The 57,671-nt window shown below is 64.9% G+C and carries 52 protein-coding genes and 3 pseudogenes; 23 read left to right on the plus strand and 32 right to left on the minus strand.

Features of this window, described 5'->3' with window-relative positions; all coding sequences use genetic code 11:
- Positions 1-142: 142 nt before the first annotated feature.
- Complete coding sequence (dapC, locus tag E9229_RS00005; RefSeq protein WP_183509153.1) at positions 143-1,252, minus strand: succinyldiaminopimelate transaminase; 1,110 nt, start codon at positions 1,250-1,252, stop codon at positions 143-145.
- A gap of 9 nt (positions 1,253-1,261) precedes the next feature.
- Positions 1,262-1,585: a ferredoxin gene (gene fdxA / locus E9229_RS00010; RefSeq protein WP_183509155.1), complete on the minus strand. Its 324-nt coding sequence runs from the start codon at positions 1,583-1,585 to the stop codon at positions 1,262-1,264.
- A gap of 141 nt (positions 1,586-1,726) precedes the next feature.
- On the opposite strand from fdxA, the gene E9229_RS20170 reads away from it, so the two are divergent.
- Positions 1,727-1,987 carry a putative acetyltransferase gene (locus E9229_RS20170; RefSeq protein ID WP_425570102.1) on the plus strand — a complete coding sequence of 87 codons (261 nt, stop codon included), beginning with the start codon at positions 1,727-1,729 and terminating at the stop codon, positions 1,985-1,987.
- Here E9229_RS20170 and E9229_RS00015 read toward each other — a convergent pair.
- Complete coding sequence (locus tag E9229_RS00015) at positions 1,972-3,309, minus strand: MFS transporter (RefSeq protein WP_246380271.1); 1,338 nt, start codon at positions 3,307-3,309, stop codon at positions 1,972-1,974. The two genes, E9229_RS20170 and E9229_RS00015, sit on opposite strands and share 16 nt — an antisense overlap.
- 131 nt (positions 3,310-3,440) lie before the next feature.
- Between E9229_RS00015 and E9229_RS00020 the strand changes: the two genes are divergently transcribed.
- The gene (locus tag E9229_RS00020) at positions 3,441-3,935 is read left to right on the plus strand and encodes an ArsR/SmtB family transcription factor (RefSeq protein WP_183509156.1); all 495 of its coding nucleotides are present in this window, start codon (positions 3,441-3,443) and stop codon (positions 3,933-3,935) included.
- Positions 3,936-4,025: 90 nt separating this feature from the next.
- Here E9229_RS00020 and E9229_RS00025 read toward each other — a convergent pair whose 3' ends face one another.
- The 3 genes from E9229_RS00025 to E9229_RS00035 form a co-directional block, all read right to left on the minus strand.
- Positions 4,026-4,466, minus strand: a complete 441-nt coding sequence (locus E9229_RS00025) for a hypothetical protein (RefSeq protein WP_183509157.1) — start codon at positions 4,464-4,466, stop codon at positions 4,026-4,028.
- Positions 4,447-6,357, minus strand: a complete 1,911-nt coding sequence (gene typA / locus E9229_RS00030; RefSeq protein ID WP_183509158.1) for a translational GTPase TypA — start codon at positions 6,355-6,357, stop codon at positions 4,447-4,449. The genes E9229_RS00025 and typA overlap by 20 nt, the downstream gene beginning before the upstream one ends.
- 259 nt (positions 6,358-6,616) lie before the next feature.
- The gene (locus E9229_RS00035) at positions 6,617-8,452 is read right to left on the minus strand and encodes an ABC transporter ATP-binding protein (RefSeq protein ID WP_183509159.1); all 1,836 of its coding nucleotides are present in this window, start codon (positions 8,450-8,452) and stop codon (positions 6,617-6,619) included.
- A 161-nt stretch (positions 8,453-8,613) separates the two neighbouring features.
- Between E9229_RS00035 and E9229_RS00040 the strand changes: the two genes are divergently transcribed.
- Entirely contained in the window at positions 8,614-9,183 is a 570-nt protein-coding gene (locus E9229_RS00040; protein WP_183509160.1) for a hypothetical protein, read from the plus strand.
- Positions 9,184-9,190: 7 nt separating this feature from the next.
- Here the strand turns inward: E9229_RS00040 and E9229_RS00045 are convergent, their stop codons facing one another.
- The 3 genes from E9229_RS00045 to E9229_RS00055 form a co-directional block, all read right to left on the minus strand.
- Entirely contained in the window at positions 9,191-10,267 is a 1,077-nt protein-coding gene (locus tag E9229_RS00045) for an ABC transporter permease (RefSeq protein ID WP_183509162.1), read from the minus strand.
- Complete coding sequence (locus E9229_RS00050; protein ID WP_183509163.1) at positions 10,264-11,808, minus strand: ABC transporter permease; 1,545 nt, start codon at positions 11,806-11,808, stop codon at positions 10,264-10,266. Before E9229_RS00050 ends, E9229_RS00045 begins: the two co-directional genes overlap by 4 nt.
- A gap of 262 nt (positions 11,809-12,070) precedes the next feature.
- Entirely contained in the window at positions 12,071-13,870 is a 1,800-nt protein-coding gene (locus tag E9229_RS00055) for an ABC transporter family substrate-binding protein (protein WP_183509164.1), read from the minus strand.
- 1,443 nt (positions 13,871-15,313) lie between these two features.
- Between E9229_RS00055 and E9229_RS19935 the strand changes: the two genes are divergently transcribed.
- The 3 genes from E9229_RS19935 (at position 15,314) to E9229_RS00065 (ending at position 17,753) form a co-directional block, all read left to right on the plus strand.
- Entirely contained in the window at positions 15,314-15,688 is a 375-nt protein-coding gene (locus E9229_RS19935; RefSeq protein ID WP_407671344.1) for a helix-turn-helix domain-containing protein, read from the plus strand.
- Positions 15,655-16,245: a transposase gene (locus tag E9229_RS18900; RefSeq protein ID WP_312855558.1), complete on the plus strand. Its 591-nt coding sequence runs from the start codon at positions 15,655-15,657 to the stop codon at positions 16,243-16,245. Before E9229_RS19935 ends, E9229_RS18900 begins: the two co-directional genes overlap by 34 nt.
- Positions 16,246-16,997: 752 nt before the next feature.
- A complete protein-coding gene (locus E9229_RS00065) occupies positions 16,998-17,753 on the plus strand; it encodes a YqjF family protein (RefSeq protein WP_221184322.1) in 756 nt (251 codons plus the stop codon).
- A gap of 490 nt (positions 17,754-18,243) precedes the next feature.
- Here the strand turns inward: E9229_RS00065 and E9229_RS00070 are convergent, their stop codons facing one another.
- The gene (locus tag E9229_RS00070) at positions 18,244-18,897 is read right to left on the minus strand and encodes an SDR family NAD(P)-dependent oxidoreductase (RefSeq protein WP_183509166.1); all 654 of its coding nucleotides are present in this window, start codon (positions 18,895-18,897) and stop codon (positions 18,244-18,246) included.
- 361 nt (positions 18,898-19,258) lie between these two features.
- Positions 19,259-20,344, minus strand: coding sequence for a redox-regulated ATPase YchF (gene ychF, locus E9229_RS00075; RefSeq protein ID WP_183509167.1), 1,086 nt, complete (start codon positions 20,342-20,344; stop codon positions 19,259-19,261).
- Between the two features lie 67 nt (positions 20,345-20,411).
- On the opposite strand from ychF, the gene E9229_RS00080 reads away from it, so the two are divergent.
- A complete protein-coding gene (locus E9229_RS00080; RefSeq protein ID WP_183509168.1) occupies positions 20,412-21,653 on the plus strand; it encodes a DNA recombination protein RmuC in 1,242 nt (413 codons plus the stop codon).
- 93 nt (positions 21,654-21,746) lie between these two features.
- Here the strand turns inward: E9229_RS00080 and E9229_RS00085 are convergent, their stop codons facing one another.
- Positions 21,747-22,838 (minus strand): 4-hydroxy-3-methylbut-2-enyl diphosphate reductase, encoded by a 1,092-nt coding sequence (locus tag E9229_RS00085; RefSeq protein ID WP_183509170.1) that lies wholly within the window; start codon positions 22,836-22,838, stop codon positions 21,747-21,749.
- A gap of 75 nt (positions 22,839-22,913) precedes the next feature.
- On the minus strand, positions 22,914-23,483 hold the full coding sequence (locus E9229_RS00090; RefSeq protein WP_183509171.1) for a hypothetical protein: 570 nt from the start codon (positions 23,481-23,483) through the stop codon (positions 22,914-22,916).
- A 234-nt stretch (positions 23,484-23,717) separates the two neighbouring features.
- On the opposite strand from E9229_RS00090, the gene E9229_RS00095 reads away from it, so the two are divergent.
- A complete protein-coding gene (locus E9229_RS00095) occupies positions 23,718-25,163 on the plus strand; it encodes an IS1380 family transposase (protein ID WP_183509172.1) in 1,446 nt (481 codons plus the stop codon).
- 155 nt (positions 25,164-25,318) lie between these two features.
- On the opposite strand, the gene E9229_RS00100 is transcribed toward E9229_RS00095, so the two are convergent.
- Positions 25,319-25,573, minus strand: coding sequence for a hypothetical protein (locus E9229_RS00100; RefSeq protein WP_183509173.1), 255 nt, complete (start codon positions 25,571-25,573; stop codon positions 25,319-25,321).
- 194 nt (positions 25,574-25,767) lie between these two features.
- On the opposite strand from E9229_RS00100, the gene xseA reads away from it, so the two are divergent.
- Positions 25,768-27,042 carry an exodeoxyribonuclease VII large subunit gene (xseA, locus tag E9229_RS00105; protein ID WP_183509174.1) on the plus strand — a complete coding sequence of 425 codons (1,275 nt, stop codon included), beginning with the start codon at positions 25,768-25,770 and terminating at the stop codon, positions 27,040-27,042.
- On the plus strand, positions 27,039-27,272 hold the full coding sequence (locus tag E9229_RS00110; RefSeq protein WP_183509176.1) for an exodeoxyribonuclease VII small subunit: 234 nt from the start codon (positions 27,039-27,041) through the stop codon (positions 27,270-27,272). Before xseA ends, E9229_RS00110 begins: the two co-directional genes overlap by 4 nt.
- 3 nt (positions 27,273-27,275) lie before the next feature.
- Here E9229_RS00110 and E9229_RS00115 read toward each other — a convergent pair whose 3' ends face one another.
- The 4 genes from E9229_RS00115 to E9229_RS00130 form a co-directional block, all read right to left on the minus strand.
- Positions 27,276-28,181: a PPK2 family polyphosphate kinase gene (locus E9229_RS00115; protein ID WP_183509177.1), complete on the minus strand. Its 906-nt coding sequence runs from the start codon at positions 28,179-28,181 to the stop codon at positions 27,276-27,278.
- A 129-nt stretch (positions 28,182-28,310) separates the two neighbouring features.
- Entirely contained in the window at positions 28,311-29,525 is a 1,215-nt protein-coding gene (locus tag E9229_RS00120) for a pyridoxal phosphate-dependent aminotransferase (protein WP_183509178.1), read from the minus strand.
- Between the two features lie 112 nt (positions 29,526-29,637).
- A complete protein-coding gene (locus E9229_RS00125) occupies positions 29,638-30,618 on the minus strand; it encodes a glycine betaine ABC transporter substrate-binding protein (RefSeq protein WP_183509180.1) in 981 nt (326 codons plus the stop codon).
- Complete coding sequence (locus tag E9229_RS00130) at positions 30,615-31,097, minus strand: NUDIX hydrolase (RefSeq protein WP_183509181.1); 483 nt, start codon at positions 31,095-31,097, stop codon at positions 30,615-30,617. The genes E9229_RS00125 and E9229_RS00130 overlap by 4 nt, the downstream gene beginning before the upstream one ends.
- 80 nt (positions 31,098-31,177) lie before the next feature.
- Between E9229_RS00130 and E9229_RS00135 the strand changes: the two genes are divergently transcribed.
- The gene (locus E9229_RS00135) at positions 31,178-31,693 is read left to right on the plus strand and encodes an Lrp/AsnC family transcriptional regulator (protein ID WP_183509182.1); all 516 of its coding nucleotides are present in this window, start codon (positions 31,178-31,180) and stop codon (positions 31,691-31,693) included.
- Positions 31,694-31,697: 4 nt separating this feature from the next.
- Here the strand turns inward: E9229_RS00135 and E9229_RS00140 are convergent, their stop codons facing one another.
- Positions 31,698-32,924, minus strand: a complete 1,227-nt coding sequence (locus E9229_RS00140) for an MFS transporter (protein WP_246380277.1) — start codon at positions 32,922-32,924, stop codon at positions 31,698-31,700.
- A gap of 183 nt (positions 32,925-33,107) precedes the next feature.
- Between E9229_RS00140 and E9229_RS00145 the strand changes: the two genes are divergently transcribed.
- Positions 33,108-33,587: an Lrp/AsnC family transcriptional regulator gene (locus tag E9229_RS00145; protein WP_183509185.1), complete on the plus strand. Its 480-nt coding sequence runs from the start codon at positions 33,108-33,110 to the stop codon at positions 33,585-33,587.
- 54 nt (positions 33,588-33,641) lie between these two features.
- Positions 33,642-35,357 carry a hypothetical protein gene (locus E9229_RS00150; RefSeq protein ID WP_183509186.1) on the plus strand — a complete coding sequence of 572 codons (1,716 nt, stop codon included), beginning with the start codon at positions 33,642-33,644 and terminating at the stop codon, positions 35,355-35,357.
- A gap of 19 nt (positions 35,358-35,376) precedes the next feature.
- Here the strand turns inward: E9229_RS00150 and E9229_RS00155 are convergent, their stop codons facing one another.
- The 3 genes from E9229_RS00155 to E9229_RS00165 all read right to left on the minus strand — a co-directional run bounded on the left by E9229_RS00155 (position 35,377) and on the right by E9229_RS00165 (position 38,090).
- Positions 35,377-36,594 carry a phosphotransferase gene (locus tag E9229_RS00155; protein ID WP_183509187.1) on the minus strand — a complete coding sequence of 406 codons (1,218 nt, stop codon included), beginning with the start codon at positions 36,592-36,594 and terminating at the stop codon, positions 35,377-35,379.
- Positions 36,595-36,607: 13 nt separating this feature from the next.
- Positions 36,608-37,297 carry a hypothetical protein gene (locus E9229_RS00160; RefSeq protein ID WP_183509188.1) on the minus strand — a complete coding sequence of 230 codons (690 nt, stop codon included), beginning with the start codon at positions 37,295-37,297 and terminating at the stop codon, positions 36,608-36,610.
- Between the two features lie 166 nt (positions 37,298-37,463).
- Entirely contained in the window at positions 37,464-38,090 is a 627-nt protein-coding gene (locus E9229_RS00165; protein ID WP_183509190.1) for a GNAT family N-acetyltransferase, read from the minus strand.
- 32 nt (positions 38,091-38,122) lie between these two features.
- Here E9229_RS00165 and E9229_RS00170 point away from each other — a divergent pair, with 32 nt between their 5' ends.
- The 8 genes and pseudogenes from E9229_RS00170 to E9229_RS00200 all read left to right on the plus strand — a co-directional run bounded on the left by E9229_RS00170 (position 38,123) and on the right by E9229_RS00200 (position 43,552).
- On the plus strand, positions 38,123-38,725 hold the full coding sequence (locus tag E9229_RS00170; protein ID WP_183509191.1) for a 5-formyltetrahydrofolate cyclo-ligase: 603 nt from the start codon (positions 38,123-38,125) through the stop codon (positions 38,723-38,725).
- A 125-nt stretch (positions 38,726-38,850) separates the two neighbouring features.
- Positions 38,851-39,120, plus strand: coding sequence for an FmdB family zinc ribbon protein (locus tag E9229_RS00175; RefSeq protein WP_183509192.1), 270 nt, complete (start codon positions 38,851-38,853; stop codon positions 39,118-39,120).
- A gap of 111 nt (positions 39,121-39,231) precedes the next feature.
- The gene (locus E9229_RS00180) at positions 39,232-39,936 is read left to right on the plus strand and encodes an RcpC/CpaB family pilus assembly protein (RefSeq protein ID WP_183509194.1); all 705 of its coding nucleotides are present in this window, start codon (positions 39,232-39,234) and stop codon (positions 39,934-39,936) included.
- 209 nt (positions 39,937-40,145) lie between these two features.
- Positions 40,146-40,439: pseudogene (locus tag E9229_RS19940) on the plus strand (transposase family protein); the annotation flags it as partial.
- A gap of 359 nt (positions 40,440-40,798) precedes the next feature.
- Positions 40,799-41,164, plus strand: a pseudogene (locus tag E9229_RS19945) (transposase); the annotation flags it as partial.
- Positions 41,165-41,241: 77 nt separating this feature from the next.
- On the plus strand, positions 41,242-41,496 hold the full coding sequence (locus E9229_RS00195; RefSeq protein ID WP_183509198.1) for a hypothetical protein: 255 nt from the start codon (positions 41,242-41,244) through the stop codon (positions 41,494-41,496).
- Between the two features lie 112 nt (positions 41,497-41,608).
- Positions 41,609-41,728, plus strand: a pseudogene (locus E9229_RS19950) (DUF4158 domain-containing protein); the annotation flags it as partial.
- 42 nt (positions 41,729-41,770) lie between these two features.
- Positions 41,771-43,552, plus strand: coding sequence for a molybdopterin-dependent oxidoreductase (locus E9229_RS00200; RefSeq protein ID WP_246380279.1), 1,782 nt, complete (start codon positions 41,771-41,773; stop codon positions 43,550-43,552).
- Between the two features lie 174 nt (positions 43,553-43,726).
- Here E9229_RS00200 and E9229_RS00205 read toward each other — a convergent pair whose 3' ends face one another.
- From E9229_RS00205 to guaA, 3 genes are all read right to left on the minus strand, one after another.
- Positions 43,727-44,008 carry a hypothetical protein gene (locus E9229_RS00205; RefSeq protein ID WP_183509200.1) on the minus strand — a complete coding sequence of 94 codons (282 nt, stop codon included), beginning with the start codon at positions 44,006-44,008 and terminating at the stop codon, positions 43,727-43,729.
- Positions 44,005-47,706, minus strand: coding sequence for a DUF4011 domain-containing protein (locus E9229_RS00210; RefSeq protein ID WP_183509201.1), 3,702 nt, complete (start codon positions 47,704-47,706; stop codon positions 44,005-44,007). Before E9229_RS00210 ends, E9229_RS00205 begins: the two co-directional genes overlap by 4 nt.
- 198 nt (positions 47,707-47,904) lie before the next feature.
- Positions 47,905-49,491: a glutamine-hydrolyzing GMP synthase gene (guaA, locus tag E9229_RS00215; RefSeq protein WP_183509203.1), complete on the minus strand. Its 1,587-nt coding sequence runs from the start codon at positions 49,489-49,491 to the stop codon at positions 47,905-47,907.
- A gap of 206 nt (positions 49,492-49,697) precedes the next feature.
- Here guaA and E9229_RS00220 point away from each other — a divergent pair, with 206 nt between their 5' ends.
- Positions 49,698-51,122 (plus strand): NF041680 family putative transposase, encoded by a 1,425-nt coding sequence (locus E9229_RS00220; protein WP_221184324.1) that lies wholly within the window; start codon positions 49,698-49,700, stop codon positions 51,120-51,122.
- 30 nt (positions 51,123-51,152) lie between these two features.
- On the opposite strand, the gene E9229_RS00225 is transcribed toward E9229_RS00220, so the two are convergent.
- From E9229_RS00225 to E9229_RS00240, 4 genes are all read right to left on the minus strand, one after another.
- Complete coding sequence (locus tag E9229_RS00225) at positions 51,153-51,992, minus strand: IS5 family transposase (RefSeq protein WP_183509205.1); 840 nt, start codon at positions 51,990-51,992, stop codon at positions 51,153-51,155.
- Positions 51,993-52,162: 170 nt separating this feature from the next.
- Positions 52,163-52,384 (minus strand): DUF6176 family protein, encoded by a 222-nt coding sequence (locus tag E9229_RS00230; RefSeq protein WP_183509207.1) that lies wholly within the window; start codon positions 52,382-52,384, stop codon positions 52,163-52,165.
- A 149-nt stretch (positions 52,385-52,533) separates the two neighbouring features.
- Complete coding sequence (locus E9229_RS00235) at positions 52,534-52,998, minus strand: DUF3817 domain-containing protein (protein ID WP_183509209.1); 465 nt, start codon at positions 52,996-52,998, stop codon at positions 52,534-52,536.
- Positions 52,995-53,792 carry an SURF1 family protein gene (locus E9229_RS00240; RefSeq protein WP_246380281.1) on the minus strand — a complete coding sequence of 266 codons (798 nt, stop codon included), beginning with the start codon at positions 53,790-53,792 and terminating at the stop codon, positions 52,995-52,997. Before E9229_RS00240 ends, E9229_RS00235 begins: the two co-directional genes overlap by 4 nt.
- Positions 53,793-53,995: 203 nt before the next feature.
- Between E9229_RS00240 and E9229_RS00245 the strand changes: the two genes are divergently transcribed.
- Positions 53,996-54,310 carry a hypothetical protein gene (locus E9229_RS00245; protein ID WP_183509211.1) on the plus strand — a complete coding sequence of 105 codons (315 nt, stop codon included), beginning with the start codon at positions 53,996-53,998 and terminating at the stop codon, positions 54,308-54,310.
- Here the strand turns inward: E9229_RS00245 and E9229_RS00250 are convergent.
- The 3 genes from E9229_RS00250 to E9229_RS00260 are packed head-to-tail and all read right to left on the minus strand — an operon-like array spanning position 54,305 to position 57,669.
- Entirely contained in the window at positions 54,305-54,805 is a 501-nt protein-coding gene (locus E9229_RS00250) for a PTS sugar transporter subunit IIA (RefSeq protein WP_183509212.1), read from the minus strand. The genes E9229_RS00245 and E9229_RS00250 overlap by 6 nt on opposite strands.
- Positions 54,774-56,519 (minus strand): glycerol-3-phosphate dehydrogenase/oxidase, encoded by a 1,746-nt coding sequence (locus E9229_RS00255; RefSeq protein WP_183509213.1) that lies wholly within the window; start codon positions 56,517-56,519, stop codon positions 54,774-54,776. The genes E9229_RS00250 and E9229_RS00255 overlap by 32 nt, the downstream gene beginning before the upstream one ends.
- A gap of 4 nt (positions 56,520-56,523) precedes the next feature.
- The gene (locus tag E9229_RS00260) at positions 56,524-57,669 is read right to left on the minus strand and encodes a GuaB3 family IMP dehydrogenase-related protein (protein ID WP_183509214.1); all 1,146 of its coding nucleotides are present in this window, start codon (positions 57,667-57,669) and stop codon (positions 56,524-56,526) included.
- Between the last annotated feature and the right edge of the window lie 2 nt (positions 57,670-57,671).

Genomic DNA, 57,671 nt, shown 5'->3' on the forward strand with positions numbered 1-57,671 from the left:
CCGCCAAAGCTTAGGCGTGCAGAATTGTTTTCCGTCATGGCCTCTCCTTAACCGGAGTACAGATAGATCCAGTGTGCAGTAATCAGGTGACACGCTACCGCCAAGTAGCTGTGGTTCGCTAATCCATGAGTCACCTCTGGTCTTAGTGTGCTGCGTTCAGGCGTTCAACCGCCGAGTCGATCCGCTCGTCGGTGGCGGTCAAGGCGATGCGGACAAAGCCGTCGCCTGCGGTGCCGTAGAGAGTTCCCGGTCCGGCAACGATACCCAGGTCCGCCAGACGCCCAATGGTCAGCCAGGTGTCTTCTCCCGCGGTGCACCACAGGTAGAGTCCGGCCTCCGAATGGTCAATGCGCAGCCCGAAGCCCTCAAGCGCCGGAATTAACCTGGCACGGCGCTCCCGATACAGGTCCTTCTGCGTCTGAACGTGTGAATCATCACCCAGGCCGATGCGCATGGCCTCCTGAACCGGGGCCGGGACGATCATGCCCGCGTGCTTGCGGTTGTTAATAAGTGCGGGCATCAAGTTCGGGGCGCCGGCAACGAATGCCGCTCGGTATCCGGCCAGATTGGACTGCTTGGACATGGAGTAGACGGCGAGCAGGTTCGTGAGGTCCCCGCCGGAAACTGCCGGTTCCAGGACGCCGGGCACGCCGTCTTCCCACTGTCCCCATCCCAGTTCGGCGTAGCATTCATCGGATGCGACCACGGCGCCCAGGGCGCGTGCCGCGTCAACCAGCCCGCGCAGCTCCTGGGTGCTGCGGACGATTCCGGTCGGGTTGCCTGGTGAATTTACCCACACCAGTTTGACCCGTGAAAGTTGTTCTTCGCTGAGTTCGCCTAGGGAATCGGCAGCCACTGATTCCGCACCGGCCAGACGGGCGCCGATGTCGTAGGTAGGGTAGGCGACGGTCGGTCGAACCACCAGGTCACCGGCTCCGATGCCCAGCAGCAGCGGTAGCCAGGCGACGAGTTCCTTGGAGCCGACCGTGGGCATGATGTCTTCGGGGTCGAGGCCCGGGGTGGCCCGGCGGCGCTCATACCAGGCGGAGATCGCGCGGCGAAGTTCCACCGTACCGTGGGTGGTCGGGTAGCCAGGCGCGTCGGTAGCGGCAGCCAGTGCGTTGCGCAGCAGTTCCGGAGTGGGGTCCACCGGGGTGCCGATGGAGAGGTTCACCACTCCCTGCGGGTGCGCGGCTGCCCGTTCCACGTAGGGCGCCATGGCATTCCAGGGGTAATCGGGAAGCGTCAGCATCGGTTCGGCTCAGTCCTGGTTTTGCGGGGGAAGGACGGCAATGATCGGGTGGTCGATGCCCATGTTGCCGAACTTCGCTGCTCCGCCCGGAGAGCCGATCTCATCGAAGAAGTCGACGTTGGCCTTGTAGTACTCGGCCCATTCTTCAGGGACGTCATCCTCGTAGTAGATGGCCTCCACCGGGCAGACTGGCTCGCAGGCACCGCAGTCGACGCACTCGTCGGGGTGGATGTAAAGCGCGCGTTCACCCTCGTAAATGCAGTCGACAGGGCATTCCTCGACACAGGCTTTGTCTTTTACGTCCACGCACGGCTGGGCGATGATGTAGGTCACGGTACCCGGGGCCTTCCTTAGCTACGGCAATGTTCTTGGTGTGCGGCAATCTACCGTCGCACCCCTCCAGCTTAGTACCTCCGACGGGGTGTGACGCCGTCCGTGTAGGGCCCGGTCCCGAGGTGACCGTAGGATTCTGGGATGGAATCCGATTTCTTTGACACCCTACCCACTGGCCGCCGTGTTGTGCTCAGGTACCGGTTGCCGGCATGCGAGGTGCCAGCGGGTGCGCCTCGGTACTCGGACGCTTTGGGGTCGTTCCTGGGATTCCAAGGCGCCTCCGTCCGGATCCTGACCCGCTCCGGCGAGGTACTGGTGCCTCTGGCCTCGGTAACCCTTGCCAAGGAGGTCCCGGAGGCCCCGGCACGCAGGCGCCCGCGGGAGCCCTACTCTGGAGCCTGAGCTCCGGCCCTCTCTTCGTCCGCCGGGATTTGCTGGCCTCCTTCGGATTCCGCGATCTCCTCCGATTCGTTGGGCAGAACGCGCAGCCTGGGTAGCGGCGAAAGCAATAGCGGGACCACGGCGAGGGTGCACCCGACCATGCCGATCCAGAACGTCGGGACCAATCCCAGGGAGGTTCCCAGCCACCCAGCGAACAGTGCGGCCCCGGGCATGACACCCCATACCAGGAAGCGGATCGAGGCATTCATCCGGCCCAACAGCCGGGGCGGACAAACCCGCTGGCGCATACTGACCTGGATGATGTTGAAGACAAGTACCCCTGCTGTCATCAGGAACATGGTCGCGGCGAGGATGGCGAAACTGCCCCCTCCGGTGGAAGCCCGGGTGGATAGCGGGAACCCTGCCATCGGTACCGCGATGGCCAGGCTGGACACAACGAGCGATGGGCCCTCCCCTAGAACCCTGGCAATCCAGGGGGTGACGGACGCTGCGGCCAACCCGCCGACTGCGCCAAAGGAATACATGAGCCCGAATTGGGTGGCATTCAGGGACAGCCGGTCCAGCACCAGGATCGGGAGCAGGGTGAAGATCAATGTACTGAAGAAGTTCATGATCATCGTGGCCCAAGTGATGCTGCCGATCAGCCGGTGCCGGACCACATAGCCAAGACCCTCGCTAATTTCGGCCAGCAGGTGCCGCTTGCGCGGTTGCGGTGCCGGCTCGTGGTCCTTCGTGGCCCAGATACAGATGACCGAGATCAGGAATCCCAGTCCCTGTCCCAGAAACAGCAAGGGGGCCGAGACCACGTGAAGCAGCGCGCCGCCAGCGGCCGGCCCGGCCAGCCGTGAAACCTGCCCGAGGCCCTCCAACTTCGCATTGGCCTCGGAAATCTGCTCGCGGCGCACCAGCGACGGAATGTAGGACTGGTATCCGACGTCGAAGAACACCGTGGCACAACCGACAATGGCGGCAATCACCCACAGGTGCCAGATCGCCAGGACGTCCAGGTACCAGAGAACAGGGATCGAGAACATGCAGGCCACCCGGAGCAGGTCGGCCCAGATCATCACCTGGCGCTTGCGCCAATGGTCAACCCATGCCCCGGCTGGAAGCCCCAGCAGCAGGAATGCCAGGTACTGGGAGGCGTTGAGCACTCCCAGATCCCACTCGGTGGCGGAGAGCAGCGCCACGGCGAGCACTGGCATCGCAATCGCGCCGAGCTGCACACCGAATTGGCTCAACGCCTGCCCCGCCCAGAACATCAGGAAGTTACGGTCCGAACGCAGCCCGGGCTGGGCAGCATGGTGCTCATTGACAGCCAAGCTTTTCCCCTCCCGGCATCTATGCAAGCTTCCACACTAAGCGTCAAACACTTGTTTCGGAAGAGCCCGCTCAACAGCCCATGCGATTCGAATGCATCAATCAGTCACTCTTTTTCCCGTATGCTGATTTCATGGCCACAGATGAAGAGGTTCAGGCACGCGCCCGAGCCCTGAGCTCCCCCATCCGGTTGCGCATCATGCGCCTTTGCCTCCACAAGTCGCGCACCAATAAGGAAATCGCCGACCTGCTGGATATCAACCCCGCAACTTCCCTCCACCATGTGCGCACACTGCTGGCAAACGGCTTCATCGAGGCCGAAGAGCCGCGCCGCGGCAACCGCGGTGCGAAGGAAGTCCCCTACCGCAGCACACGTATGTCCTGGGGCACCAAGCTGCCGGATGCGGCACCGGTCCTGGTCGATACATTTCTCCAGGAAATCGACGGGCTCTCACCCAATGAGATCCAGGTACTGCGTGTGGGCCTGAAGCTCAATGAGGCGGATCAGCGCGAGCTGCTCTCCCGGATCCATGCGGTCATCGAGGACTACGCCTTGCGCGCCCCCGACCCGGAGGGCGTTGCTACGTCCCTCTTCATGGCGCATCATCTTGACCTCGGTGCAGGCTGAGGCACTGAGCAGTTAAACGGCAAATGCGTGGGCCCGTTCATTCCACTTGGGATGAACGGGCCCACGCATTTGGCGTCGGCTCCACAATGCTCAGCTGCGCTGGGCCTTGGCTCCGGCCAGTGTCCGGGAAACAATCAGCAGTGCGACCACCGTGGCGACCACGATGCCGTATACCCAGATTGTTCCGGCAAGCGCCGGACCGGGAATCACATCAAAGTACGAGCTGCCCACGATCAGCTGGTTGTTCGAGTTGGTCGAGAACAGCGCCACCAGCACATAGGTGGAGATGCCAGCCAGCGCAGTTACCCAGATCTTTTTCGTCCAAGTACCAGTCCAGACCATCAGGGATCCAGCCAGCGCCAGTGCCAGCAGCGCACCCCAAGGCAGGGGCACGTTGCCGGCGTAGCTCAGCTGCGCCTGCAGGATGGTTCCGGGAACCGCCGCCAGCACCGCCGCGCCGAGGGCGCAGAGAATGCCGATGGCGGTCCCCCGGAACCGGGTTACCGGCTGATTAGGCTTTGGCGCGGGCACGGTTGGACTTCGCGCGCTCGTTGGCGGCCAGGATGACCTTGCGGATGCGGATCGCTTCCGGGGTAACCTCGACGCACTCGTCTTCGCGAGCGAATTCGAGGGACTCTTCCAGAGTCAGGTTGCGCGGCGGGGTCATGTTCTCGAAGGTGTCCGAGGAAGCTGCACGCATGTTGGTGAGCTTCTTTTCCTTCGTGATGTTCACGTCCATGTCATCGGCGCGCGAGTTCTCACCGACGATCATGCCTTCGTAGACCTCGGAGGTCGGCTGCACGAAGAAGGACATGCGTTCCTGGAGGTTGATCATCGCGAACGGGGTGACGACGCCGGAGCGGTCGGCCACGATCGAACCGTTGTTGCGGTATTCGATCGGACCGTGCCACGGCTCGTAGCCCTCGGCCAGCGAGGAGGCGATGCCTGCACCGCGGGTGTCGGTCAGGAAGCGGGTGCGGAAACCGATCAGGCCACGAGCCGGAACGATGAATTCCATGCGGCACCAACCGGTACCGTGGTTGGCCATGTTGGTCATGCGGCCCTTGCGGGCAGCCATCAGCTGGGTCACGGCGCCGAGGAATTCCTCGGGTACGTCGATGGTCATCTGCTCCATCGGCTCGTGGAGCTTGCCGTCGACCTTCTTGGTTACAACCTGCGGCTTGCCAACTGTCAGTTCGAAGCCTTCGCGACGCATCTGCTCCACGAGGATGGCCAGCGCCAACTCGCCACGGCCCTGGACTTCCCAGGCATCCGGACGCTCGGTCGGAAGCACGTTCAGCGAAACGTTACCGATCAATTCCTTGTCCAGGCGATCCTTCACCTGGCGGGCGGTGACCTTGGCGCCCTTGACCTTGCCGGCCAGCGGCGAGGTGTTGATACCGATGGTCATCGAGATGGCCGGTGGGTCCACGGTGATCAGCGGAAGCGGTTTCGGGTTCTCCAGATCGGTGAGGGTTTCACCGATCATGATGTCTTCGATGCCGGCGACTGCGACGATCTCGCCCGGTCCTGCTTCTTCGGCCGGAACACGGGCCAGGCCCTTGGTAGCCAGCAGTTCGGTGATCTTCACGCTCTTCAGGGTGCCGTCTTGGCGGGCCCAGGCAACCGTCTGGCCCTTGCGCAGGGTGCCGTTGAAGATGCGAAGCAGTGCCAGACGGCCCAGGAACGGCGAGGCGTCGAGGTTGGTGACGTGAGCCTGAAGGACTTCACCCTCGGTGTAGACCGGGGCCGGGACGTGCTTGATGATGGTCTCGAACAGCGGCTCGAGGTCCTCGTTGTCCGGCAGGGTGCCGTCTGCGGGCTGGTTCATCGACGCGTAGCCGGCCTTGCCCGAGGCGAAGACGATCGGAACGTTCAGTACCTTGTCCAGGTCCAAGTCCGGCGCTTCGTCGGCGAGGTCCGAGGCCAGGCCCAGCAGCAGGTCCATGGAGTCGGAGATGACGCCGTCGATGCGGGCATCGGGACGGTCGGTCTTGTTCACGACGATGATGACGGGCAGGTTGGCAACAAGTGCCTTACGCAGCACGAAGCGGGTCTGCGGCAGCGGACCTTCCGAGGCGTCAACGAGCAGGACGACACCGTCGACCATGGACAGGCCGCGCTCAACCTCGCCACCGAAGTCGGCGTGGCCCGGGGTGTCAATGATGTTCATGGTCATGTTGTGACCATTGGCCGCCGGGCCGTCGTAGAACACGGTGGTGTTCTTGGCCAAGATGGTGATGCCCTTTTCGCGTTCCAGCTCGCCGGAGTCCATCACGCGGTCTTCGGTCTCGCCGTGGCTGTCGAAAGCACCGGTCTGCTGCAGCATTGCGTTGACCATGGTGGTCTTGCCGTGGTCAACGTGCGCAACGATTGCAACGTTGCGCAGGTCTTCGCGACGAATGGAGGTGGTATCTGACATGCGAAAGGGCTCACTTCTTCTAGAGAATGTTGGGTCACGGGGGCGGGGCCACGACTGACCCAATCACCAATTCTATCCCTTCTAGAAAAAAACGCGCGTATGAGAGCGCAAAATCACACAAACTCGTCCCCTAAGGGGCCTGTAACCTTCATCACCAACAGCAAAACCGGCACCGTGTTCCTCCTTCTCAGGAGGAAAACTCGATGCCGGCAACGACTGCTCAGGGGCCTCACACCGCTTGGGCGAGGCCCCCTCGGATTCAGGAAACGCCCGACTCCTTGGCCAGCTTCGCCCGAAGTTCGCGACGCTCCCGCTGCTCCACCGGATCCGGGACCGGGACAGCTGCCATGAGCCGTTGTGTGTAGGCCTGCTGCGGGTTGCGCAGGACCTCGTCACGTGGTCCCTGCTCGACGATGCGTCCGTTGCGCATCACCACGATATGGTCGGCCAGCACGTCAATGACCGCCAAGTCATGAGTCACGAATAGGCTGGCGAAGCCCATTTCCTTCTGCAGGTCCTGGAAGAGCTGCAATACCGTTGCCTGCACGGAGACATCCAGCGCGCTGGTGGGTTCATCGGCGACCATCAGCTTCGGTTCCAGCGAGAGTGCACGGGCGATGCCCACTCGCTGCTTCTGCCCACCGGAGAGCTCGTGCGGGTAGCGGTTGCGGTAGGACCGCGGAAGCTCGACCATGTCCAGCAGCCGTTCGATGCGCTTCTGCAGCTCTCCGCCCTTGGCCACACCCGAGAGGTACATCGGCTCACCAATGGACTCACCGATGGGCAGGCGCGGGTTCAGCGAGCTGGAGGGGTCCTGGAAGACCATGCCGATATCCCGGCGCACCTCCCACATCGCCTTGGAGTTCGACTTCATCCCGGCGATCTCGCGCCCGTTGACCACCAGCGAGCCCTCGCAGACCGGCAACAGGCCCACCGCTGCCCGGCCGATGGTGGTCTTGCCCGAGCCCGATTCACCGACCAGGCCCACGACCTGTCCCTGGTGAACAGTGAGGGTAGCGCCTTCCACGGCCCTGAAGGCCGGGACTCGACCCTGCTTGGGGTACTCGATGGCGACGTTCTTCAGTTCCAACACCACTGCGCGGGTGTCGGCGACGTGTTCGGCGGCTTTAAGCCCGGCCAGCTCGACCCGGGTGGCTTCCTCGCGCTGATGCAGCTCCTCGGAGTCGAAGCCCTCCAACTCGGCACCGGCCGCCGCGGCGACCGATGCAATGATGTCCACCGAAGCGTTGCCGGTGCCCCCGGAGCCCAGCCGAGGAACCGCTGCCAGCAGAGCCTGGGTGTACGGGTGCTGCGGATTCTTGAAGATATCGTGCGAGGTACCCGACTCGACGATCCGGCCCTGGCGCATCACCGCAATCCGGTCTGAGAGGTCGGCCACGACTCCCATGTCGTGGGTGATCAGCACGATCGCTGAATTGAGCTTGTTGCGCAGATTGCGCATCAGGTCAAGGATCTCGGCCTGCACCGTCACATCCAGTGCGGTGGTCGGCTCGTCGGCGATAAGCAGTCGAGGGTCGCACGAGAGCGATTGGGCGATCATCGCACGTTGACGTTGGCCGCCTGAGAGCTGGTGCGGGTAGGACCTGAACGCCTTGGCCGGATCCGGCAGCTCGACCAGTTCAAGCATTTCCAATGCCTTCTTCTCGGCATCTGCCGGAGAAATCGCATTGTGCAGACGCAGTGTCTCCACGATCTGGAAGCCAACCGTGTAGACAGGGTTCAGTGCCGTCATGGGTTCCTGGAAAATGACCGCCACCTCGTTGCCGCGCACCTCGCGCAGCTTGGCGGGGCTCAGCCCGAGCAGAGACTGGCCATTGAGAATCACCTCACCGCTAGTCCTACTGTTGCTGGGCAGCAAGCCCAACAAGGCCATCGAGCTGGCGGATTTCCCGGAACCGGATTCGCCCACGATGGCCAGGACCTCGCCGGCGTTGACGTAATAATTCAGGTCAATTGCAGCGGGGACCCATTTCTTGTCCACGCCAAAGTCCACCGAGAGGTTTTTGACTTCCAGCACGCGGTCTCCCGCCTGGATGTCTTGCGGTTGTGGTCGCCGGTTGTTGTGATCGCTCATCTGGTTCTCGATTCCTTCCCAGCACATGCCGGTTCGAAGCCGGCTGGCGGGCGTGTTGTCGCACCCGCGCCGGAAATGCTGAAACTATGGGTGTCATGACTTCTTCCGCAGACACAGGGCCCTGGTACTCGTACCGGCCACGCAGCTCCCAAGCCGTTGCCGTGGCCGTCATCATCTTGTGCCTTGGCGGCACAATCGCCACCGTGCTCGGCGAGGGTCCGTCCGCATGGCCGCTGGCCGTGCCGCTGGTCCTCGTGGCCTACCTGGGCTGGCTGTTGTTCTGGTATCCGCGCGTCGGGCTGGAGGCCGATGTGGTCCGTCTGGTCAATCCGTTGCAGACCTTGGAGATCTCGTGGCATTCGATCATCCACGTAGAAGCGAAATACGCGGCCACGATCGTGACCCCGCACGGCCGCTACACTGCATGGGCTGCACCGGCGCCCGGCATGTTCGGAGCCCTGCGCGAGGCCCGCAGCGCCGACGCGGCCAATCGTAAAGCCACGGAAGGCCAGCGCTTCACCAGCGTCCGGGCCGGCGAGGTGTCCGATACCCCGTCGGGCTCGGTGGTCCAACGCATTCGGCAGATTCTGGAACGGCGGGCGGATGCCGGCATCAACGACGTCGAGCAGACCGAAACGCTGCGCGTCGTCCGCCATATTCATGTCGTTCATCTGGCGATCCTCCTTATCCTGATCGTGGCCAGCTTTGCCCTGCCCGTACTGGTGAATTGAAACCGCGCTAGTCGCGCTGTTCTTCGATCCCCGGCCAGGCGCCACCGGGGCCGTCGAAGCGCGATTCGACCGGTTGCGTGGTGGCCGGATCCAACAGCCCGGGGTGGCTCGCTGCGAGTCTGGCGGTCCGCGAATTGAACTTCTTCTGCCTCGGGTCGAAAGCATCCCGCAATCCGTCACCGATGAAGTTGATGCACAGGCAGATCAAGACGATGAACAATCCCGGGAACCAGAACAGCCAAGGCCTGGTGGTGAACGCCTCTTGGTTGTTGGAGATCAGGGAACCCAAGGACACATCAGGTGCTTTCACGCCTAGGCCGAGATAGGACAGCCCTGTTTCAAGCAGGATTGCCGAAGACATCAGCAGCGTGACGTTCACGATGATCGTGCCGACCGCGTTGGGCAGGATGTGCTTGAAAATGATGCGGACATTCGAGGCTCCGGCGATCCGGGCAGCATCGACGAATTCACGTTCACGCAGGGTCAGGAATTCGCCTCGCACCAGGCGGGCAAGGCCGGTCCAGATGACGAGGCCGATGAACCCCCCCAGGGCAATCGTGGCAAGGTTTCCCGAGACCGCACCACCGGCGACCTGGCCGATGACTGCCGCTAGGATCAGCAGCGGAATGATGATGATCACATCGGTCAGGCGCATTAACACGGCTTCGGTCATGCCACGGAAGTAGCCCGAGACCGCACCGATCACGACACCGAAGAAACCGCCGACAATGCCGATGATGAACATGATCACGATCGATTGCTGGGTTCCGCGCATGGTCATGGCGAAGTAGTCACGCCCGATACGGTCTTGCCCGAAGGGGTGGTCGCCCCAGCTGAACGGGCCGGTCACGGTGGGGGCTCCGCTGTTGGTTTCGGGGGTGAATCCGGTGAAGCCGTATTTCCACCAGCCGGGGATGGAGCCGAAACCGATGGAGGTGAAGGCAAGGACCAAGATCCCGGCGAACACGACCATGGAAATGACGGCAGGGGTGTTCCCTAAGAAGCGCTTTCTGACGATGGCACCCTGGGACAGGCCCTTGACTTCATCGGGGACCGGCTTCTTGGCCGTAGGCGAGGTGGTCATGATTTCACCCTTACGCGTGGATCGAGGACTGAATAGACGAGGTCGGCAAGCAGGTTGAACACCATGGCCAACAGGCCGGTGACCAGAAAGACTCCCATGACCGGGTTGGGGTCCGGTATGGGACTCAACGAGGTCACGAACAGGTTGCCCATTCCGGTGAACGCGAAGACTCGTTCGGTGATCACCGCGCCGCCGATCAGTGCTCCGATGTCGAAGGCCACGAGGGTGGCCAACGGAATCAACGCATTGCGGAAGGCATGGCGCATGACAACCGTGCGCTCGGGAAGGCCCTTGGCCCGGGCGGTGCGGATGTAGTCCTGCTCCATGATTTCAAGCATCGATGCACGCGAGTAACGCGAGTAGCTAGCCAACGAGATGAGTAGCAGTGCAATCGTGGGCAGCAGGAGGTGGGTGAACGTGTCCAGAGACTGTATCCACCAGTCTCCCTGCAAGTTAGGGGTGGAGGAGCCGAAGGTGGCAATGGGCCGACCCTTGATCCGTGGGTTGGAGAAGTAGTTGGGCCACTCGATCATGAATCGGTCGAGCACTACAAGTCCGGCAATCAGGAAGCCCGAGAGGGCAGCGGATCGCATCGATTGCCCACGGTCGTAGCCGCCCATGAGCCAACCCACGAGGCAGCCGACGAGCACCGTGACAACCGCCAGGCCAACGATCTGCCAGAGGCCGAACGAACCGAAGAACGGGTTCAGCACGTAGTAGGAGATGACGCCCAAGGGAGCCATGATAATGGCCGAATACAGGGCTCTACGGTTGCGGATACCGGCAGTGAGTTGAGTGATCAGATAGGCAATTGCCACTCCGCTGATCAGGATGATGATGGGGCCCAAGCCCGGGTTGGTGAACCAACCGGTGGCCTCCATGGCAAGGAGCAGGCCGATAGTGAGCACCGCGGCGATGATGAAGCCCAGGGTGCGCTTCTTCCAGTTTCCAGACATGAACACCACTACGACCAGGCCCATGACCACGCCGGTGGTGATCAGTGTGGGTGGACTGAAATGTGGGTTCGCCAAGAAGTTGTTGAAGCCGATGGCCCCGAACTCCTTCAGCAGCACGGCCAGCCAGAAAATCGGCAGCGAGAAGAAGAGGAAGGCCATGAAAGTGACCGAATAGTCGAGCGAACTGTACTGGCGCAGCGCCGTGATGATGCCCAGCCCGATACCCACGATGATGGCCAAGACGGTGGCCGCGGTCACCAGGAGGATGGTTTGCCCGGCAGCCCGGCTCAAGGTCGTGACGACCGCTTCGCCGTTCATCGAGGAGCCTAGGTCGCAACGGGCCACGAACGGCACCACGCATTGCACCGCACCACCGAGCCACTTGAAGTACCTGAGGACGGGCGGCGTATCCAGATCCAGCAGCGCAATCCGCGCTCGGATCAAGTCGTCTTTGTTCGCCGCGTTACTTTCCCGCAGGTCCTGGAGCGGATCTCCGGCCAAGGCCGTGAGTTGGTAGACGAGGAAGGATGCCCCGAAGAGGATCAGTACAGCGGTAAAAAGCCGCCGGACAATGTAGGTCACCATGAGTTATATGCCTTGGGTCGAGGTTCCGGGGTTGTCCCGGAAGATGCTGTCGCTGAAGTGCCGTGCACCTCAGCATGCCGACTATAAATGAAATGTCAATCACTTTTATCAGCCTGATGAGGTGAAATCCCGTGACTGGGTCATCTGGCCCAATCGGTGCGAGCCGTTTCCGTGATGCGAGGTAGGAAGGAAAACGCCGGGACCAGGAAATCCGGTCCCGGCGCTTGCCGCGAGAAAACTATCTCGCAGTGGCTGGCCGCCGCTAGGAGTTTACGGACCAATCCCAGAAGTTCCACCAGACACCGGTCTGGTTGGGCATGAACTGCACACCGCCGATGTTGGAGGAGTACGCCTGGATACCAGCGGACTGGAACAGGGGAAGGCCGTAGCGGGCTTTCCAGAGCAGCGTATCTATCTGGATCTGCAGCTCATCCTGCTTGGCCTTGTCCGGGGTGATGACCAGTTCGTCCATCAACTTGTCGGCATCTGCGTTCTTGAAGCCGCTGAAGTTCGAGGAGCTCTTCGAACCGAAGAGCTGCGGGACTCCGGAGACTCCGACACCCGGGGAGGTCCATCCAAAGATGGAGGCATCATAAGTACCGTTGCCCAGGGCCGCGCCCCACTGGTTGCCCGGCAGGCCGCCGTCGACGACCTTGAATCCGGCCTGCGTGGCGGACTCCGCGATCAGCGAGTAGGCATCCAGTCGGTTCGGGTTTTCCTTGTTGTACATGATCCGTACGGTGGGAGTAGCCCCTTTGAGCAGCTTCTTGGCCCCGTCGATGTCGACAGCGTTGAAGTCTGTGGACCCATTGGCCGCGACGGCAGCCGCGTAGGACGCGTTTGCCGGAACGAAGATCTGCGAATCCAGCGGCTTGGCATCCGGGACCAGCTTGCCGATGACGGTATCGACGATCTGCTGGCGTGGAACGGTCTTCATGAACGCCTCGCGGACGTCGCTGTCCTTGAAGACACCGGTGAAGTTGAGGTCCAGGTGGTCGTAGGCCAACTGCTGGCCTTGTTCGATGTTGATGGTGTCGCCCAAGGCCTGCAACTGCTGGAGGGTATCGGTGGAAGCCTGCGGTGCGATGATGTCGACTTCGCCGTTCTTCAACGCGGTGACCTGCGCTGCGGAGTCGGCAATGTATCGCACGACGATCGAATCGACCTTCGGCTCGGGGCCCCAGGTGTAATCCGGGTTCTTGACCAGTGTCATCGAACGGTCCGGAACGATGTCCTTGACGATGAAGGGGCCCGAGGACAGGTAAAGGTCCTTGTCGGTGGGCAGCGACTTGGTGTCGTATCCGGTATTCCAGAAATCGGATACCTTCTTCAAGTCCTTATTAACTGCCACCGGCTTCGCCGGATCACCCTTAGGAGTATTCATCAGCATCTTGGTGAGGTCAGCGGTGGACATGCCGGCCTTCTTTGCCGCCACATGGGCGGGTGTCATCGGGTTGAACGAGATTTCCCAGTCGGCAAAGGGCTTGGAGAAGTTCAACGTGACCGACCGGTTGTCATCGCCGACCACCGGCACGTCGGTCAGGTTCATGCCCGTGGTGTCGCCGGCGTAGTCAAAGTATGTGGTGCCGGACGTGACCTTGCCGGTGTTCTCATCGATCTTGGAGTCGTTGAAGTGTCCGGACACGATGGCCCATGCAAAGACCAGGTCATCGGCATTGACCGCTTCCCCGTCAGACCACTTCACCCCGTCGTTGACGGTGTACTTGACGCTCAGCGGGTCCTGGGAAAGGACTTCGTAGGTTCCGAACTTCTCGTTCTTCACCACGTTGAGGTCTTTATCGATGTAGTTGAACGAGCCATTCATGGTGTAGGCAATCTTCGAGTTGATATCGACGTTGCCATTGGCCGTGTTCGTATTGAAGGAGGTGAAGGGGTTCACCTCGACGACGCGCACCTCGCCACCCATCGCAGGGGCTTCGCTGCCCGTGGCCGCTGGGGCGCTCGTGGATGGGGTGGTGCCGGTGTTGGCTGCACACGCACTGAGGGCCAGTGCGGCCGCAGCACCAAGGGCTACTGCTTTGGAAATACGTGCGATACGCATTCCGCCTCCTTCTATGTTTGGGCGAGGTCTCTGGCGACAAACCATCCGTTCCGGTCCCCCGAGCGAGTGGTTCGTCTCACATATCGAAACTGTAGTTGAGAATCATCGGCTTGGATATAAAAATCTCGCTTCAGAGTCGGCCGTTATGAACTCGGGACTTTTGCCCCAAGTCACGGTCCGCCAAGGGCCCTAGAGCCCCAGCGTCCCCACTCCCGCGAAAACTCAAGGGTTTGTTTCATATTGGCAATTGCCAAGGACTTTCCGAAGTTACGCTCCAGTAGGTCAAAACGATCACGCCAGAAATTAATAACAATTTGATAACGTAGTCAAGTGTCGTTCATTTGCAGCTTCCTCCGGTTTTTGCCCCAGCGATATCGGCTCCGCAGAAGATCGCCGGCGCATCACTCGTCCCTGCAGACATCTTGGGCGCGGCACCTCAATGATCGACCCCGGGACTTTCCAAGCAATCCCCGGGCCGACGCCGAATCATCCTCGGGAAAGACCCGCCCCTGCTGCCCAAGGCGCACCCCCAGCGGGCATATTGCCTGATGGAAAACTCGGAGATCGATTCTGTTCCCTGCCTCGACAGGGGGCGACCAAAGAAGGGCGAGGAAAGCAGTCGCCACCGACCTGCTGGGATCCCCTGCCTTGGCAGATGGAGTTCCCCGGGGTATCTGCCATTTCCCTCCACACCACCCACGGTCCGATCCGTGTCCACGAGATCGGACATGGAACGTGGAACATCATCAGGGTTCTGGTTACCCATCTCGTCATGGCGCACGAACTGCTGGAACAGTTCCGCACTTTGGCCGTGGTTGCAGGGGGAATCGAACGGGGGGTATTCGGCATGCGGCAGCGGAGAGGGATATTCGGCGAAGAGGCCCAAGGACAGGCACGTCTACCGTTCGCCGGATCCTGGCGCGGCATGCTGAACGGCCCACGGGGTCCAATCGCCATGAACTTATGCTTCGCCGGATCGTTCCACACTTGCGCAACTTCCCCGTTGTTTCCCTTCAGCGGCTTGTGCCAGTGCTCAAGGACCTCGCCACCGCCTGGGTCCTTGACGAACGCTGACTCTCCGTCAGGAGCAGCTAGTACTGCGGCCTGCAAGGTTTGCTTTCCCAGGCTGATGACCGGGGCCGGTCCCCGTTGCGGGAACGGTGTTTTCAGCGCACGCTGATGGTGCGGGTTTCCGCCCTTCCCAGGAGGCTGCGATGACACAGCGTGTGACGGTTCGAGACATCGACAACGACGAAGAGGCCCTGCTGCTGCAGATCGTACGGCGCGGCGGGTCCGGCCCGGTGGTGACCTGGCGCCGGGCCCAGATGGTGCTGCTCTCGGCCCGGGGCATGGACGTGGCCAGCCTCGCCGAGGTCGCCTTCACCAGCCCCGACGCCGGTCCGCGACGTCCTGCACCATTTCAACGACGACGGCTTCGAGTCCCTGCATCCCCACTACTCCGGAGGGCGCCCGGCGAAGTTCACCGACGCCCAACGCGAACAGATCAAAAGGATCGCCCTGGACCACCCCGGGGACCACGACCTGCCGTTCTCCACCTGGAGCCTGTCCAAACTGGCCGACTACCTGGTTCAGAAGGAGGTGGTGGAGGACATTTCCCCTGAGGGACTGCGCATGCTGTTGCGCCAACAAAATGTCTCCTTATCCCATCCATCAAAACCTGGAAGGGCAGCACCGACCCGGACTACGAAGCGAAGAAGGCCCGTGTCCTGCACCTCTATGACATCGCCGACGGCAAGGCCGACCCTGGGAAAGACGACCCGGACGTGGCCATCTGCTACGACGAATTCGGACCGTTGAACCTCCAACCCCACCCGGGACACCAGTGGGCCCCGAAAGCCACCGGCCCCGGGGACCAAGCCAACCCGCGCCGGCGCCGGCGGGCGACCTACCAGCGACCGAACGGGGTGCGGCACCTGCTGGCCGGCTACGATCTGTCCACCAACAGGCTCTACGGGCATGTGAAGGCCCGCAAGCGCCGGACGGAGTTCCTGGCTTTCGCCCGCTACCTGCGCACCCTGCACCCTGCACCCGCGGCCCAGCGGATCGCGATCATCATGGACAACTACTCCCCGCACCGCTCCACCAAGGTCGATACCCGGGTCGGGGACTGGGCCGCGGCGAACAACGTCGAGCTCGCCTACATCCCGTATTACAGCTCGTGGCTGAACCGGATCGAACCCCAGTTCACCGCGCTGCGCTACCTTGCCCTGGATGGCACGGACCATCCCCGCCACCGGGCCCAGTCCGGGATGATCCGCCGCTTCATTATTTGGCGTAACCACCACACCACCGACCCGAAACTGCGCAAGGTCATCCGCCGCGCCTCACTGATCAAACGGGCAAAGGTTACCTGACGCAGTACTAGGCGGCGCATCGCCGATCCGGGCAAAATTGAAGCCTTCAAAGGCGAAGAGATCAAGCTCGTCTTGCGGGTTTGCCATCTCGTTCGGGTCCTGTCCTCGACGTTGAAGTTCCCTGCGGGGTCCTGGCACGGCGATCATCGTCCCAGCACACCGAGTGGCAGCCTGAATGCGAACGCAGGCAGTTCATCCGATAGGCGTGCTTCGGAACTCGCACCGAGATAACCCTGGGCACAGCATCCGCAAACCGGCACCTCCTTCCCGTCCAGCACGCAGCCGAGATTCGGTGCCATGGACCTCGCATCATGAGCAAGAACCTGTTCCGCTTGGCGACGTTGCGGTCTTGATCCGCGACGCCCGGCGCCCAAGGTGCCTGCACTGCCCTGAACTGGCCTCAACAGAGCAGGATCGGGGCTCGGACGGACTCCGACAGCGAACGAATGTATAAAAGAGGACAGGGCCTGCATAATCGTCATAGAGGTCGGGCACTGCGGGGTTTCGCCTGTCGGCTTTTCGATGCGATGTCATTCGGCGAGCACCCCATGAATAGGTGTGCTCAACCGTTTGCCGCCCGAAGACGTTCGTCCTGCGACTCGGGTTCCTTGGACGAAAGAAGATGTGAGCTTGATGGATGCAGTTCTTGGGCTCTTCCCCCGTGGGACCGGTCGCGGATCGTCCGGTCGTAGTTTTGCCACTGGCGTGCTGTCGCGCTCTCCCGTCAGCAAAGACGCTAGGCCGGTTTCCTCATGACCCCAGATGCAATGGACACACATGCCCCACCACTCGGTGGTCCCGCCATTCTGCGCCAACGCTGGAGTGACGTGACGTTTCTGCACTGGAGGGTCGAACCAGGCCTCGTCGATCCCTATATGCCCGCGGGCTGCTCACCCGATGTGGTTGACGGCAGTGCCTGGGTGGGGCTGATAGCGTTTCAGATGTCTAAGAGTTCGTTCTTCGGCAGCCCTAGCATTCCGTGGCTCGGGGACTTTCCCGAGGTCAATGTCCGTCTCTACTCCATTGACGAAAATGGCCGCCGAGGAGTCGTCTTCCTCAGCCTGGAAGCCTCGCATCTGATCCCCGTACTCATCGCGAGGGCGGCTTTCGGCCTGAACTATCGGTGGGCTTCCATGAAGTTGGAGACAGCTGAAGGCACCGTCTCCTATCGCACGAAGCGTCATGGTCAACCCGACGCCGCATCGCACATCATCGTGCGCGCCCATCACGACTCGGCTGTGAACGCTGCGTTAGAGGCCGATCCGATTGCAACGTTTTTGACGGCGCGCTGGGGCTTTCACGAAAATCATTTCGGCCGCACCATCTACTGCCGCAATCAACACGAACCGTGGCCCCTTCAACATGCTGAGCTGGTGCACTTGAAAGACGGACTGCTGGCCGCGGCCGGTTTCCAAGGACTGGCCGACCGAGTCCCAGACTCGGTGCTTTACGCCGCTGAGGTCACGACCGTCTTCGCCTCGCCACGACAGGGAAATCGTCGTCGATAGTCGGCACCGAAGCACCGTGGCCATGTCACTGGTGACCGCATCTGAATTCCTCGCAGATGCGATCGACCTGACCGACAGCACACTGGCTTAGACAAGGAAGGCGGAGTCCACGTCGTTACCTCGCCGAAGTCTTCCCGCATCAAGGTCCTGAGTGCACCACCGCACGGTTTCTGCGTATGGAGTCCGCAGGCAGGTCGTATCGGCGACGCTCATCGCGATGGTCCCGTCATAAAGCTTTTTCGGAGATCGGACAGTGATGCGTGTCGATCAAACGCCTTTGGTCGGGTAGCCAGTTGACGCCGATGCGGCGATAAGGAACGTCTGACGATTCAGGCCGATTCCGGCCGAGGGCAGGGGGCCTTCGATGCCCCGTCCGTCACCCCGGAACCCACGTCGGACCTACCTGAGTCTTGAGCGCCGAAGGTGCATGGCCCCGCCGGAAAACTCCGGCCGGGCCAATCACATCAAGCGACGAGTCCCGCCATCTCGTCTAGAACGCGGTGCTGGGCAGATCCTTTTCCCCCTCCACGATCGCAGTGATGATCCGTGCTGCCACGAGGTCTGGATCCAGCGCCGCCGCGAATCGCGGCGCTGAGCCGGCGATCGGGTGCTCGGACAGCGCGGTGGCAGTGTGGCCTGGGCGGGCGTCCACGATGCGGATGCCCGCGCGACGATACTCTCGCGCCGCTGCGACAACGAAGGCGGCGAGCGCTGCTTTTGACGCCGAGTAGGCTGCAAGACCGGCGACGGGTGTCTCGGCGACAACGCCGCTCAGAGTGATGACAAAGGGCGATCGGCCATCACGCGCCGAGGCCGCAAGGTAGGGCTCGCTCTGCGTGATGAGCTGGATCGCGCTGGTCGTGTTCACCGCGAATAGTTCGTCCACCGTGGCGGTGGAAAGGTCTGCTGCGGCACCGAAAGCGACGACCCCGGACGCTACCACTAGCCCGTCGAGACGTCCGTGCTGCGCATTCGTGGCATCGAGCACCTCCCGAATCACAGCGGGCGCACGTAGATCGTGCCCCGCAGACTTTGACGATCGAGCAACGATGGCGCCATTATTCTCCAGCTGAGCGGCGATCCGCGAGCCAAGCCCGCCGGTCGCGCCGACTACCAGTACTACCGCACCCCGAAGATTCGTCATGGGCAGATCGTAGATCATGTGCGCCAGGTAGCCCAGCGAGTCGGTTTGCTGAGGAGGGACTGCTGCAACGATCCCTCCATGCAGCGAGGCAGCCTTCACGAGCGCCACAGGGGTGAAACATTCCAAGTTTCATACGGCTTCCTCATGCGTTGCAGGGATGCATGTCAAGCCAGATAAGATCGGTCCCCCGTTCGTCATCGGGCGGTGCGGCTGGTGCAGGAGCATCCGTCGTTGCCCGACACGCGGATGAACTCAGTGACTGAACGACACACACCCAGAATCGGCGGCAACTCGAATCGCACAAAAAAGAAGTGGCCCCGCCTGCCGAAGCAGATGGGGCCACCTGGGGGAACTCAGTTAGCTACACATTAAAGCGGAACTCCACCACGTCGCCGTCCTTCATGATGTATTCCTTGCCTTCAATGCGGGCCTTGCCGGCGGCCTTGGCCGCTGACATCGAACCCGTCTCGACCAGGTCAGCGAAGGCAACAACTTCAGCCTTGATGAAGCCACGCTGGAAGTCGGTGTGGATGACGCCTGCAGCCTGCGGGGCGGTGGCGCCCTTGGGGATGGTCCAGGCGCGGGTTTCCTTCGGGCCGGCGGTCAGGTAGGTCTGCAGGCCCAGGGTATCGAAGCCGACCCGGGCCAGCTTGTCCAGGCCCGACTCGGCGTAGCCGGCATCCTCGAGCATCTCGGCCGCTTCTTCTTCGGTCAGTTCCGACAGCTCGGATTCGAACTGGGCGTCCAGGAAGATGGCCTCGGCCGGTGCGACGAGGGCGGAAAGCTCTTCCTGCATGGCGGTGTTGGCCAGGCCTTCCTCATCGGTGTTGAACACGTAGATGAAGGGCTTGGTGGTCATCAGCTGAAGTGGGGCCAGCTCGGCAATGTCGATGCCTGCAGCCTTGCCCGATGCGTACAGGGTGTTGCCCTCTTCGAGCACCTTCTGCGCGGCCTTGACGACCTCGATGAACGATGCCTCGATCTTCTTGGTCTTGACTTCCTTTTCCAGGCGCGGAAGCTGGTTCTCTATGGTCTGCAGGTCAGCGAGGATCAGCTCGGTGGCGATCGTCTCGATGTCCGATGCCGGATCGACCTTGCCGTCGACGTGGATCACGTCGGGGTCCGAGAAGACGCGGGTCACCTGGCAGATGGCCTCGGCCTCGCGGATGTTTGCCAGGAACTTGTTGCCCAGGCCTTCACCCTCGGAGGCACCCTTGACGATGCCGGCGATGTCCACGAAGGACACCGTTGCCGGCAGGATCCGCTCGGAGCCGAAGATCTCGGCGAGCTTTCCCAGGCGCGCGTCCGGCAGCGGAACGACACCCACGTTGGGTTCGATCGTTGCGAACGGGTAGTTTGCCGCCAGGACCTGCGCACGGGTCAGGGCGTTGAACATGGTTGACTTGCCGACATTGGGCAGTCCGACGATTCCGATAGTAAGAGCCACGGGAGTAAACTCTACCGGCTTAATGGCCCACCGCCATTTCGTCGGTGCCCGATGGCAGGCTGTGGCCATGAATGCGATGAGCTGGATCCTTCTCCTTCTTGCCCTGCTGCTCGGGGTGGTGGCGGGCGCGGGTTTGCTGTGGCTGATGCTGCGCACCCTGCTGCAGGGCGCGCGCGAAACTGCGGATGAGGCAACGCGGCGGCTGGGTGAGACTGGCGCCGAGCTGGCCGCGGCCCGGGCCCAGGTCAGTGAACTGCGGATGCGGGTGGATGGCGAGCTGGTCCGTGGCGGCGAGGATCAGGCTGTGCTCCGGGCGCTGGCACCGGTCGCCGAAAAGCTGCACCAGGTCCAGGCACAGGTCTCGCTGCTTGAACGGGACCGGGTTGAACAGTTCGGGCAGTTGAGCCAACAGCTGGCCACGGCGGCCGAACAGGATGCCGCACTGTTGCGCACCACGGCATCGCTGTCCTCTGCGCTGCGGAACTCGAGCATGCGCGGAGCCTGGGGCGAGGTGCAGCTGCGCCGGGTGGTGGAGGCAGCAGGCATGCTGCCCCATGTGGATTTCGACGAGCAGGTCATCACCGCGGATCGGCTGCGCCCGGACATGGTGGTGAACCTGCCCGGTTCCAAGTCCATCGTCATCGACGCGAAGGTCCCCCTGGATGCCTATCTGCGGGCGCAGGACCTCTGCCCTGCCTCCGGGCCGGAGGCCGCAACCCGTCAGGCCGAACTGCTTGCTGCCCATGCCAAGGCGCTGCGTGCCCATGTGGATGCGCTCGGTTCCAAGAAGTACTGGGAGTCGGTGGGCGGCAGTCCCGAGCTGGTGATCTGCTTCCTTCCGGCCGAATCATTCCTCGCCGAGGCGCTGGCTGCCGACGCGACACTGCTCGACCACGCCTTTTCAAAGAACGTGGCCCTCGCCTCCCCGGCCACCCTGTTGGCGATGCTCAAAGGGCTGGCCTTCGCCTGGCGCCAGGAGCTGCTCACCGACAATGCCCGTGCCCTCTTTGAGCAGTCCCGCGAGCTCTACGAACGCCTCGGCACGATGGGCGGGCACGTGGGTCGGCTGGGATCCTCGTTGCGCTCCAGCGTGGAGCGGTACAACTCATTCGTGGGGGCCTTGGAAACCAGGGTGCTGCCAGCTGCCCGGCGCATCCGCGACCTGGACCCGGGAATCGGTGCCGGCATCGATCCCGCCGCCAAACTCCACGAGGTGGCGACATTGGAAGCCAATCCGAGAGTCCTTGGCGCAGTCGAACTGCTCGATGACGAGCAGGACCCGCTCCACGGCATCGCCCGGCACTCCTGAGACGGAAGGACCCCTGCGGGTTCTGGCTTCCTTGGGGGAAACCGGAGCCCGCCGAGGCCCTTCCACAGTCGATACGCGGGTGTCTACCGGCTGTTATTTGGCGCGGCTGCCGCGCCCGCCGAGGCCTCGGGAATCATCCCCGGCTTCCTTGAGCTTCGCGCGGATCTCCTTGGGAAGCGAGAAGAGGATGTCCTCTTCCGCCACGGTGATTTCCTGAACGTCGGCGAAGCCGTAGTCGGCCAGCAGCGACAGGACATCGCGGACGAGGACCTCGGGTACCGACGCACCGGAGGTGACGCCCACAGTGGCGACTCCCTCGAACCAGGACTCGTCGACCTCATTGGCGTAATCGACCCGATACGAGGCCTTCGCCCCGTATTCCAGGGCAACCTCGACCAGCCGCACCGAGTTCGAGGAGTTCGAGGAACCGACGACGATCACCAGATCAGCCGACGGGGCAATCTCCTTGATGGCGTTCTGGCGGTTGGACGTGGCGTAGCAGATGTCGTCGCTGGGCGGATCCTGGAGGTTCGGGAAGCGCGAACGCAGGCGTCTGACCGTCTCCATGGTTTCGTCCACCGACAGCGTGGTCTGGGAGAGCCAGATCAGCTTGTCCGGGTTCTGCACCACAATGGTGTCGGCTTCTTCGGGGTTGTTCACGATCTGGATGTGCTCCGGAGCCTCGCCGTAGGTCCCCTCGACCTCTTCGTGGCCTTCGTGCCCGATCAGCAGGATCTCGTAGTCCTCCTTGGCGAAGCGAACGGCCTCTCGGTGCACCTTGGTGACCAGCGGGCAGGTCGCATCGATGGTGCGCAGGCCACGGGTCTCCGCCGAGGCAACCACTGCCGGGCTCACGCCGTGGGCGGAGAAGACCACCAGGGCACCCTCAGGCACCTCGTCGGTTTCCTCGACGAAAATCGCGCCGCGTTCCTCGAGCGTGCTGACCACATGCAGGTTGTGCACGATCTGCTTGCGCACGTAGACCGGGGCGCCGTAGTGCTCCAGCGCCTTCTCCACCGCGATCACGGCACGGTCGACGCCGGCGCAGTAGCCGCGCGGGGCGGCCAGCAGGACCTTGCGTCCACCCACGACAGGCACTGCCGCTGCGATCTCGGCGGGGCTGCGGCGGATCCGCGGGACGGATGGCATGGAAAGGAAGACCGGAACGGTTGAACTGCTAGTCATGCCCTCAAGTCTACGGTTGCGGGCACATCAACGCCCGCATTGGTGGCGCACCCCACCTCGGGGTCGGGAACCGGTTTAGGCCTTTTGCGCCGATGCGCCGCGCCGCCCCAGCCAGAACCAGCCCAGTCCGGCCACCACGGCGATGCCGCCACCGGTGGCCAACCCGCCGGCGAGCGCCATCGCACGCACGCCCAGCCCCTCGAGGACCACATGGGCCACTGCGTCCGGCAGGGTCTGTGCCGCCGCGTCGGCATTGTCCCAACTGCCTGTCCATAGTGCCAGGGTCCCGGCGGCTATGAGGATCAGGACACCGGCTCCCGCCAGCAGGCCTCCCCGGTTGCCCCGGCGGGCCACGACCAAGGCGGCGCCGGCCATGATCACCGCGCCGACGGCAAACCAAATCCAATGCCCGGCCACGGCCAACCAGGAGGCGATGGTGGTGGCCGGGATCGAGTCCTCGGCGGGAAAGCCGGTATCGATGCCCACCTGTGGTCCGTTGACGTCGGCCGGCAGCAGGGCCCCGAGCGCCGACCCGTCGAGCGACTGGACCAACACGCCGTACGTGGCGTCGATCAACGGGCCGATTTCGATTTTCAGGGTAGCTTGCGTGGCCGCGCCCGCGTTGACCGCTTCGAGCTCGGACACGTAGCCGGCCCGGCTCTGGTCGATGGTCTGGAGCCAGGCGTCCTGGAAGCCGGGGGCAGCCAGCAGCGTGCCGGAGGCGGACGCGATGCCCTCGGCCAGGACCTGCTTCAGACCCGAATCCGCGAGTAAGCACCTAAACCAAGGGTGTGTTTAAGCCGAACAAGTGCCCTTTGACTTGGGATAATTAAGGTGACGAAACCGAAAATTAGCCAAGCAGAAAAGGACACTTGTTCAGTGGCAAGCTTACGCGGCAAAAAGAAGACCCCCAAAACCGGGAAAAAGCGCCAACGCGCACGACGGGTCCGCATCGGAACCCCGGACCCCCGACTGACCCCCTCCGCTGGCATAGAAGCCCTACGAGAGGCCGACCGAGTCCTCGGGCTCAAGGACTCACTGGAAGCCGGGATCGGTGCGGTGAAACAACGAAACCGGGGACTCTCAGGCGGGGAACTACTCCTCTCCATGGCCTCGGCACAGTTGGCCGGGGAAGACTTCTTCGTGGGCTTGGACCGCAGAAGGCGGGACGTCGCGGGCCAGGAACTGGAACCGGTGCCCACCCCTCCCTCCACCACCGCCTACGGAATCGCCAAACGCTTCGGACCCCACCAGCTGGCTGGTATCGAAGCGGGTGTTGCCTCCATCAACACCACGATGCTGGGCCTGCTGTCGCTGCCCAGGCGCAGCAGCCTGCTCAAGGTCGCGACCATCGACGGGGACGCCACCGACATCGAGGTCTACGGGCGTTCCAAGGAAAAAGCCGCCCACGCCTACACCGGCGCCCTGACCCTGCGCTCCCACATCGGATTCTGGGCCGAGGCCGGGATCCCTTTGGCCGCCGAACTCATGGGCGGAACCGAAGACCCACGCGCCAACGCCGTGGACATCCTGGACCGATCCATCGCCAGGCTGCCGGAGGGCGTGCAGCAGATCCGCTGCCGTTGGGACGCCGGATACTTCGCCGGGAACCTGGCGAAGGCCTGCCTGGAACGCAACGTGGAATTTGCCATCGGCGCCAAGCGCACCGGCAAGGTCATGGCCGCTGCCGCGGGACTGGGCCGCTACACCTGGATCCCGACCATCGGCATGGAAAACACCGAAATCGCTGTCATCGACTACCTGCCCGGCAACTGGCCCAAAGACGAAAACATTACCTGTATCGCCCGGCGCACCCGCGTGGCCGCAGGCAAGATCCCCACTGCCAGGGCCCGCAAGCGACGCACCATATCCAAGCACCAGCTCGCCCTCGCCTTGGAAGGACGCATCGACGAAGTCGACTCCTATTCCTTCATCCTCACCAACATGGACCTCAGCACCGAGGAGAAGCTGGCGGAGGTTGAATTCTGGTACCGGCACCGCACCGATATCGAGGAACTGAACAAGAACGCCAAGCACGGCACCGCTATGCGCCATTTGCCATCATCTTCTTTTTCAGCCAACAGTGTGTGGATGTGGGCGGGGCTGTTGGGGTGCGCGATCAGCGCTTGGATCCAGGAAATCACCGGGAGCGACCACGGCAACGGACGCGGGCGGCGCACCGTCAAGACGATACGTCGGGAGCTGTTCGCGATCCCCGGGAGGATCACCCGCGGGGCCGGGATTACATACCTGCGCTTGCCGCCCGGTGAAAACCTGCTCACGCGCGTCCTGCCGAAACTACAAGAATTACCGTCCCCCCACTGATGCCGGGGACCACTGCCCGAACCACACGAGAAAGAACGCCCCAAGGAATATGGGCCTTTCGTCAACCTGGCACGAGAGCCGGGTCGCCTCCATGCCCAAAAACCGAAAATTGCCCGATTCCCGCGCATCGCCAGTAGATCAGCCCCGAAAATCCACTACACGCGGATTCGGGTCAGAGCGTTGGGCAGCGGTAGGGCCGCGGGGATCCTGTCGGTGATTTGCGTGCCCACGTCCTTCGGCAGCAGCTGGCTCACCACCGGGTCCGAGGGAAGCGGGCCCAGGATCTCCCGGGCCGGGGCCGGGTTGGTCGCCAGATAATAGGCGAAGCCGCCCAGTGTCGCCACCAGTGTCAACACCACGGCCGCCGCCATGGCGATGGACGACACCATCCACCGGATCGGATTACTCATGCGTTTCCTCCCCTGATTGCCAGGCTGACCGGGACAAAGGCCTGATTCATCAGACTACGTCGCACCGGCCCGGCACACCATAAGGGTGTGCCCCGGCCACCGGGCCGGAATGGGAGCGGTGCCATCGAGTCGGGGCCAATGGGTAAGAATGGGTAGGTCCGGAAATTCCGGGCCAGTAGACAAGGGAGCCATTGGTGCAGCAAGAGGAACCCGAGGCCGGCGCGCAACCGCTGACAGCGGCGCAGACCACTCCCGAAAGCCCCTGGCCGCTGCGCGTGCTCTCGGAGAAGCTCAAGGCCCACATCGAACGGGCACCCGAGGCCTGGATCGAGGGCCAGCTGCTCGAGGCGAACATCCGCAACGGGCACGCCTATCTGACCATGCGCGATGTCGACGTCGAATACTCGCTCCCGGTGAACATCTGGGCCTCGGTGATGCGTACCCTCGATGCCCGCCCGGAGGTCGGGGCCCGGGTGGTGGCCAAGGTCCGCCCCAGCTTCTATCTGAAGACCGGCCGGCTCTCGCTGAACGCCACCGACATGCGCCCGGTGGGCCTGGGCGACCTGTTGGCGCGGCTCGAACGGCTGCGCCGCGCACTGTTCGACGAGGGCCTCTTCGACCCCGCGCTGAAGCAGCCGCTGCCCGTACTGCCCGGTTGCATCGGGCTGATCACCGGGCGCGACTCGGATGCCCAGAAGGACGTCATCAAGAACGCGACGCTGCGTTGGCCCGCCGTGCGCTTCGAGGTCCGCAATACGGCGGTCCAGGGAGTGAACGCCGTCGCCGAGGTCATGGCGGCGCTGCGCGAGCTCGATGCCCGTCCCGATATCGACGTGATCATCATTGCCCGCGGCGGCGGAGCGCTGGAGGACCTGCTGCCGTTCAGCTCCGAGGAGCTGGTCCGTGCCGTGGCTGCCGCGAAAACCCCCGTGGTCTCGGCCATCGGGCACGAGGCGGACCGACCGATCCTCGACGACGTGGCCGACCTGCGCGCCTCCACCCCCACCGACGCTGCCAAGCGCGTGGTGCCGGACCTCGCCGAGGAGCAGGACCGCATCGTCCAAGCCCGGGAGCGGCTGGCGCGAGCCGTCTCGCACTTCGTGACACGCGAGACGCAGAACCTGGCCTCGCTGCGCGGCCGGCCGGTGCTGCTCTACCCCGAGACCATGATCCAGGCCCGTCGCGAGGACGTGTCCCGGTACCTCGACCGGTCGCTGGCGGCCATGCGCTCGGCCCTGGTGCGCGGAACCGACGCCATCGCACATCTCCGTGCCCAAGTCCGCGCGCTCTCCCCGCAGCAGACACTGGACCGCGGCTATGCGGTCATCCAGCTCGACGACGGCACTGTGGTGCGCGACGCCGGCCAGGCCCCGGTGGGAACCGGGATCGGGTTGCGCGTGGCCCGCGGCCGGCTCCGGGCCACCGTCACCGACACCGAACCAGCAACAGAAGGAAGCACCCAGCCATGAGCGAAGCACCGAACACCGATATCGCGCAAATGTCCTACGAACAGGCCCGCGAGGAACTCGTCTTGGCCGTGTCCCGGCTCGAGGCCGGCGGCGCCACGCTGGAGCAGTCGCTCGCGCTGTGGGAGCGCGGCGAGGCGCTTGCCGCGCGCTGCGAGAGCTGGCTACGGGGGGCACAGGCCCGCCTGGACGCGGCCCGGGGCACCGACACCGACACCGACACCGAGCAGTAAGGCTCAGGAGGCGTCCAGCCGCGCCTTTTCCGCCGCCACGTCGAAGGTGGCCGGCGGCCACTGCGGATCGATACCGCGCAGTGTAGCCACCAGCAAGTGTGCCACTGCCAGCCGGGCATACCATTTGTGGTTCGCGGGAACGACGAACCACGGGGCTGCCACGGTGCCGGTGCGCTCGATGGCGATCGCGTAGGCCCGCTGGTATTCGTCCCAGAAGGCCCGCTCGTCAATGTCGGAGGGGGCAAACTTCCAGTGTTTCTCGGGCCGGTCCAGCCGCTCTTCCAAGCGTTCGGCCTGCTCGTCCTTGGAGATGTGCAGCATGACCTTGACGATGCGGGTCCCGTTCGCCACGGCCTGGGCCTCGAAGTCGGCGATGGCCCCGTAGCGCCGCTCGATCTCCCCGGGGCTGGTGAAACCGCGCACCTTGTGGATCAGCACGTCCTCGTAGTGGGAGCGGTCGAAGACACCGATCATGCCCGGGCCCGGCATTTCCTTTCCAATGCGCCACAGGAAGTCATGCGCCTTTTCCTCCTCGGTGGGCGCCTTGAACGCGTGGTGGGCTACCCCCTGCGGGTCCACCGAACCGATCACATGGCGCACCACCCCGCCCTTGCCTGCCGTATCCATGCCCTGGAGCACCAGCAGCACCCGTTCTCCGGCCCCGAAGCGGGAGGCGGCGAAGAGCTTCTCCTGCAGTTCGTCGAGCTCGGCGTCCACCGCGTCAAGGGCCGCGGCACCGTCAGCCTTCTTACCCGTGAAGCCCGGCGTGGAGTTCGGGTCGACCGCCGCCAACGCGAAGCCCGGACCGGCGCCGAGCAGGGCGGCCGCGTTTGCCGCCAGCCGGCAGGGCTCGGTATCCGTCGTTTTCTGTGCGGTGGCGGCGGAAGCGCCCCGATGGTGTTTTCCCATGTGCGGTCCCTTGTTGCGCGTGCCGGTAGCTGTCCTACGTCATCCTGCCACCGCCGGGGTTCCCCTGGATAGCCCGAACGCCGGCACTCCGCCATGGGGCGGTGTGCCGGCGCCCCAGAGCCGGGAACGTTATTTGCGCATGTCCTGCAGGAAGTCGGCGATGCGTCCGACCGCGTCCTCGATCTCCCGCACGCCCGGCAGCAGCACCATGCGGAAGTGGTCGGGGGCGATCCAGTTGAACGCCGTACCGTGGGAAATCAGCAGCTTCTGTTGCTTGAGCAGTTCCAGCGCGAAGTCCTCATCGCTATGGATCGGGTAGACCTCCGGGTCCAGCCGCGGGAACAGGTACAGCGCACCCTTGGCCTGCTGCGTCGAGACGCCGGGGATCTCGTTGAGCAGCCGGTAGGCGGTGTCGCGTTGTTCCTTGAGCCGCCCGCCGGGCAGGATCAGGTCGTTGATCGACTGGTAGCCGCCCAGTGCCGTCTGGATCGCGTGCTGCGCCGGGACGTTGGCGCACAGGCGCATGTTGGTGAGCAGGTTGATGCCCTCGATGTAGTCCCCGGCCAGGTGCCGTGGCCCGGAGATGGCCATCCAGCCCGCCCGGAAACCGCAGACCCGGTAGGCCTTGGAGAGCCCGGAGAAGGTCATGATCAGCACGTCGTCGCACAGCGCGGCGGTGTTGATGTGCACGGCGTCGTCGTACAGGATCTTCTCGTAGATCTCATCCGAGAAGACCACCAGCGAGTGCTTCCGGGCCAGCTCGAGCATGCCCTCGAGAGTTTCCTTCGGGTAGACCGCTCCGGTGGGGTTGTTTGGGTTGATGATCACCAGGCCCTTGGTGCGCGGGGTGATCTTCGCTTCGATGTCCTGAAGGTCCGGCAGCCAGCCCTCCTCCTCGACATTGAGGTAGTGCACCGGCGTGCCGCCGGCCAGCGAGACCGAGGCGGTCCAGAGCGGGTAGTCCGGCGCCGGGATCAGGACCTCGTCGCCGTTGTTCAGCAGCGCGTTCAGCGAGAGCGTGATCAGTTCGGACACGCCGTTGCCCAGGTAGACGTCGTCGACGCCGATGGTCTGGATGCCGCGCGTCTGGTAGTACTGCGAGACGGCGGTGCGGGCGGAGAAGATGCCGCGCGAGTCCGAGTAGCCCTGCGCGTCGGGCAGGTTCCTGATCATGTCCACCAGGATCGCGTCCGGCGCCTCGAAGCCGAACGGCGCCGGGTTGCCGATGTTCAGCTTCAGGATGCGCTGGCCCTCGGCCTCCATCCGCTGCGCGTGCTCAAGCAGCGGCCCCCGGATATCGTAGAGAACGTTATGGAGCTTGGTGGACTGCTTGTATTCTGGCATTTGCCTAGCTTATGACAGTGCCCATGCCGGCGTGCCGATTGTGAGCAAGCCAACGCGCTCCGGCGCCCCGAGGCCCGTTGGCAACCACTTTGTTACAGGATCCGAGACGGTCCTAGCCGTTGAAGCCGTGGTCGGCGAGCCAGTAGTCGGCCGCCGTCTTGGGGTCCAGCGCGTCGGGTCCGCTCACTGCCCTGTTGATCTCCACCAGCTGCTCCTGGTCCAACTTGCGGGTGACGGCGTTGATCGTGTCGATGGCGTCCTGGCCCAGGTCCCGCGTGGTGACGAGCGGGGTGAACTGTTGGGCCGGGAAGAGCATCTTCGGATCATCCAGCGGCACCAGCGCATTGTCGGGGATCGAGGCGTCGCCCGCATCCAGCAGCGCCGCCTGGACCCGGTCGTCCAGCAGTCCTATGAGCAGCGCGTCGTCCGCCGGTTCGAGGGCGCGGAGCGATTCCGGCGTGCAGCCATAGTCTCCGGCCAGGTCCTTCGCCCCGGTTCCGGCCAGCACGAACGACGCCGGGGCGCCGAAGGCCAGCTCCGGGCAGAAGCGGCCGATGTCGTTGAGCGAGCGCAGCCCGTAGCGTTCGGCGGTCGCCGCCGTCACCGCCAGCACCTCCCGGTCATCCGCGGCCGCCGGAGGCAGCACGGCGAGGTCCTTGAGCGCCATTGCCCGCAGCTTGTCCATCGTCTGTGCGGCGCTGAGCCCGTCCGCCACGCCCGCCGTGTCCGGGGCGGCCGAGGACCCGCCGGGCGTGGCCTGCGGCTCAAGCACCGCATCGCCGGCATCGGTGAGCAGGTGCAGCAGGCCGGTGGAACCAAGCAACGCAGCATCGGCACCGCCATCGATGACCGTCCGGCCCGGTTCCGCCGCCGTTCCGTGGAACCGCGCATCGATTCCGGCGTGCTTCAGCGCTCCGACGAGGATATGGGCCAGGCCCTGCTCCGTCGCCGTTTCGCCGGAGCTGATTTCCAGTTGCCGTTCGGTGCTGCTCTGTGAGACCTGGACCGGGCTGGGCCCGGTACAGGAGGTGGTCAGCAGCGCGGCGGCCAGCGCTCCGGCCAGCCACGGAAGGCGGCGGCGTGCCGCTTTCACTTGCGCTCCTCCCGCTGGGCGAGGTAATCGGCTATCGCCGCATCGACCCGGGGAATCCGATTCAGGGCCGCTACCTGCTCGAAGGAGAACCATCCGGCCTCGCTGGTGCTGCCGCCGGTTTCGTGGCGCAGCTCCCCGGAGACCGTGTGCGCCCGGTACAGCACGGCTACCGTCTGCATCGGACGATCGGGGCCGCTGTAGCGCTTGGCCGCGGGGATCACCGCCGTCTGAACATCCAGCAGCTCATCCAGTTCCACCCGGTACCCGGTTTCCTCGGCCACTTCGCGTACCGCCGCGTTGCGCGTGGATTCACCGAGTTCGACTCCGCCGCCGGGCAGTACCCAGCGCGGAATGAAGCCGGGGTCGCTCCCCCGCATGTCCCACAGGGCAAGCAGGATCCGGTCCTCGTGGATCACCACGCAGTAGGCGGCCAAACGGGTATCGAAGCCGGGAACGGCCGCGGCGGGGGAAATACTCATTCATCCAGCGTAGCCGCCGATTCGACCGATGAAATGCCCGTGTGCACGCATGGACTGCTGATATGTGTTGAAATGTCTGTATGTCCGCTTTAGCTGCCCCTTCCGCGCCCCTGCCCCTTGACGCCGTCGACCGGCGCATCATCGCGGAGCTGGTGGCAGACGCCAAGATCAGCAATGCGACGCTGGCGCAACGCACCGGCATCGCCCCGTCCACCGCCCTGCTGCGCACCCGTCAGCTGGTCGAACGCGGTGTGCTGCTCGGCTACCACGCCGAGGTCAGCCTGCCCGCCGTCGGCCGCGGCGTCCAGGCCCTGATCTCGGTCAGGCTGCGCATCCACGATCGCGAGAAGATCGACATCTTCACCGAGCGGTTCCCCCGCCTGCCCGAGGTGCTCTCGATGTTCCATGTTTCCGGGGCCACCGACTACCTGCTGCACATCGCCGTGGCCTCCACCGATGCGCTGCGCGACTGGGTGCTGGACAACCTGGCCACCGACTCCTCCGTCGGCCACACCGAAACCACCCTGGTGTTCGGGCACCACAAGGGCCTCGGCGGCCCCGTTCCCGATCTGGATCCGGACACCGCTGCCGCGTAGCGCGCTACGCGTCAGCCTTGCGGCGCAGCAGCACGTAGCCGGCCACGCCCAGGCACCCGACGGCGACCATGACCATGAAGACCGGAACCGTTGCCGCGAGCGAGGAGGCGCCCGCCGCCGCTCCGAGCCCGAGCACCGGGACGGCGCTGCCCAGGTAGGTAAGCACGTAGACCGCGCTGATCGCCTGGGCGTGCGCCCGTGCCGGAACGGCAAGCGAGACGGCGTTGAACCCGATCCGGAACGCCACGCCCTGGGCCAGCCCCGCCACCACGGCCCCGACGACGAACAGCACCGGGGACGGAGCCCGGCCGGAGAACCCCATGGCCAGCGACGCCAATGACAGCACCAGCAGGGCCAGCACCAGGGCCCTGGCCGGGCGGTGGAAGTCGCGCCCGATGAACTGGCTCAGGGCCGACGCCGCCAAGACGAGCGCCGCCATCGCACCGGTGGGCAACCCGGGCGCCAGGCCGAATTCCGCGCTCAGGAACGCCGGCGCGAGGGCCAGCGCGAAGCCGAAGAGCGAAAAGGACAGGAAGCCGATGGCCCCGGCCACCCAGAACGGCGCGATCGCCTCGCGCGGCAGGGCCGGGCGCCGCGGCCGAAGCACCTTGTAGCCGGCCGCGGGAGTCGGATCCACGGCGGGCCTGGCCCTGATCACCAGCAGCGGGACCAGCAGCAGCGCCAGCGCGACGCCATGGACCAGGAAGGCCGTCCGGGTCGGGTTCGGCAGCAGCGCCAGCACTCCGCCCAGAACCGGTCCGCTGGCCACGCCCCCGGCCGAAATCAGCAGGGTCAGGCGCGAAGCCAGCTGCTGGTTGCCCGGAAGCAGCTCGCGCAGCGAGGCGCTGCAGGCTCCGGTGGCCAGCGCCACGGCGGCACCCTGCAGGATCCGGCCGGCCATCAACTGGGCCAGGCCGTCCGCCGTGCCGAAGACCAGCGTCCCGGCCAGGCCCAGTATCACGGCAACCGTCATCGCTGCACGTCGACCCAGGTAATCGGACCAGTGTCCGTAGACCAAAAGCCCGGCGATCAACGCAAAGACGTAGGAGGTGAAGCCCATCGTGGTGCCCAGGGCACCGAGGCCCAACCGGGCTTGGATCAGCGGGTACAACGGCGTGGCGAGGTTCGCCCCGATCAGCAGCAGACCCATCACTGCCATGGACAGGGCCAGCCGGGTGCGGGTTGACGCATTCCAGCCCAGTCGGAGTGACATGTCGGGTGTTTCCCGCATGCGTAGTTCATTGATGACAGTCATTGCTGACCTTCCGGGGTGCGAAGGCGGATGTGGCGCCACCGGGGATTTCCCATGGACACCACTTATTCTGCGCCATGCTAATCACTGGAGTTAGGTAGAGTTGCAGAATTGATCACGGTGATCACAATTACCGGGTCTCCACTCCGAGAAGGAACCACCATGCCCCATTTGGACGAGGTCGACGTGCGACTGCTGCTGGCCCTGCTGGAAGACCCGCGGGCACAGATCGGAGAATTGGCCACCGCCGTGGGCGTTGCCCGGAACACCGTCCAGGGCCGCATGGGCAAACTCGAACGTGCCGGCGCATTGCGCCAGGGCGGCCGGGAGGTGGACCTGAGCCTGCTGGGTTTCGACGTCCTGGCGTTCATCACCATCGAGGTGAACCACCGTGACCTGGATGCCGTGATCACCGAGCTGCGCGGACTGGACCAGGTGCTCGAGGTGCACGAAATTTCGGGCCGGGGCGATATCTGGTGCCGGTTCGCGGCACGCGATACCCATCATCTGCAGGCGGGGCTGCGCGAGGTCCTGCGATTGCCCGGCGTCATCCGCACCGAGACCTCGCTAGCGCTCGGGGAGCATATTCCGTACCGGACCCGCCCGCTGCTCGAACGCACGCTCGCCTCCCCACCGCGCTAACCGCCGGCCCCGTCATCCAGCACTGCCCCACACCGCGCCAAGGAAAGCCGCACGATGCCCGATCTTGCCCTCCAGCTGCACAGTTTCATCGACTCCCGCCCGGACTTCCCACGCCCGGAGCCGTCCTCGGCACGGGACTGGCTGGAACGAGCCCACGAACAGGCCTACGCCGATGATCCACGAGCCGCCCGCAGAGCCGTGGAGCGCGGGCTCGCCCTCGATCCCGAGCCGGCAACACGGCTGGCCCTGCTGGCTGCCGCAACCTCCATGGACGTGCAACTGGGCGATCAGGTCGCTGCCACCGGTCACCTGCGCGTACGGAATTCGCTGCTGCGCGACACCGGGCAACGGATCCTGGCCGAGGTCGAACGGGAACTGGGCACCGCGTATTTCGGACCAGTCACCGAGCTGATGGCCGCCCGGCTACGCGCCGCCGAACGGCGCCACGATCACCCTGGGACTCCCGACACGGTGCTCGCCGACCTCCGGATGCCGCTGGCCCTCTGGGACCTGGAACGGGGCGCCGAACCCCGAACCGACGTGCTGTTCACCTGTGCCAGGGCCTACCGCGACGCCGGGCAGCTCCTGTCGCTGGCCGACGCGCTGCTGGCACTGGCACCGGCGCTTGCCGCGGCCGGCGACGTTCCCGCGTCCCTGCACGCGCTGGAGGAACTGGCAGGGCTCGGTGGATCGACCGGCACCCGGGCCATGGCACTGATGGCCCGGGCCGGCATCCTGCGCGGGGACCGGAGGCCGGTCGAGGCCCGGTACGCGGCATTCGAGGCGCTGGAACTGTTCGACGAAGCGGGGATCCGGCGTGGCGCGATCTCCGCTGCCGTGCTGTTGGCCGAACTGGCGGGCGAGGACTTCGAGAACGAGGCTGCGCAACTGGCCTGGCGGATCGCCATCGACCAGGCCGAACGGGCGGAAACCGCCGAGTCCTGGGCCTTGCGGCTGGGTCTGGGCGAGCAACTGCTCTTTTCCGGCGACTGCGACGGCGCGGCCGCTCTCTTCTCCCGGCTGGCAACAGAGCTCCCCCGTGTTGATTCCCCCGCCACCCGGGCACGCATTCTCAGCAGCTGGGGCAACGCACTCTTCGCGCAGGCGGACCGGGCCGCCGCCCGCGAGGCCTGGGTCGGCGCCGCAGACCTCTACGCCGCCCACGGGCTGGAAGCTAACGCGGCATCCCTTCTGCTCACCGCCGGGCAGCTGGCACCTGCCGACATGCCGCCATTGGACGAGCCGGGACTCTTCGAGCAGGCCGTCCAGCTGGCCCTGAAGGCTCATGACCCGGACGGCGCCGTCCTGGCCCACGCCCTGCTGGCCCGCGGCGGCGCACTAGCCGCGAAGGGCACCGCCTCCGGTAAAAAAGACATCGAATCAGCCATCGCGTTGGCCCGCACGGCGGGAAATTCGCAGGCCGCCGCCCGCTTCGGCACCACCCTGGCCGACGCCCAAGCGGCCCTGGGCGATACCGCCACCGCCATCACCACGGCGCTTCAGGCGGCGGACGAGCTGCGGTCCCATGAGCTGCTCAACGACGCGGTGCGGGCCGAACTGCTGGCTGCCGAGTTGTTCATCGAAGCCGGGCTCACGGCCGACGCGGTCCGCCTCTACCGCAGCCTGAGCCGGGACGGGAGGCTGGACCCCGAACTGCTCCACGAGGTCCTGCAGCTGCTGGGCCACGGGCTGGACCTGCTGGGCGATGCTGCCGAATCGGCTGCCGCCTTCGCGCGGGCCGCTGCGATGCTGCGCCCGCCCGGTGAGTGACCCATGCCTTTCCCGGGGCTCAAACCCGGGAAAGGAGCGAGCGGGCAGCCGCCAGGCGGGCAACGGCCGCCGGTTCCCAGCCCGCACGCCCCGGTGTGCGGGCCCCGGCAATGAGCGACACGGCAACGGCGGCCGAGCGCGCCCACAGCGCAGCGGGGTCCACGTCCTCGGCGAATTTCGTCCCGAAGCGCTCCAGCGCGCCGGACAGGTGTTCGACGGTGCCGCCCAGGCTCGGCATGACGGCCATGTGCCCGAGCAGGCAGGCCAGGTCATCGACCCGGTACCCGGGGCCCAGCGAGTCCAGATCCAGCAGCCCGCGCACCGCTTCTTTGGAGACCAGCAGGTTCGCCTCGTAGAAGTCCCCATGCGCCGGGACCAGCGGACCGCGGTCGCTGCCCGCCAGCATGTCCTCGATCCGCGCTGCCAGATCCCGGATCGCTGCGGCTTCCCCGGGCAGCGTGGCCGTGGCCGCCTGAGCATAGCGCTGCAGCTTGTCGCTCCAGGCCGGGCGCGCCAGCAGGCCCATGACCTCCGGTGGCAGCGCATCGAGCAGGTCGGCCAGCCGCGCCGGCTCCATCCCGGCGGCACCGTCCAGGTGCAGGGCCCTGCCCAGTGATTCTCCGGGCATCCCGGTGAGCGCCACGATGTGCCGGTACGGCTCGCCCACGACGGCGGGCACCGGCAGGCCCGCATCCCCCAGCATCATGTGCCGGTTGACCAGGGGCATGTCCTGGCCGGGTCGCAAGACCTTCAGGAACAGTGTGCGCTGCGCGTGCACCGGTCCGCGGGTTTCAAACCTGGCCCTGATGACAGCACGACGCAGCGGACGGTAGGCGAGGGTATGTAGCTGAAGCAACCGGTCCCCGTCGGCCCACCGGGCCGCGACACCGTGCGCATCCTGCGCAGCGGCCAGGCCCGGCAGGTGCGGGTCATCCGGGTCGCGCCAGGCGCTGACGGTGAGTTTCTCCCCGGTAACCGGGCGGCGCACCTTGACCCTGGCCAGGCCGCGTCGGGCGGAAAGCGGTTCGGTGCTTGCCCCGATGAACGCGAAGTCGCTACCCGGCGGCATGGCATATAGTCCCGAGACCCCGGCGCCGGGCCGGTGCTGGAAACGGATCTCGGACGTCTCCGGGCTCCAACCGGCGGGGAGCTGGGTTCCCCGGAAGCGGGCGGCCAGGCGGCGCACCCCGGCATGCAACACGGCCCGCTCCGGCGATCGGCCAGGTTCCGGTTCCATCGCGCCGTGGACCCTAGGCGCGCCTGCGCTGCATGACGTCGTCCAGGTTGATGCGTACCGGGACGATCGGCGTCTTGACCACGGGAAGCTCGGATTCGCCGGCGGTGATGACCTCGGCCGCACGTTCCTGCTGGCGCAGGCTCACATTGTTCTTCGGGATCTTCATCTCGGCCTCGGGAAGCGCCTCGGGGGCCGGGCGGGCAGCCATGTTGGCCTTGACGTACTGCGGAAGCGGCACTTGCACCGGCTCCCAGCCTGCCGGGCGCTGCACGGCGATGCCCCTTTCGGCGACGCGTCGGGCCTCGGCGCGCAGTTCCTCCACCGTCAGCATCGGAGGGCGCTTGCCGGATCCGGGCTGGGCGTCGAAGACTTCGGCCTCACGCTTGGGTTCGGCGGCGCTTGCCACGGGAGCGGAGGTGAAGGCCTCACGGCGGGCCGCCTCCAGCCGGGCCAGCATCTTACGCCGGCGGTCGCCCACCGCCAGCGAACGCAGTGTGGCAAAGCATCCGCCCAGGGCCAGCAGGCCCAGCACCGGAACCCAGCCGGAGAACACTCCGAGCGGGGCCAACACCAGTCCAACGAGCACCGTCAGGATGGAAAAGACTCCGAGCACCGCCACTGCGAGGCGCCCATGGCGAATCCGCAGCGGAGCTGGTCGCACGTGTTCGCGTGCGGCGGAAGCTGGCGTTGCTGCGATTCCCATGGAATGTCTCCGTCTGCTGGCGGCTGTTGTCGGTGTGGACGGCCGCGTTGCCTGGCGCCGACGAACTGTCTTGGAACGTCCACGTCAACCACGTTAATGCCGTTTTGCCCGGAGTTCAGGCATTGCGCCCGGTGTGTCCGCGAATACCATGTTTTTCAACACCTTCTCAGCGGCCCCCGGATCCCCCGCGCCAGCGCGCCAAAAGCCCCTCCGGGACTTCCTCGCTGGTCAGCGCAAAGGTTCGGTGATCGGCCCAAGCCCCGTTGATGTGCAGGTAACGTTCACGCAACCCCTCATCGCGGAAGCCCAGCTTCTGCACCACGCGCAACGATGCCGCGTTTTCCGGGCGAATGTTGATCTCCATCCGATGCAGGCCCAGCGTCCCGAAGCAGTGGTCGGTTGCCAGCGCGACGGCCGTGGGAACGATGCCGTGCCCGGCACACGAGGAATCCACCCAATAACCCAGCGATGCGCTGCGGGCCGCGCCGTAGGAAATTCCCGACACCGTCAGTTGGCCCACGATCGGTACCCGGGACAGCAAGGGGTCCCGCCGGGTGATCAGCCAGGGAAGGCAATGCCCGGATCGGGCCTGCCGGTTCAGCCCGGAAACCATCTCCCCGTAGGTGGGAGCAGTCCCGTCGGGCACCGGCTGGCTGGGTTCCCAGGGGGCGAGCCAGCTGGCGTTGACCCGGCGCAGGTGCATCCATTCGTGTTTGTCCCCGCGCCTGATCGGGCGCAACACGATGTCGCCGCCATCGACGTTGACGGGCCATTGACGCGCGGAAAATGCCATGGTGCAAGTCTATCCACGTCTAGACTAGAGCCGTGGATGAGATTGCTGCGAAGGACGCCATCAGGAGCGGGTTGCGCGCCGCCCGTCGGGAGCTGGAACCAGCGGCCCGGCAGGCGCAAATGGATGCGGCGGGCGCCCATCTGATCGACTGGCTCGACAAGAACGCCGTCCACCGCACGGTGACCGCGTTCCTGTCCTATGGAGCCGAACCGCCAACAGGGAAGCTGCTCACTGCGCTGCACGCCCGCGGATACCGGGTCCTGGTGCCGATCTGCGAACCGGAACGACGCCTGAGCTGGGCTGCTTGGTACCCGGGCATCGACATGGCCCGCTGCGCCGTGGCACCGATCGATGAACCCGTCGGGCCACGATTCGACGCCTCCGTCATGCCACTGGTCGATGCGGTGCTGGTGCCCGCCCAGGCGGTGGATTCCAACGGGGACAGGCTGGGCCAGGGTGGCGGCTACTACGACCGTTTCATCGCCTCCCTCGATGCAGCGGCATCCCGTCCTGCCCTGCTGGCGGTGGTCTACGAACACGAGCTGGTGGAACCTGGTTCCTTCCCGGTCCAGGAGTTCGACCGCCGCGTCGATGCCGTGTTCACGGCCGCCGGGCGGCGTACCTTCGGGGTGTAGGGACCGGCCCATGGGTTAGAATTGCCATGCTGAAGGCCGGAGTGCCGCAGTTCCGAACGGCCCATTGAAGCGCCGTCGGTCGGCAACCACGCCACACCCCTTGCGAAAGGAACCCCCACTCCACCATGCCTACCTACGTATACGCCTGCAAGGACTGCGAGCACGCTTTCGAGATCGTTCAGGCGTTCAGCGATGATTCGCTGACAGTCTGTCCCGAATGCAACGGCTCGCTGCGCAAGAAGTTCAACAGTGTTGGAGTGGTCTTCAAGGGATCGGGCTTCTACCGCACCGATTCGCGTTCCAGCTCCTCTTCCACCGCTCCCGCTGCCCCCGCGGCTCCCGCCAAGGCACCGGCCGCCGCACCGGCCAAGACCGCCAGCAGCACCTCGGCCTGATTCCCGCAAGCGGGTGCACCTGCCCCGCACCGGCTGGGCTGCGATCGCGCCGTTTCCACACCACGCAGAAACTCCCGTCCATTGGACGGGAGTTTCTGCGTTGATGAATGGATGAACCTCTTCCGCCGCCCCAGCGTGAACACCGGCATTCGCCGTCCACCGCGACGTTCCGGACACGAACTGTTGACCGTGTACCGGCGCCCGATCTCGGCACTGCTTGCCGCCGCATCATTGGCTTGCGCCTTGGTAGTACTGGCACCGGACCGGCCACCGGACGCCGAAGTCCTGGTTGCGGCTGCCGATCTCCCCGCCGGGCGGCCCCTTTCCGCCGGCGACTTGGTCTCCCGATCCGTGGCCAAGGCTCTGCTGCCCGCCGATGTGTTCGGGGATGAACGGGCCGTGCTGGGCCGTCAACTGGCGGTGCCGCTGCGCGCCGGTTCGGCGCTCTATGCGACGTTGCTGCTCGGGCCGGGACTGCTGGCCGGAACTGCTCCGGGAACTGCGGCTGTGCCGCTGCGACTGGCCGATGCCCAAGCAGTTCCGCTGCTGGGTGCCGGCCAATTGGTCGATGTCCTGCTGACGGAGGGCGATGGCGTGGCCCGGGCTCCCATCACCACCGTGCTGGCCCGCGGAGTGCCGGTGCTTTGGACTGGCGGAACGGACGAATCCGGCGAGTTGTTTTCCGGGGGCGAGAGCGCCAACACGCTGATAGTGGTGGCAGCCGCTCCTCGGGAGGCCCAGGTGCTCGCGGGAGCCGAAAACCGCGGCAGCCTTTCGGTGTTGTTAGTCGGTGCGGGCGCCGCTACCGGGCCCTGATCCCGGTTAACGATCCGCTCTGGGTCCGGGAGCGATGGCCGCCTCATGTCTTTTTCCTTTTTGCTGCGATGTCTTCTTGCCAGGCCTTCCAGCATGAGTAGGAAATTCGCCACCGCTCTGCGTCATGGCACATTTGCATCGTGTTATCGATGGGAACGATGACAGTGCGTTGCTTCCATCGGCCAGGCAAAACGTGGCTGACGAAAAGCATGGGCACCCCGGTAAGTTTTAAGTTCTCACGCCACCAGGCTTATCCGGAGTTATCCGGGCGAGCTACCACTCTGCTCAATCGCGTTTTCCAATTCAGCAGCGCCAGCATCGCGAAGGTCGAATTCGAGGAGAGCGCCACGGTGAAACTCACCGCCCGCAAGAAGCTTTCCGGCCCGCACTGCTCCTTCACGACCAAGGCCGGATACGACACCCGCTGGACCGAATCCACGTGGCGGCATCTGGATATGGGAGGCATGCCCCTGGTCCTGAACATGCTCCGCCGGCGGCTGCGCTGCCACGAGCATGGAGTCGTGGTCCAGGCGGTGCAGTTCGCCCGCCCGCCCTCGCGGCTCCCAGAGACTTCGAGGACCTCCTCGCCGGGGTCTGATCACGCACACCGACAAGAGCAGCGCCTCCACCTTCGCCAACGCCACTGCCTTCGCCAGGGTCGCCTGTGGACGCGTCGTGGGCGAACAACTCGACGACACGCGCTTCGAGGGTTTGGAGAGCCTGGGCGTGGACGAAACCTCCCGGAAAAAGCACCACGACACCTCACCCTGGTCTCGGACCACGAGACCGCAACCATCTGCTGGGGAGTGGCTGGGAAGAACGCTGCCACCCTGGATAGGGTCTTCACGGGCATCGGACCCAAGGCATGGAAGCTGTCAGCATGGACCGTGGAGCGGGATTCATTAAATCCATCACGGAGAGCGCACCCCAGGCAGCCATCTGCATCGATCCATTCCCTTGCGTTCAGCTCGGAACCAACGCGTTGGAGGCCGTGAGGCGTCAGTTCTGGCAACGAACCCGGGTACTGCCGGATCAGTCCTTCGCTAATAAGTACAAGGGCAGCTGCTACGCGCTCCTGAAAACCCCGAGAACCTCACCGACAAAGAGCAGACCACGTTGGAGCAGATGCGTGCCGACGGAGGGGAACCCGGGTAGACGGGCCAGCACAAGGAATCCCTGCGGGAAGCCTTCTCCGGTGACCCGGAGACCGAGGACGTCATGGGGATGACCAGCGACTGGTACCAAGCCGCAACAGGCAGTGGGATGGCACCATTCATGAAGGCTGGCGCGACCCTGCGCTGACACTTGGACGGCATCTATCAGGCGGCCACCCGCCCGCTGGGCAACGGAACACATGAAGTCCGCAACAACCAGACCATGACCCGACGCTCCTACCGGTTGCGCTCCCCCGAGGCCGCGCTGTCACTGATCATGTTCACCTGCGGACCGGTGGAGATCAGGCTGCCACTTCAGAAATACTGGCACCCACACTCACGTCAGGAGAACCTCTTTGAGCTTGTCGTGCCAGGTCTTCTGTTGCATATCCATGGCATGGCATAATCCGGGCCCCTCACCGGATCATACCCGCCCCCTGGTTTCGTTCGATGATGATGGGGTTAAGGACCCCTGCCCGGAACAGCCATGCCAGGCCGGCCTTCGGTGGTAACGATGGTTGCTTCGGAGCTTCGTCCTGGATGACGAGGATCTGGAGCTCGCCGCGAAACGGAGCGTTGATCGCAACCGGCTCGGGCTTGCTTTGCAGTTGGCGGCCATCCGATATCTGTGCACGTTTCTGGAGGATCCTCCTTGGCCTAGCGACGTTAGACTCTGGAGCATGATTCCTTCTTCGGAAGATCCTTCCCGTCCTGCTGCCGATATTGGTGCCGGAGGGAAACAATCCAGTTTCCGGACGGAACTCGATCGTCAGCGATACACTGCCGTCAACGAGGATTGGGCTGGCGGCGTGCCCGCCCAATATGGTGTGGCTCCCCGGGTACGAATCGGTCAATCCAAATGGTTCAACCTGCTGTGGCTGATCCCGATCGGGTTTCTGCTGCTGTTGGTCGCCGTCGCTGTTGCCACGGGCATCCGGGGACTCCCTGCGGTACAGGATTTCATGCACCGGTATCCGGGCATCTCGGAACTTCCCGGTGACGCGCCCGTCGGGTTCCCCGCCTGGGTCGGCTGGCAACATTTTTTGAACATGTTCTTCATGCTCTTCATCATCCGTTCGGGGATCACAATCCTCGCTGACCATCCACGGCTTTACTGGACCAGACACTCCACCCCCGGCAAAGACTGGTTCCGGGTCCAGAAGCCGGTCCCCGCAAACCCGCTCTACACGGCTAAGGAGGACTCGATCACCCTGCCGGACGGTGTCGGCCTGCCGGGACGCCGGCACTCCATCGGCTTGGCCAGATGGTGGCATCTGGGTGTCGATACCCTCTGGCTGGCAAACGGCATCGTCTTCTTCATCCTGCTTTTCACGACAGGACAGTGGATGCGCCTGGTTCCGCTGCACTGGGACGTCATCCCGAATGCGATCTCCGTGGCGATCCAATATCTGTCGCTGGACTGGCCCGTCGAGAGCGGGTGGATCAACTACAACAGCCTGCAACTGATCGCGTACTTCATCACGGTCTTCATCGCCGCCCCGATCGCCCTCGTTTCGGGACTTGGGATGTCACCGGCCCTCTCCACCCGGTTCCGGCGAATCAGTTCCATTTTCAGCATCCAAGTCGCCCGGTCGCTGCATTTTATGGTCCTGTGTTGGTTCGTAATGTTCATCGTCATTCACATTGCCCTCGTGCTGACCACCGGCGTCCTCCAGAACTTGAACCACATGTTCGCCTCACAGAGCACCGGATCATGGGCTGGTTTCTGGATTTTCGCTCTCGCCATGGTCGTCCTCATTGCCGCCTGGGTGGTGGCAACCCCCGTCACCTATAAGCATCCGCGGGTTGTTCAGAAGGTCGGCTTCGCCCTGATCGGGCCGGCACAACGGCTGTTCGAGCACATCGATGCCAAGCCGGGCCAATACACGGAAAAGGACATCTCCCCGTACTTCTGGCACAACGGCAACTATCCCGACACCGAGGAATACAAGGAACTGCTGGCCGGCAATTTCACAAACTACAAACTGCGCGTCAACGGGCTCGTTGAGAACCCGGTGGAGCTGGATCTGGCGCAGTTGCGGGCATTGGACCGTCACGAGCAAATAACCCAGCATTTCTGCATCCAGGGCTGGTCCGGTGTTGCCAAATGGGGCGGCGTTTCCATGCAGACCATCCTGGACATGGTGAGGCCGAACCCGGAGGCAAAGTGGGTGATCTTCTACTCCTTCGCGCTCGGCCCAGAAGGCGGTCTCTATTATGATGCCCAGGCCATCGAGCAGATGGGTCGCCGTCTGACCATGGTGGCCTATGACATGAACGACGCCCCTTTGTCATTTGGCCATGGTGCGCCTTTGCGGCTACGCAACGAAGCCGAGCTTGGCTTCAAGATGGTCAAGTGGATCAAGGGAATCGAGTTCGTCGAAAATTTCGCAGATATCGGTGGCGGTCTCGGGGGATACAACAACGACCACGAATTCTTTGGCTACCGTCAATCGATCTAGGTACGAACTCCTGATGGCAACCGTCTGCTGAACCTCGGCGCCTGCTTCACCTCCGGCCATCAGAGGCGCAAAGCCGAGCGCGACAGACGTGTGGATCGATCTATTCAGGGTTTGATCCTACCGGCGGCGCCTTCCTCCGCGGGCCCATCACCCCGGGGTTCCAGCCGTTAACGGCTACTCCCAGTGCGGTGGACGCTGGGATTTCAGCCAGTCCCCCAGGTCCTCGACCGGGTCGCCCCAGGCCCGCGGGTCATCGGCCGCTGCCACCTGTTCCAGGACGGGCTCCGAGGCTGTGTCATGCTCCTGGGTTGCCGGTTTGGGTGTCGCCACGGCCCGGGTAGGCGCCTTGACGGGCTGGGCCGTCTCGAAGACGCCAACAACAGGGGTGTCGTTCAGCCGGGTTGGCTCAACTGTTGCCCGGCGCGGCTTGCGCCGCCGAACCGGCTCGTCGCTCACTGTCGCTGCAGCGACTGGACCGGCTTGCCGTCAGCCGTTGCCTCGGCGACGATGCCCAAACCCAGGTACCCGGCCAAAGTCTCGGCTACCGTTCCCGGATCGGAGAACACATCGATGGTCCACAACGGTGCGTAGCGCCAGCCCAACCGTTCGAAAAGCTGCGGGCGCAACCGGCTCCGTTCGCGCACCGTCAGCTGGCGGTAGGCATCGGTACCGTCATAGACCACGGCCAGCGGGGCGGCTCCCCCGGTTCCCTTCACGTCCACGACATGGGCAGCAATGTCCAGCACGCCACGGTAGTGCTGGGTGACGACCGCTCCGCGGTCAACGAGCCGGTGCATCAGGTCAGCGACCAGCGGGTCCGAGGCCGGCATCGTCTTGCCGGCCATGCCGGAATCCCCTGCCAGCACCCGGCCGACCAGTTCGACGTAGCGTCGCGCACCTCCATGGATGCGGTTCATGTCCAGATCCTGCGGGCGCAGCGCCGAGACCAATACCAGCGATTCGCGCGACCGGGTGACGGCATTGACGAACAGCTCGTTGCCGATGGCCCCGGACAGCAGCCCGAATTCGTGGACGGCCTTGCCGTGCGGCGTACGGCCGTAGCCCAGCGCGAACAGCACTGTGTCGCGAACCATCCCGTGTGCGCGTTCCAGCGTCGCCACCAGGAAGCGCTCGTTGTCCGAGCGCTTGAAAAACTGCGCGGCCCACGGGTAGTTGGGCAGCTGCACGCGGATGGCCTCGGCGATTCGTGCCGCATGCGTCGGGTTCCCGGCGATGACCGCCAGCGAGAGGTGCGGGCGGCGGCGGATGTGCGAGAAGACGAGGTCCACCACGCGCTGGACCTCGGCCACCGTGGTTTCCACTCCCTCGCCGGCCAAACCGGGCATCCCGGTTCCGTCGGGCACGTGCTCCACGGACAGCGCCGGGGTTCCGTTGCCCAAGCCACGGGCGGATGGAAGCCGCGTCAGTGAATCGTCGTAGAAGGCGTGCGAGAGGGTCTCGGTGAGCCCCTCGTCCACTCCCCGGTAGACGGTTCCGAGCCGGCGGATCGGAAGCACCCGTTCCAGCGCCTGCATGGCGCTGATCGGGATTCTCGGCGACCGGGTGCTGGCTGTGGGATCAATGGAGACCTCGAAGGCGTTCGGGGCACCCAGCATCGAATCCCCGAAGGCGATGACCTGTGCCGAGCGCGAGATGGAGCCCAATACCGAACGCAGCGACAGCGAATCCGCTTCCAGCAGGATCACCGCATCGAATTTCATGGCTTCGGGAACGGCTGCCGGAATCAACAGCGGCGAGCCCACCCAAACCGGCGCCAAGGCATTGACCAGGTGGTCGCCGAGGCCTGCCAGCAGGCTCAATGAGGGTTCGCCGTCATTGAGCAGGGCACGCAGCTCCTTCGAGGCGGCGCGGTGATCGGCCAGCGCCGCCTTCCAACGCCGGTTCAACGCCCAGCGCAGCCTGGACGCACCCGAATCGATGTGCGCGCTATCGGCCAGTCGGTACTCGGCTTCCAGCTGGCGCAGCTTCTTGCCATCGGCCATGGCCAGGAAGTCGTCCCCGCTGATCATTGCCTCGAGCGCGGACTGCCACCAGGCGAGTTCCAGCTCGGAGTGGACTTCGTCGGGGGTGACCTCGCGGGAGCGGAAATCATCCATCAGCTCACCGAGCCCGTGCTCGCGCAGCTGCTCCTCGAGCAGATTGCGTTCAGGCAGGACGCCGAGGGCCTCCTTGTCGGCCAGCAGCGCATCCATCAGCTCGCCCAGGCGGTCGGTGGGCAGTTCGAGCAGCGGTTCGGCGTCTCCCGGCAGCAGGCCGGAGAGCTTCTCCAGCCGGCGCAGGGCATCCATGTAGCCCTCGCTGACATCGAGCAGGCCGGCCGGAACCATTGGGTGGCGTTGGCTGGTGGCATGCTGCTTCCACAGGATGTGCTGGGCCCGGACGTCTTCCAACGCCGTTTGCAGGTCTGCGATGTGCACCCCGGGGCGAACGTATTCCTTGGCCACACGACGCAACCGCGACCGGGTGATCGAGCTCATTTCGATGCCGCGCTCGCGCCGCCAGGCGGACGATGCGGTGGCCCGGATCAGGTCATCGACCTCCTTGTCGAAGATGTCAGGTTCGAAACGGTCCAGGCTGCCGCGCACGGCGACGAGCAGCTGAAGCTGTTCGCCCCACTTGGCGTAGGTGTCGGCCAAACGGATTTCCGAGTGCGCGGCGACCTTGCCCATGTGCTCGCGCAGGACCGGCAGGTCCTTGCCCAGGCCCTCGATCAGTTCAAGCGCCGTTTCGGTGTCGCGGCGGTTGCGCAGCCGGGAGCCATACCACGGGCTCTTAGCCGAGGCCTTCAGGAAGCTGCCGACCTCGGCGGCACGGTGCAGCTTGGCCGCCGTCTCTTCGCGGCTGGTAATGCCATCGAGCACGCTGCGCTTGAGCCGCACCGTGGTGGCGGGAGCGGGGCTCAGCGAAGTCAGCCGGGCCAGTTCCTGCATCGCCTGGTACGGCGAGCAACCCCAGCGCGGACGTGAACTATGCAACGAGCGGACATGCTCAAGCAACGCGTGGCGGTGCGAGACCAGTGATTGGTGCAGCTTGGCCAGCTGTGGCTCGGTGGCGCGTTCGTTGCGCAGGATCCCGCGGGTCAGCTGCGTGCGCAGGTCTTCGGGGTCGAACTCGGGCGAAAGCAGCAGTGCTGTGCCCTCGAGCCCCAGCTTGGCGAAACGGCCCACGAATTCCTCCGCGGTGGCGCGGCGCTCGGCAACAACGAGCACGCGCTTGCCCTGCGCTGCCAGGATGGCCGCCGCATTGATGGCCGTCTGGGTCTGCCCGGAGCCGGCCGGCGCACAGACGGCAACCGATTCACCGGCCTCGACCAGATCCAGTGCGCCCTGCTGCGACTCATCGGCATCCAACACCAGCAGTTCGTCGGCGGGGTTTCGCTCGTCGCTGCTCTGGACGCTGATACCCGGTTCGCGGACCGGGGCCGAGACCCCCGCGCCGGCGTCAAGCAGCGAGGCGATGACCGGGTTTGCTGTGTCCAAGAGCTGCGGATCGGCCGGATCGGCGAGATCGGCGAAGGTGGAAATGAGTAGCCGGTGCCCGATCACGATGCCGGGCATGTCGGCCACCTGGTGGCGCAGCACGTCCATGGCCCGGGCCGGGTCGAATCGCGCGGTCATGTAGGCGGCTCCATTGAGCGCATCCTCATCGACATCCACCGCATGCTGGCGCTTGAGGTAGCGCAGCAGCGCCGGTGACATTTCGGCGCGGCCCATGAGCTGGATTTCAAAGTCTTCCTGGTCCTCGCGCACGCTCATGACGATGCGGCCCAGCATGACGGGTGCGCTGAACTGTTCGTTGCGCCCCTCGCTGGTGGCCCGCCAGTCCGCGATCCCCGCCGCCAGGTAGCCGACGTCGATACCGCGCTCGTCCCACAGTTCGCGGATCTTTCCGCGCAGCGCCTCGGCGGTGCGCCGGGCGATCACGTACTGGTCGTTGTCGCGCAGCAGCGTCGACAGTCGGGTCTTGCGCCCGGCCATGAACTGTGCGAGCCCCGAGGGATGGGCATGTGTGAGGTCGATGCAGTTCGATGTCGAGCCGGCAAAGCGCAGCAGAGTATCGGTGCCCACGCCGGGGCCTAATGTCTCCAGCCATTCGGTCAGGCGTCCGCCTTGGTTCTCTTCGGATGCAGTCACCGGTTTTCCGCCTTTTCTACCCAGTTGCAGGCCTAGCGCCTTCACAAAATCGCCTCACGTTTCGCTTGGACAGTCGCTTCTAACGTAGTCGAAACGCCAAAGTCTTTACCGCACCGAAACACGTTCGGTGCCACCAAATGGCAAAGGGGAAGCCAATGGCTCCCCCTTTGTCTTCCTACCGCTTGCGCGGCGGGCAGTTTACTCCCACTCGATGGTTCCCGGCGGCTTGGACGTCACGTCCAGGACCACGCGGTTGACCCCGTCGACCTCGTTGGTGATCCGGTTGGAAATCCGGGCCAGCAGGTCATAGGGCAGACGCGACCAGTCTGCGGTCATAGCGTCCTCCGAGGACACCGGGCGCAGCACGATCGGGTGACCGTAGGTGCGGCCGTCGCCTTGCACGCCCACGGAACGCACATCGGCCAGCAGGACGACCGGCATCTGCCAGACTTCCTCATCCAGGCCGGCGGCGGTCAGCTCGGCGCGTGCAATGGCATCGGCCTTGCGCAGCAGCTCAAGGCGCTCCTCGTTGACGGCGCCGATGATGCGGATGCCCAGGCCGGGGCCCGGGAAGGGCTGGCGCATGACGATTTCCGCCGGCAGGCCCAGCTGGGCGCCCACGGCACGGACTTCGTCCTTGAACAGTGCGCGCAGCGGCTCCACCAGTTCGAAGTCCAGGTCCTCGGGAAGCCCACCCACGTTGTGGTGGCTCTTGATGTTTGCCGCGCCTTCGCCGCCGCCGGATTCCACGACGTCCGGGTACAGGGTGCCCTGAACCAGGAACTTCACGGGCTGGCCGGAGTCGGCAGCCTCGGCGAGGATGGCGGTTTCGGCTGCCTCGAACGCGCGAATGAATTCGCGGCCGATGATCTTGCGCTTGGTTTCAGGATCGGTGACCCCGTCCAGCGCGGTGAGGAAGCGCTCGCGTTCGTCGGCAACGTAGAGCTTGGCTCCGGTTGCGGCGACGAAGTCGGTCTCAACCTGCTCGGCTTCGCCTTCGCGCAGCAGACCGTGGTTGACGAACACGCAGGTCAGCTTGTCACCGATGGCTCGCTGCACGAGTGCTGCGGCAACGGCCGAATCAACGCCGCCGGACAAGCCGCAAATGGCACGGCCGTCGCCGACCTGGGCGCGGATCTTTTCGACCTGCTCGTCCAGGATATTGGCTGCCGTCCATGACGGGGTCAGGCCGGCACCGTTGTAGAGGAAGTTCTCAAGCACCTGCTGGCCATGGGCCGAGTGCTTGACCTCCGGGTGCCACTGCACGCCGTAGAGGCGCTTGGCCTCGTTGGCGAAGGCCGCGACGGGAGCACTGGCAGTGGTTGCCAGCACGTCGAAGCCCGCTGGGGCTTCGGAGACGGAATCGCCGTGGCTCATCCAGACGTTTTGGTTTTCCGGGATGCCTGCCAGGATGGAGCGGGCTGCTCCGGTGGCGGTCGCATCGGTTGCGCCGTATTCGCGCAATCCGGTTTCGGCGACAACACCGCCGAGGGCGTTTGCCATGGCCTGGAAGCCATAGCAGATGCCCAGTACCGGGACACCTGCTTCAAAAAGGTCGGCACCGACGCTCGGGGCACCTTCGGCGTAAACGCTCGAGGGGCCTCCGGAGAGGATGATTGCCGCCGGGTTCTTGGCGAGAATCTGTTCGGTGGTGAAGGTATGCGGGACGATCTCCGAATACACGTTGGCTTCGCGTACACGCCGAGCAATCAGCTGTGCGTACTGGGCCCCGTAATCGACGACCAGAACCGGCTTTTGCTCTGGGGTGCTGGGAGTGTTAGTCACGCGTTCCAGCTTAGCCGCACGGTGGACCACCCCGCACCTCAACAGCGCCCGGCGTGACGCAAACGACTTAGCTTGCTATTTAACCTCTGGCGGAAAGTCTGTTGACTTTCCGCGCCTCAATCGGCGTGTCATGACACGATAAGCGGCCCTCGTTTCTCATGCTGTTTGGTACCAACAAGACAGCAAAAGGACCGAGGGCCGTGGCGATGAGTATGCATGAATGTTCCGGTGAATCGCAAGCCTCCTGCCCCGAGCAGCAATTCGATGCGTTCCGGCAAAGCTACTACCGCTGCCTCACCCGTAGGGCCGATGCGCTCTTCGAACTCACTGATGCATTGCTGTGTACCCAGGGGAAAGTCACCGACCTGGCCCACCTGTCCCTGGAACCCGAGCACCACCGCGGCCACGGGGCCCTGTATGACGCGGTGAACTCCGGGAACATCAACCACGCGGCACTGAAAACCCTCATCGGGGCGCTGCCCGTGCCCAAGATCCCGGGCCCGGACGGCCGGAAGAGGATCGTGCTCGCGGTGGACGTGTCGAACTGGCTGCGCCCGGACGCCGGATGCAGCCCCGGGCGCGCGTTCTGCCACACCTACGCCCGCAACGGGCAAGCGCAAATGGTTCCGGGGTGGCCTTATTCTTTCGTGGCCGCACTGGAATCCGGCGCCACCTCCTGGACCGCACTGCTGGACGTGGTGCGGCTGCGCCCGGCCGATGACGCGACCGCGATCACCGCAGATCAGCTCCGGAGCGTCGTTGACCGGTTGAGCGCCACCGGGCAGCAACAGAGCACAGATCCCGAGGTCTTGGTGGTCATGGATGCCGGCTACGACGTGACCCGTCTGGCTTGGCTGCTCCAAGACCTGCCGGTGGTGCTGGTGGCCCGGTTGCGTTCGGACCGGGTGTTCTACGCCCCGGCCGGGGCACGCCGCGGACCGACCAAGGGCCGGCCGCCGCGCCACGGAGCCAAGCTGGCTCTGCGCGATCCGGCCACACACCCGGACCCTGTGCACCGTTCGGTCCAGGAACTGGAGCGGTACGGAGCCGTGAGCACGGTCGCGTTCGAGCGGATGCACCAAAAGATCGACACCAGGGCTGGGTGCAAGGATTCCCACGGTTCCCCACCCCTCATCGAAGGCACGGTGATCGGACTGAACGTCGAACACCTGCCCGGTGGGCAGCCACCAAAGCCGATGTGGCTGTGGGCGTCCAAACCCGTCCCCGGCGATGTCCGGGAGGTGGATCACTGGTGGTCCATGTACCTGCGTCGCTTCGATATCGAGCACACGTTCCGCTTCCTGAAACAGAACCTGGGCTGGGCCCGGCCCCACCTGCGGGAGCCGAATGCGGCAGACCGCTGGACCTGGATCGTGATCGCGGCGCACACCTCGCTGCGGCTGGTGCGGCCAATGGCCATTGAGTGCCGCTTGCCGTGGCAACAGCCCATTCCAGAGTCCAAGTTGACCCCGGGAAGAGTCCGGGCGACCTATCGGCGTGCCTGCCGGGACGCGGTCCACCCGGCGAACCCGCCGATAGCTTCCACGGCCGGTCCGGGACGTCCCCGAGGCGGCGTGAATCGGGTCAAACCCGTGACCCAGCCCGTCGGGCTGGCCCACTACAAAGGTTAAATGCCAAGCTTAGAAATTGCGCCAATAGGCTCAGGGGCGGCGGAGGGGTCGGGCATCCCAGCGGTGGGTCAGCCAGGCTTCGCGGATGAGTCGGCGGATCACGATGACACTGTTCGCCAAAGCGATGAACGCGTTGATGACGGTGGTGCGTCGTTCGGTGCAGATCGCCAGTTTGCGGAATCCGCGGTTGTGCCAGGAGTTGGTGCGTTCCACCACCCACCGTTTGCCGACCTGGATCGGTGAGGGGATGCCCTGGGTGGCGACCTCGCCCGCGCAGCCGAGTTCCTCGAGCAGGTCCCGGGTCGTGGTGGAGTCGTAGCCGGCGTCCAGGTGCACGGTGATCTTTGGTGGCAGGTGGAATCCGAAGCGGGCGAGTTTCTCCAGGGTGGGGCGTAGTAGCGGGGAGTCGTGTCGGTTCGCCGGTGCCACCACGGTGCCCAGCGGGATGCCTTTGCCATCGACCAGGAGGGAGCGTTTGGTTCCTTGTTTGCCGCGGTCTACCGGGGATCGGCCGGCGGCTTCGCCGCCGCAGGGGGCCTTGACGATGCACCCGTCCACGGCGAGGTCTTCGAAGTCGATGCCCACGATCCGGTCGTAGGATTCCAGGGCGATTTGTTCGAGTTGTTCAAAGATCCCGGCGTGGATCCATTCGTCGCGGCGTCGTCGGATCGTGGTGGCGGAGCAGGTGGTGTCGGAGATTTTTTCGTAGGCGGCACCGAGGACGAGGACCTGGATGAGCTTGTCGAAGACGAGCCGGTCTGGGATGCGGGGTTTGTGGCAGCCCAGTGGGTGCGCATCAACCCGGGGTGGGATCAGTGCCTTGAATTGTGTCCAGAGGGGTTTGATGAGGAATGATGGAAGGGCAGGCACGGTTCTCCTGGATCGCATATTTTCTTGGTCGAAAACATGTTTAACACGGAGCCGTGCCTGCTTTTCGTTAATGACGTCGCGGGGTTGGTTAATGACGTGGCGGGGGTCGGTTGTTGGTCTCGGACTGGGCGCCTATTGGCGCGATTTCTTAGCTGGACCGTTTCGCCGCGTCATCGTGACCGTCTGGCGATGCGTTCGTGCACCATGCCCCCGCCCTGGATGCTGAACCAGTCAGGAGAGCCGGCCCCCTCGAGCTCCTCGCTACGGATCGTCTCCACCAGCAGGTTCTCACCATCACGGGGTTGGATGACCGCGTCGATCTTTTCGTTGGGGAAAGCCAGCCATGCCTCAACCACGTCCATCCGGCCGGGCAGGACCTGGAAGCGACTCACCTCGATCTGAATGGCCCCCTGCTATCCAGACCCGTTTCCGGTGCTTTGCGGCCCGTTGGAAGCGCCCCCGGGAACAAGGAACGGCGGCCCCGTGACGCCACACCGCGGTGTGCGCCCCGGGACCGCCGGGAATTCCGTGGGCCGGATGCCTAGTAGCGCTTGGCGGCCTGCGGGTATTTGGCCAGCTCGGCCTCCACCTCGCCATGGACCTTCTTCTCCATGATGAAGGAGAGCAGCGGCACGACGCCACCCAGGGCAATGGTGATGAAGCGGCTGAACGGCCAACGCATCAGGGACCAGAGGCGGAAGTCCGCGATCAGGTACGCGACGTACATCCAGCCGTGCACGATCAGCACCACCTTGGACAGGTTCACTCCGCCGGTGAAGGTGCCGGACGGCAGGAAGCCGAGGGTGTTCGACGAGCCGTCGGCAAGCATTCCGCCGGCGACAATGTCGGCCTGGAAGCCGTATTTGGCGATCATCTCGACGCAGACGAGCAGGAGCATCACGCCGGTGGCGTAGGCAAGCGCCTTATAGACGGAGGCCGCTGAGCGAATCTGCGCCGGGGTTCCGGCGAAACGGCGGGTTTTGGGAGCGGGGGCCTGCTGGGTCACTGGTTTTCCTTAGTCGTTTCCGATGGCTGATCTGTTTCCGGGAAAGGCCCGGCGGGTGCGAAGCCGGCAGCAAGAGCCGCCTCGTCTGCTGCGTCTTCGAGCTGGCGGCGGTGATCATCGGCGACGAGCCGGTACCAGAGGAAGACGGCGAAGCCGGCAAAGACCACCCATTCAATGCCGTAGAAGATATTCAGCCAATTCAGTGGCTGTTCCTGGGGCTGCGGGCCGACCTGGACCGGATCCAGCCCGGTGCTCCGTGCGCCCGCGGATTCACCGTTGGTGCCGGTCACCTCGTTGGCGACGACGAAGCCGCTGTATGAGGGGACGTCCCAGACGTTGATCAGCTGGGCCACGGAGAGCGAAGGGTAGCTCGAGGCGCCCGTCGTCTCGTCGATCGGCGCCTCGGTGGGCAGCAACCGTCCGGTCAGTTCGAGCTTTCCGGCGGGGGCCGGCCTCGGCACCGCGTCGGTGGGCTGCCAGCCGCGGACCACGGGGATGGTGTTAGCGTCGGGGGCTCCGGACACGGCGAAGGGGGCGACTACCCAGTAGCCGGTGGCGCCGTCGTTGATCCTTCCCCTGACCAACACCTGCTTTCCGGGCAGGAAGCTGCCCTCGGCGCTGACGATCTGGTCGGCCTTGGAGGCCATCATGTCCACTGCCGGTTCGAAGTGTTCAGTCAGCGGAACGGTCCGCTCGGTGGTGCTCGGCGGTGGCGGCGGCGCATCCTGGGAACGGCTGAATTGCCACTGGCTCAGCAGGACAAACCCGGTCGCCACGGCCAAGGCCCCCAGCAAGGCGAGGATCCATCGAGGTTTCAGGGCAGTTTTCAGCACCCTACAACGGTACTTCGATTGTGTGTAGAAGAGCGAACCGGGTCATGTGCTTTCAGCCACCAGCATGGGTTTTCGTGATGGCTTCGGAGTGCCGGACCCGCGCCCGTGCTTCCCGACGGGAGCCTGGGAACCCCCGAGAAGGGCGGTGCGACTAGGCTGAACACATGGAATCAACAATCGTGGCGACACCGCACGCGCACCGGATCAACGCCTGGCTACTGTATGTGGCAGCCCGACCCTTCGTGCTGGTCGATGGGCACAGGCATCCGGCCCGGTGGGGCCGGCCCACCACGATCAGCGTCACGCCCGGCACGCATGCGGTGGCGGTGGGCATCATGTACCGGGGCACGCACTGGCTGCTCGGTACCGACGGGCGTTCGTTCGATGTCGCTGCCGGCCAGACGCTCACCGTGGAAGCCCGCAATGGCGCGTTGAACTCGGACCCGTTCATCCTGACAGCTGACCACCAGGCCTTATAGGTCCGAGAAGTCCAACGCCGAGTTAATCAGCTCGGCGATGGCACCGGTATCATACGCACGGCGCAACGACTCGCGGAACGCTTCCTTGGAGAGGCTGCGAGCCAGTGCGGCCAGCACGTTCAGGTGTGCGGAGAAGCTGGCTTTCGGTGTGGCCAGCAGCAGGACCACGCTGGCGGGGCCATCGGACGCCCCGAAATCCAGGGTGTGGCCGTAGGCAGTGATACCGACGGCGATGCTGACCTGGTCCACGAACCCGGTGCGCGCGTGCGGGATGCCGATGCCGCCGGGCAGCCCGGTGGCCAGCTGGTGCTGGTCGCTCTTGACCTGCGCGATGAACCCGTCCAAGTCCCGGACCCGGCCGGTTTCATGGAGCCTGCCGGCCAGCAGCTCGATCGCTTCCTCGCGGCTGCCGACGGCCATCTCCAAGACCACCAGTTCGGGGCTGCTCAGGGGCTGGGGCCCGCTAATCCCGGACCGGGACAATGTCTTCAACATTCAGTCGTATCCTGTCTGCCGAAACATCATCCGGTTCCTCTTGGCTGGCACGTTCCGCTTCGACCCGGGCCACGTAGTGCAGCACTTCGCGCGACATCTGCGCATCGCTCCAGCCCAGGATCGGGGCCATCAGCCGCGCCACCTCGGGTGCTGCGGAAATGCCCCGGTCCCAGGCCTCGATGGAGATCCGGGTACGCCGGGTGAGCACGTCGTGAATGTGCCGCGCCCCCTCGTGCGTCGTGGCGTAGATGACCTCGGCCGCCAGGTAGTCGTCTGCCCCCGGCAACGGGGCACCCAGCGCCGGGTCCGCGGTGATCAGGTCCAGCACGTCGATCGCCATCGAGCCGTAGCGGCCCAGCAGGTGCTCGACGCGGGCCACATGGACCCCTGCACGCCGGGCCATCGCATGACGCCGGTTGCACGCCGCCCGGTAGCCCTCGGCACCGAGCAGAGGAATCGAGTCGGTGCAGGACGGTGGGATGGCGGCATCCATGGCGCGGGCCGCCTCGTCCACCGCGTCCTTGGCCATGACCCGGTAGGTGGTGTATTTGCCGCCGGCGACCACGACCAGGCCGGGCACCGGGTGGGCCACCACATGCTCGCGCGAAAGCTTGGCGGTGGAATCCGATTCACCGGCCAACAACGGGCGCAGCCCGGCATAGACGCCCTCGACGTCCTCGCGGGTCAGCGGGCGCCGCAGCACGGTGTTCACATGGCCCAGCAGGTAGTCGATGTCCTTCGCCGTGGCGGCTGGGTGCGCCTTGTCCAGCGTCCAGTCGGTGTCGGTGGTTCCGATAATCCAGTGCCGGCCCCACGGAATCACGAACAGGACCGACTTCTCCGTGCGCAGGATCATGCCGACGGTGGAGGCAATCCGGTCGCGCGGCACGACCAGGTGGACGCCCTTGGAGGCGCGGACCTTCAGCTGCCCGCGGTCGGTGACCATGGCCTGGGTCTCATCGGTCCAGACGCCGGTGGCATTGACTACCTGTTTGGCGCGGACCTCGAACACCTCGCCGGTTTCCTGGTCCTGGAGGGCGGCGCCGACCACGCGTTCGCCGGCGCGCAGGAAACTGGTGACCCGCACCCGGTTCGCCGCCCAGGCACCGTAGTGCGCGGCGGTGCGGATGAGGTTGAGCACCAGCCTGGCATCGTCGACCTGGGCGTCGTAGTAGCGGATCGAGCCGACGAATGCGTCGGTCTTCAGGCTGGGCACTGCCTTGAGCGTGGCGTGGCGTGAGAGGTGCTTGTGGAACGGGACGCCTCGGCTGTGCCCGGAGGCCATCGAGAGCAGGTCGTAGAGCGCTATGCCGGCCCCGACGTAGGGACGTTCGACGATCCGCTTGGTCAGCGGGTAAATGAAGGGCACCGGGTGGACCAGGTGCGGGGCAAGCCGCTCCATGAGCAGCCCACGCTCGTGCAATGCCTCGCGGACCAGGGCGAAGTCGAGCATTTCCAGGTAGCGCAGCCCGCCGTGGATCAGCTTGGAGGAGCGGGAGCTGGTGCCTGAAGCCCAGTCGCGTTCCTCGACGATGGCCACCTTCAACCCGCGGGTCACGGCGTCGAGCGCAGCTCCGGCACCGACCACGCCCCCGCCGATGATCAGCAGGTCAAGTTCCTCGGCGCCGGGAGCCGCAGTCGCCTTGATGGCAGCCACCGACGCCGCGCGAAAGTCCGTATCGAGCTTTCCTGTGCGCGGGTCGATGGCGGCCATGGTGTTAGTCGGCCTCGTACGGGGACACGACGACGCCGACCCGCTGGAATTCCTTCAGGTCCGAATAGCCGGTGGTGGCCATCGAACGACGCAACGCACCAACCAGGTTCGAGGTGCCGTTGGTGTGGTTCGACGGGCCGAAGAGCAGCTGCTCCATCTGGCCCACGGTGCCGACCCTGACCCGGTCCCCGCGCGGGGTGGATTCGTGGGCGGCTTCCATGCCCCAGTGCCAACCGGCGCCCGGCGCCTCCTCGGCACGGGCCAGCGCCGTGCCGAGCATGACGGCGTCGGCTCCCATGGCGATGGCCTTGACGATGTCGCCACTGGTGCCCAGGCCGCCGTCGGCGATCACGTGCACGTAGCGTCCGCCGGATTCGTCGAGGTAGTCGCGGCGGGCCGCAGCCACATCGGAGATGGCCGTCGCCATCGGCGCGTGGATGCCCAGCGCGCGGCGGGTGGTGCCGGTGGCCCCTCCCCCGAAGCCGACCAGTACGCCGGCCGCGCCGGTCCGCATCAGGTGCAGGGCCGGAGTGTAGCCGGCAGCGCCGCCGACGATCACCGGGACGTCGAGTTCGTAGATGAACTGCTTGAGGTTCAGGGGTTCGTGGTTCTTGGACACGTGTTCGGCCGAGACGGTGGTGCCACGGATGACGAAGATGTCAACGCCGGCGGCAACTACCGTCTTGTAGTGCTCCTGGGTGCGCTGCGGGGTCAGCGAGCCGGCGACTGTCACACCGGATTCGCGAATCTCGGCCAGGCGTGCAGTGATCAGCTCCGGCTGAATCGGCGCGGAGTAGAGCTCTTGGAGGCGGCGGGTGATGGCCGGATCGTAGTGGCCGGCGCCGACGGTCTTCAGTGCGGCGATTTCCTCGAGCACCTTGGCCGGATCCTCATAGCGGGTCCAGAGGCCCTCGAGGTTCAGCACGCCCAGGCCCCCGAGCTTGCCCAGCGTGATGGCCGTTGCCGGGGACATCACCGAGTCCATCGGCGCGCCGATGATCGGGGTCGAGAACTGGTACGCGTCGATCTGCCAGTTCACCGAAACATCCTGCGGATCACGGGTACGGCGGTTGGGGACGATCGCCACGTCGTCGAGGGAGTAGGCCTGCTGTCCGCGCTTTCCGCGCCCGATTTCAATCTCGTAAGTCACCG

The sequence above is a fragment of the Paeniglutamicibacter cryotolerans genome, from assembly GCF_014190875.1.
Taxonomy (GTDB): Bacteria; Actinomycetota; Actinomycetes; order Actinomycetales; family Micrococcaceae; genus Paeniglutamicibacter; species Paeniglutamicibacter cryotolerans.

Excerpts from the sequence above, each read along its gene's own strand:
- E9229_RS00250 (WP_183509212.1), bottom strand. The coding sequence starts at position 54,805 with ATGTTGAAGACATTGTCCCGGTCCGGGATTAGCGGGCCCCAGCCCCTG.
- E9229_RS00065 (WP_221184322.1), top strand. The coding sequence starts at position 16,998 with ATGACCCCAGATGCAATGGACACACATGCCCCACCACTCGGTGGTCCC.
- E9229_RS00175 (WP_183509192.1), top strand. The coding sequence starts at position 38,851 with ATGCCTACCTACGTATACGCCTGCAAGGACTGCGAGCACGCTTTCGAG.
- E9229_RS00200 (WP_246380279.1), top strand. The coding sequence starts at position 41,771 with ATGATTCCTTCTTCGGAAGATCCTTCCCGTCCTGCTGCCGATATTGGT.
- E9229_RS00035 (WP_183509159.1), bottom strand. The coding sequence starts at position 8,452 with ATGAGCGATCACAACAACCGGCGACCACAACCGCAAGACATCCAGGCG.
- E9229_RS00165 (WP_183509190.1), bottom strand. The coding sequence starts at position 38,090 with ATGGCATTTTCCGCGCGTCAATGGCCCGTCAACGTCGATGGCGGCGAC.
- E9229_RS00100 (WP_183509173.1), bottom strand. The coding sequence starts at position 25,573 with ATGAGTAATCCGATCCGGTGGATGGTGTCGTCCATCGCCATGGCGGCG.
- E9229_RS00245 (WP_183509211.1), top strand. The coding sequence starts at position 53,996 with ATGGAATCAACAATCGTGGCGACACCGCACGCGCACCGGATCAACGCC.
- E9229_RS00150 (WP_183509186.1), top strand. The coding sequence starts at position 33,642 with ATGCCCGATCTTGCCCTCCAGCTGCACAGTTTCATCGACTCCCGCCCG.
- dapC (WP_183509153.1), bottom strand. The coding sequence starts at position 1,252 with ATGCTGACGCTTCCCGATTACCCCTGGAATGCCATGGCGCCCTACGTG.
- E9229_RS20170 (WP_425570102.1), top strand. The coding sequence starts at position 1,727 with ATGGAATCCGATTTCTTTGACACCCTACCCACTGGCCGCCGTGTTGTG.
- E9229_RS00180 (WP_183509194.1), top strand. The coding sequence starts at position 39,232 with ATGAACCTCTTCCGCCGCCCCAGCGTGAACACCGGCATTCGCCGTCCA.
- E9229_RS00155 (WP_183509187.1), bottom strand. The coding sequence starts at position 36,594 with ATGGAACCGGAACCTGGCCGATCGCCGGAGCGGGCCGTGTTGCATGCC.
- E9229_RS00080 (WP_183509168.1), top strand. The coding sequence starts at position 20,412 with ATGAATGCGATGAGCTGGATCCTTCTCCTTCTTGCCCTGCTGCTCGGG.
- E9229_RS00130 (WP_183509181.1), bottom strand. The coding sequence starts at position 31,097 with ATGAGTATTTCCCCCGCCGCGGCCGTTCCCGGCTTCGATACCCGTTTG.
- E9229_RS00045 (WP_183509162.1), bottom strand. The coding sequence starts at position 10,267 with ATGACCACCTCGCCTACGGCCAAGAAGCCGGTCCCCGATGAAGTCAAG.
- E9229_RS00070 (WP_183509166.1), bottom strand. The coding sequence starts at position 18,897 with ATGACGAATCTTCGGGGTGCGGTAGTACTGGTAGTCGGCGCGACCGGC.
- E9229_RS00160 (WP_183509188.1), bottom strand. The coding sequence starts at position 37,297 with ATGGGAATCGCAGCAACGCCAGCTTCCGCCGCACGCGAACACGTGCGA.
- E9229_RS00120 (WP_183509178.1), bottom strand. The coding sequence starts at position 29,525 with ATGCCAGAATACAAGCAGTCCACCAAGCTCCATAACGTTCTCTACGAT.
- E9229_RS00020 (WP_183509156.1), top strand. The coding sequence starts at position 3,441 with ATGGCCACAGATGAAGAGGTTCAGGCACGCGCCCGAGCCCTGAGCTCC.
- E9229_RS00145 (WP_183509185.1), top strand. The coding sequence starts at position 33,108 with ATGCCCCATTTGGACGAGGTCGACGTGCGACTGCTGCTGGCCCTGCTG.
- E9229_RS00255 (WP_183509213.1), bottom strand. The coding sequence starts at position 56,519 with ATGGCCGCCATCGACCCGCGCACAGGAAAGCTCGATACGGACTTTCGC.
- E9229_RS00220 (WP_221184324.1), top strand. The coding sequence starts at position 49,698 with ATGAGTATGCATGAATGTTCCGGTGAATCGCAAGCCTCCTGCCCCGAG.
- E9229_RS00050 (WP_183509163.1), bottom strand. The coding sequence starts at position 11,808 with ATGGTGACCTACATTGTCCGGCGGCTTTTTACCGCTGTACTGATCCTC.
- E9229_RS00115 (WP_183509177.1), bottom strand. The coding sequence starts at position 28,181 with ATGGGAAAACACCATCGGGGCGCTTCCGCCGCCACCGCACAGAAAACG.
- typA (WP_183509158.1), bottom strand. The coding sequence starts at position 6,357 with ATGTCAGATACCACCTCCATTCGTCGCGAAGACCTGCGCAACGTTGCA.
- E9229_RS00110 (WP_183509176.1), top strand. The coding sequence starts at position 27,039 with ATGAGCGAAGCACCGAACACCGATATCGCGCAAATGTCCTACGAACAG.
- E9229_RS00140 (WP_246380277.1), bottom strand. The coding sequence starts at position 32,924 with ATGCGGGAAACACCCGACATGTCACTCCGACTGGGCTGGAATGCGTCA.
- E9229_RS00085 (WP_183509170.1), bottom strand. The coding sequence starts at position 22,838 with ATGACTAGCAGTTCAACCGTTCCGGTCTTCCTTTCCATGCCATCCGTC.
- E9229_RS00135 (WP_183509182.1), top strand. The coding sequence starts at position 31,178 with ATGTCCGCTTTAGCTGCCCCTTCCGCGCCCCTGCCCCTTGACGCCGTC.
- E9229_RS00055 (WP_183509164.1), bottom strand. The coding sequence starts at position 13,870 with ATGCGTATCGCACGTATTTCCAAAGCAGTAGCCCTTGGTGCTGCGGCC.